General features: G+C 44.0%; 54 protein-coding genes and 1 riboswitch (2 of these 55 cut by a window edge). Of the genes, 32 read left to right on the top strand and 22 right to left on the bottom strand.

The window, feature by feature from the left end; genetic code table 11:
• The 4 genes from OCU90_RS17695 to OCU90_RS17710 all read right to left on the bottom strand — a co-directional run.
• Positions 1-194, bottom strand: partial view of a cytosine deaminase gene (locus tag OCU90_RS17695; protein ID WP_061023206.1) — the 5' end (the start) only. The gene continues 1,084 nt to the left of window position 1, outside the view; 194 of the gene's 1,278 nt are visible here — the first part of the coding sequence; the start codon lies at positions 192-194; the stop codon falls past the left edge of the window.
• A gap of 9 nt (positions 195-203) precedes the next feature.
• Complete coding sequence (gene codB, locus OCU90_RS17700) at positions 204-1,442, bottom strand: cytosine permease (protein ID WP_032545837.1); 1,239 nt, start codon at positions 1,440-1,442, stop codon at positions 204-206.
• 704 nt (positions 1,443-2,146) lie between these two features.
• A complete protein-coding gene (locus OCU90_RS17705) occupies positions 2,147-3,370 on the bottom strand; it encodes an HlyD family secretion protein (protein ID WP_061023209.1) in 1,224 nt (407 codons plus the stop codon).
• Positions 3,364-3,714 carry an MFS transporter gene (locus tag OCU90_RS17710; protein ID WP_004730017.1) on the bottom strand — a complete coding sequence of 117 codons (351 nt, stop codon included), beginning with the start codon at positions 3,712-3,714 and terminating at the stop codon, positions 3,364-3,366. Before OCU90_RS17710 ends, OCU90_RS17705 begins: the two co-directional genes overlap by 7 nt.
• 133 nt (positions 3,715-3,847) lie before the next feature.
• On the opposite strand from OCU90_RS17710, the gene OCU90_RS17715 reads away from it, so the two are divergent.
• Entirely contained in the window at positions 3,848-4,855 is a 1,008-nt protein-coding gene (locus tag OCU90_RS17715; protein ID WP_061023211.1) for an AraC family transcriptional regulator, read from the top strand.
• 9 nt (positions 4,856-4,864) lie between these two features.
• Here OCU90_RS17715 and OCU90_RS17720 read toward each other — a convergent pair whose 3' ends face one another.
• Positions 4,865-5,803, bottom strand: a complete 939-nt coding sequence (locus tag OCU90_RS17720; RefSeq protein WP_061023213.1) for an urea transporter — start codon at positions 5,801-5,803, stop codon at positions 4,865-4,867.
• Positions 5,804-5,885: 82 nt separating this feature from the next.
• Positions 5,886-6,545, bottom strand: a complete 660-nt coding sequence (locus OCU90_RS17725) for a pyridoxamine 5'-phosphate oxidase family protein (RefSeq protein ID WP_061023215.1) — start codon at positions 6,543-6,545, stop codon at positions 5,886-5,888.
• Positions 6,546-6,635: 90 nt separating this feature from the next.
• Here OCU90_RS17725 and pdxR point away from each other — a divergent pair, with 90 nt between their 5' ends.
• Positions 6,636-8,093 (top strand): MocR-like pyridoxine biosynthesis transcription factor PdxR, encoded by a 1,458-nt coding sequence (gene pdxR / locus OCU90_RS17730; RefSeq protein ID WP_061023216.1) that lies wholly within the window; start codon positions 6,636-6,638, stop codon positions 8,091-8,093.
• Between the two features lie 46 nt (positions 8,094-8,139).
• Here pdxR and yjeH read toward each other — a convergent pair whose 3' ends face one another.
• Positions 8,140-9,408, bottom strand: a complete 1,269-nt coding sequence (gene yjeH / locus OCU90_RS17735) for an L-methionine/branched-chain amino acid transporter (protein ID WP_061023218.1) — start codon at positions 9,406-9,408, stop codon at positions 8,140-8,142.
• A 256-nt stretch (positions 9,409-9,664) separates the two neighbouring features.
• Here yjeH and OCU90_RS17740 point away from each other — a divergent pair, with 256 nt between their 5' ends.
• The 3 genes from OCU90_RS17740 to OCU90_RS17750 all read left to right on the top strand — a co-directional run bounded on the left by OCU90_RS17740 (position 9,665) and on the right by OCU90_RS17750 (position 11,782).
• Positions 9,665-10,126 (top strand): Lrp/AsnC family transcriptional regulator, encoded by a 462-nt coding sequence (locus tag OCU90_RS17740; RefSeq protein WP_017082486.1) that lies wholly within the window; start codon positions 9,665-9,667, stop codon positions 10,124-10,126.
• Positions 10,120-11,040, top strand: a complete 921-nt coding sequence (locus OCU90_RS17745; protein ID WP_061023221.1) for a LysR family transcriptional regulator — start codon at positions 10,120-10,122, stop codon at positions 11,038-11,040. Before OCU90_RS17740 ends, OCU90_RS17745 begins: the two co-directional genes overlap by 7 nt.
• A gap of 127 nt (positions 11,041-11,167) precedes the next feature.
• Positions 11,168-11,782: a LysE family translocator gene (locus OCU90_RS17750; RefSeq protein ID WP_054543011.1), complete on the top strand. Its 615-nt coding sequence runs from the start codon at positions 11,168-11,170 to the stop codon at positions 11,780-11,782.
• A 131-nt stretch (positions 11,783-11,913) separates the two neighbouring features.
• Here OCU90_RS17750 and OCU90_RS17755 read toward each other — a convergent pair whose 3' ends face one another.
• Together OCU90_RS17755 and OCU90_RS17760 are read right to left on the bottom strand one after the other, a co-directional pair.
• Positions 11,914-13,077 carry an alpha/beta hydrolase gene (locus tag OCU90_RS17755; RefSeq protein WP_061023223.1) on the bottom strand — a complete coding sequence of 388 codons (1,164 nt, stop codon included), beginning with the start codon at positions 13,075-13,077 and terminating at the stop codon, positions 11,914-11,916.
• A gap of 53 nt (positions 13,078-13,130) precedes the next feature.
• Entirely contained in the window at positions 13,131-13,361 is a 231-nt protein-coding gene (locus tag OCU90_RS17760; protein ID WP_017061777.1) for a hypothetical protein, read from the bottom strand.
• Positions 13,362-13,634: 273 nt separating this feature from the next.
• On the opposite strand from OCU90_RS17760, the gene hcp reads away from it, so the two are divergent.
• Both hcp and OCU90_RS17770 read left to right on the top strand, forming a co-directional pair.
• Complete coding sequence (gene hcp / locus OCU90_RS17765) at positions 13,635-15,296, top strand: hydroxylamine reductase (protein WP_061023225.1); 1,662 nt, start codon at positions 13,635-13,637, stop codon at positions 15,294-15,296.
• A 119-nt stretch (positions 15,297-15,415) separates the two neighbouring features.
• Positions 15,416-16,495: an FAD-binding oxidoreductase gene (locus tag OCU90_RS17770; RefSeq protein WP_061023228.1), complete on the top strand. Its 1,080-nt coding sequence runs from the start codon at positions 15,416-15,418 to the stop codon at positions 16,493-16,495.
• A gap of 258 nt (positions 16,496-16,753) precedes the next feature.
• Here OCU90_RS17770 and OCU90_RS17775 read toward each other — a convergent pair whose 3' ends face one another.
• Complete coding sequence (locus OCU90_RS17775) at positions 16,754-18,190, bottom strand: glyceraldehyde-3-phosphate dehydrogenase (protein WP_017082482.1); 1,437 nt, start codon at positions 18,188-18,190, stop codon at positions 16,754-16,756.
• Between the two features lie 996 nt (positions 18,191-19,186).
• Here OCU90_RS17775 and OCU90_RS17780 point away from each other — a divergent pair.
• Positions 19,187-21,778, top strand: coding sequence for an ATP-binding protein (locus OCU90_RS17780; RefSeq protein ID WP_061023229.1), 2,592 nt, complete (start codon positions 19,187-19,189; stop codon positions 21,776-21,778).
• A gap of 32 nt (positions 21,779-21,810) precedes the next feature.
• Here the strand turns inward: OCU90_RS17780 and OCU90_RS17785 are convergent, their stop codons facing one another.
• The 3 genes from OCU90_RS17785 to OCU90_RS17795 all read right to left on the bottom strand — a co-directional run bounded on the left by OCU90_RS17785 (position 21,811) and on the right by OCU90_RS17795 (position 23,351).
• A complete protein-coding gene (locus tag OCU90_RS17785) occupies positions 21,811-22,047 on the bottom strand; it encodes a hypothetical protein (RefSeq protein ID WP_061023231.1) in 237 nt (78 codons plus the stop codon).
• Positions 22,048-22,211: 164 nt separating this feature from the next.
• A complete protein-coding gene (locus tag OCU90_RS17790) occupies positions 22,212-22,838 on the bottom strand; it encodes a D-Ala-D-Ala carboxypeptidase family metallohydrolase (RefSeq protein ID WP_004730047.1) in 627 nt (208 codons plus the stop codon).
• 198 nt (positions 22,839-23,036) lie between these two features.
• Positions 23,037-23,351 (bottom strand): DUF496 family protein, encoded by a 315-nt coding sequence (locus tag OCU90_RS17795; RefSeq protein ID WP_004730049.1) that lies wholly within the window; start codon positions 23,349-23,351, stop codon positions 23,037-23,039.
• 195 nt (positions 23,352-23,546) lie between these two features.
• Between OCU90_RS17795 and OCU90_RS17800 the strand changes: the two genes are divergently transcribed.
• From OCU90_RS17800 to luxQ, 5 genes are all read left to right on the top strand, one after another.
• Positions 23,547-23,747 carry a hypothetical protein gene (locus tag OCU90_RS17800; RefSeq protein ID WP_004730052.1) on the top strand — a complete coding sequence of 67 codons (201 nt, stop codon included), beginning with the start codon at positions 23,547-23,549 and terminating at the stop codon, positions 23,745-23,747.
• 63 nt (positions 23,748-23,810) lie between these two features.
• Positions 23,811-24,467, top strand: coding sequence for a YceH family protein (locus OCU90_RS17805; RefSeq protein WP_061023233.1), 657 nt, complete (start codon positions 23,811-23,813; stop codon positions 24,465-24,467).
• A complete protein-coding gene (locus OCU90_RS17810; protein WP_004730056.1) occupies positions 24,468-24,782 on the top strand; it encodes a GIY-YIG nuclease family protein in 315 nt (104 codons plus the stop codon).
• Between the two features lie 308 nt (positions 24,783-25,090).
• Entirely contained in the window at positions 25,091-26,185 is a 1,095-nt protein-coding gene (locus tag OCU90_RS17815) for a substrate-binding domain-containing protein (protein WP_061023235.1), read from the top strand.
• Entirely contained in the window at positions 26,185-28,755 is a 2,571-nt protein-coding gene (luxQ, locus tag OCU90_RS17820; protein ID WP_061023236.1) for a quorum-sensing autoinducer 2 sensor kinase/phosphatase LuxQ, read from the top strand. Before OCU90_RS17815 ends, luxQ begins: the two co-directional genes overlap by 1 nt.
• Positions 28,756-28,816: 61 nt before the next feature.
• On the opposite strand, the gene OCU90_RS17825 is transcribed toward luxQ, so the two are convergent.
• Positions 28,817-29,476 carry a PilZ domain-containing protein gene (locus OCU90_RS17825; protein WP_061023238.1) on the bottom strand — a complete coding sequence of 220 codons (660 nt, stop codon included), beginning with the start codon at positions 29,474-29,476 and terminating at the stop codon, positions 28,817-28,819.
• A gap of 194 nt (positions 29,477-29,670) precedes the next feature.
• Between OCU90_RS17825 and OCU90_RS17830 the strand changes: the two genes are divergently transcribed.
• On the top strand, positions 29,671-30,021 hold the full coding sequence (locus tag OCU90_RS17830) for a HopJ type III effector protein (protein ID WP_017082477.1): 351 nt from the start codon (positions 29,671-29,673) through the stop codon (positions 30,019-30,021).
• A 116-nt stretch (positions 30,022-30,137) separates the two neighbouring features.
• Here OCU90_RS17830 and OCU90_RS17835 read toward each other — a convergent pair whose 3' ends face one another.
• Positions 30,138-30,446: a DUF1289 domain-containing protein gene (locus tag OCU90_RS17835; RefSeq protein ID WP_017079638.1), complete on the bottom strand. Its 309-nt coding sequence runs from the start codon at positions 30,444-30,446 to the stop codon at positions 30,138-30,140.
• 159 nt (positions 30,447-30,605) lie between these two features.
• Between OCU90_RS17835 and yegD the strand changes: the two genes are divergently transcribed.
• From yegD to OCU90_RS17855, 4 genes are all read left to right on the top strand, one after another.
• Positions 30,606-31,958, top strand: coding sequence for a molecular chaperone (gene yegD, locus OCU90_RS17840; RefSeq protein ID WP_029224398.1), 1,353 nt, complete (start codon positions 30,606-30,608; stop codon positions 31,956-31,958).
• 492 nt (positions 31,959-32,450) lie between these two features.
• Positions 32,451-33,509 (top strand): porin, encoded by a 1,059-nt coding sequence (locus tag OCU90_RS17845; RefSeq protein WP_017094678.1) that lies wholly within the window; start codon positions 32,451-32,453, stop codon positions 33,507-33,509.
• A gap of 349 nt (positions 33,510-33,858) precedes the next feature.
• Entirely contained in the window at positions 33,859-34,491 is a 633-nt protein-coding gene (locus OCU90_RS17850; protein ID WP_061023239.1) for a fumarylacetoacetate hydrolase family protein, read from the top strand.
• A gap of 150 nt (positions 34,492-34,641) precedes the next feature.
• Entirely contained in the window at positions 34,642-35,274 is a 633-nt protein-coding gene (locus tag OCU90_RS17855) for a LysE family translocator (protein ID WP_004730073.1), read from the top strand.
• Positions 35,275-35,404: 130 nt separating this feature from the next.
• Here OCU90_RS17855 and OCU90_RS17860 read toward each other — a convergent pair whose 3' ends face one another.
• Positions 35,405-37,129, bottom strand: coding sequence for a phospho-sugar mutase (locus OCU90_RS17860; protein WP_061023242.1), 1,725 nt, complete (start codon positions 37,127-37,129; stop codon positions 35,405-35,407).
• 519 nt (positions 37,130-37,648) lie between these two features.
• Between OCU90_RS17860 and coxB the strand changes: the two genes are divergently transcribed.
• Genes coxB through OCU90_RS17880 form a run of 4 tightly spaced genes read left to right on the top strand, consistent with a single transcriptional unit; the run spans position 37,649 to position 42,154 of the window.
• On the top strand, positions 37,649-38,887 hold the full coding sequence (coxB, locus tag OCU90_RS17865) for a cytochrome c oxidase subunit II (RefSeq protein WP_061023245.1): 1,239 nt from the start codon (positions 37,649-37,651) through the stop codon (positions 38,885-38,887).
• Positions 38,884-40,545 carry a cytochrome c oxidase subunit I gene (ctaD, locus tag OCU90_RS17870; RefSeq protein WP_061023247.1) on the top strand — a complete coding sequence of 554 codons (1,662 nt, stop codon included), beginning with the start codon at positions 38,884-38,886 and terminating at the stop codon, positions 40,543-40,545. Before coxB ends, ctaD begins: the two co-directional genes overlap by 4 nt.
• Positions 40,546-40,556: 11 nt before the next feature.
• Complete coding sequence (locus OCU90_RS17875) at positions 40,557-41,231, top strand: cytochrome c oxidase assembly protein (RefSeq protein WP_061023248.1); 675 nt, start codon at positions 40,557-40,559, stop codon at positions 41,229-41,231.
• 38 nt (positions 41,232-41,269) lie between these two features.
• Positions 41,270-42,154, top strand: a complete 885-nt coding sequence (locus OCU90_RS17880) for a cytochrome c oxidase subunit 3 (protein WP_061023250.1) — start codon at positions 41,270-41,272, stop codon at positions 42,152-42,154.
• A 19-nt stretch (positions 42,155-42,173) separates the two neighbouring features.
• Here the strand turns inward: OCU90_RS17880 and OCU90_RS17885 are convergent, their stop codons facing one another.
• Positions 42,174-42,404, bottom strand: coding sequence for a DUF2909 family protein (locus OCU90_RS17885; RefSeq protein WP_081089978.1), 231 nt, complete (start codon positions 42,402-42,404; stop codon positions 42,174-42,176).
• On the opposite strand from OCU90_RS17885, the gene OCU90_RS17890 reads away from it, so the two are divergent.
• From OCU90_RS17890 to cyoE, 4 genes are all read left to right on the top strand, one after another.
• Positions 42,343-43,239, top strand: coding sequence for an SURF1 family protein (locus OCU90_RS17890; protein WP_240513398.1), 897 nt, complete (start codon positions 42,343-42,345; stop codon positions 43,237-43,239). The genes OCU90_RS17885 and OCU90_RS17890 overlap by 62 nt on opposite strands.
• Entirely contained in the window at positions 43,232-43,840 is a 609-nt protein-coding gene (locus OCU90_RS17895) for a hypothetical protein (protein ID WP_061023251.1), read from the top strand. The genes OCU90_RS17890 and OCU90_RS17895 overlap by 8 nt, the downstream gene beginning before the upstream one ends.
• Positions 43,841-43,984: 144 nt before the next feature.
• Positions 43,985-45,040, top strand: a complete 1,056-nt coding sequence (locus OCU90_RS17900) for a COX15/CtaA family protein (protein WP_017094669.1) — start codon at positions 43,985-43,987, stop codon at positions 45,038-45,040.
• The gene (cyoE, locus tag OCU90_RS17905; RefSeq protein WP_061023253.1) at positions 45,030-46,004 is read left to right on the top strand and encodes a heme o synthase; all 975 of its coding nucleotides are present in this window, start codon (positions 45,030-45,032) and stop codon (positions 46,002-46,004) included. Before OCU90_RS17900 ends, cyoE begins: the two co-directional genes overlap by 11 nt.
• 110 nt (positions 46,005-46,114) lie before the next feature.
• Here cyoE and gbpA read toward each other — a convergent pair whose 3' ends face one another.
• Entirely contained in the window at positions 46,115-47,581 is a 1,467-nt protein-coding gene (gene gbpA / locus OCU90_RS17910; protein ID WP_017085432.1) for an N-acetylglucosamine-binding protein GbpA, read from the bottom strand.
• Positions 47,582-47,653: 72 nt separating this feature from the next.
• Positions 47,654-47,743, bottom strand: a riboswitch (cyclic di-GMP riboswitch).
• A gap of 323 nt (positions 47,744-48,066) precedes the next feature.
• Between gbpA and OCU90_RS17915 the strand changes: the two genes are divergently transcribed.
• From OCU90_RS17915 to aroG, 4 genes are all read left to right on the top strand, one after another.
• Positions 48,067-48,420: a hypothetical protein gene (locus tag OCU90_RS17915; RefSeq protein ID WP_017066796.1), complete on the top strand. Its 354-nt coding sequence runs from the start codon at positions 48,067-48,069 to the stop codon at positions 48,418-48,420.
• Positions 48,421-48,513: 93 nt separating this feature from the next.
• Positions 48,514-48,855, top strand: a complete 342-nt coding sequence (locus tag OCU90_RS17920) for a hypothetical protein (RefSeq protein ID WP_061023255.1) — start codon at positions 48,514-48,516, stop codon at positions 48,853-48,855.
• Positions 48,856-48,867: 12 nt separating this feature from the next.
• Entirely contained in the window at positions 48,868-49,083 is a 216-nt protein-coding gene (locus tag OCU90_RS17925) for a DUF3820 family protein (RefSeq protein ID WP_004730103.1), read from the top strand.
• 317 nt (positions 49,084-49,400) lie between these two features.
• Positions 49,401-50,453 (top strand): 3-deoxy-7-phosphoheptulonate synthase AroG, encoded by a 1,053-nt coding sequence (gene aroG / locus OCU90_RS17930; protein WP_004730106.1) that lies wholly within the window; start codon positions 49,401-49,403, stop codon positions 50,451-50,453.
• 113 nt (positions 50,454-50,566) lie between these two features.
• Here the strand turns inward: aroG and OCU90_RS17935 are convergent, their stop codons facing one another.
• The 3 genes from OCU90_RS17935 to OCU90_RS17945 all read right to left on the bottom strand — a co-directional run bounded on the left by OCU90_RS17935 (position 50,567) and on the right by OCU90_RS17945 (position 54,797).
• Positions 50,567-51,988, bottom strand: a complete 1,422-nt coding sequence (locus OCU90_RS17935) for a phosphohexomutase domain-containing protein (RefSeq protein ID WP_061023257.1) — start codon at positions 51,986-51,988, stop codon at positions 50,567-50,569.
• 16 nt (positions 51,989-52,004) lie between these two features.
• Positions 52,005-53,540 carry a mannose-1-phosphate guanylyltransferase/mannose-6-phosphate isomerase gene (locus OCU90_RS17940; protein ID WP_061023259.1) on the bottom strand — a complete coding sequence of 512 codons (1,536 nt, stop codon included), beginning with the start codon at positions 53,538-53,540 and terminating at the stop codon, positions 52,005-52,007.
• An 87-nt stretch (positions 53,541-53,627) separates the two neighbouring features.
• On the bottom strand, positions 53,628-54,797 hold the full coding sequence (locus OCU90_RS17945; protein WP_061023261.1) for a mechanosensitive ion channel family protein: 1,170 nt from the start codon (positions 54,795-54,797) through the stop codon (positions 53,628-53,630).
• 184 nt (positions 54,798-54,981) lie between these two features.
• On the opposite strand from OCU90_RS17945, the gene OCU90_RS17950 reads away from it, so the two are divergent.
• Together OCU90_RS17950 and OCU90_RS17955 are read left to right on the top strand one after the other, a co-directional pair.
• Positions 54,982-55,638: a potassium channel family protein gene (locus OCU90_RS17950; protein WP_017079662.1), complete on the top strand. Its 657-nt coding sequence runs from the start codon at positions 54,982-54,984 to the stop codon at positions 55,636-55,638.
• A gap of 26 nt (positions 55,639-55,664) precedes the next feature.
• Complete coding sequence (locus tag OCU90_RS17955) at positions 55,665-57,032, top strand: TrkH family potassium uptake protein (protein ID WP_061023263.1); 1,368 nt, start codon at positions 55,665-55,667, stop codon at positions 57,030-57,032.
• Positions 57,033-57,138: 106 nt separating this feature from the next.
• On the opposite strand, the gene msrB is transcribed toward OCU90_RS17955, so the two are convergent.
• Positions 57,139-57,671, bottom strand: partial view of a peptide-methionine (R)-S-oxide reductase MsrB gene (gene msrB / locus OCU90_RS17960; protein ID WP_061023266.1) — the final stretch only. Its footprint extends 610 nt past the window's final position; only the last 533 of its 1,143 coding nucleotides appear in the window; its start codon lies beyond the right edge, outside the window; the stop codon is at positions 57,139-57,141.

Consider the following 57,671-nt stretch of genomic DNA (forward strand, 5'->3'; position numbering starts at 1 on the left):
GTAGTATCTAGGTGAATATGCGGTTCACAGAAAGGAGAAACTGCAATGCCACCTTCAGCATCAAGGATGTCACCTTGATGATTGATTGGCGCGTCATTATCGAGAATGCGAGAAAATTGACCATTTTCAATCAGGATTTGTTTCAAGCCGTCTTGGTCTTGAAGCTTCGCGTTCTTGATTAATAAGGTTGTCATAGTGTGTCCTTAAGCGGCCTGAGATTTCAGAGCGTTTTTATTCAATAGAGGGTTAAGCACGAGGTAACTGATTGCACCACCAAACACGGCATTCAAAGGAACGATGCCAGGAAGGAAGTGACCGGCGGCTACGCCTGTTGCTACCGCGATAATGCCAGCCCAGTTAACGGTTTGGAACTCTGCTTTTGCAAAATCTTTGTAACGTTTACGGTTCGCAAAGAAGTCGGCGATGATTACGCCACCAATGGGTGGAATTGCCAGCGAAAGGAAGGTTAACCAGCCGACGAAGTTGTTGTACAACCAAAGCGCGAAAATCGTACCTACGATACCGTTAATGATAGACATTGTAGTACTTGAGCGACCTGTGATGTTAGATAAACCAAGACCTGACGCATAAAGTGCGTTTTCATTGGTTGTCCAGATGTTCAAGCCTAGAACGATGATGGCTGGAAGAAGTAGTCCTTGTGCAATCATCACATCTGATATGTCAGAGAGACCCGTCGCTGCTGCACCTGCCGCGCCGAAGATAAACATCAGTGAGTTACCGATGAAGAATGCGACCATGGTAATTAACACTGCGCTCGCTGGCTTTTTACCAAAGCGAACGAAATCGGCAGTTAACGTACCCGCACTCACGAATGAACCGACAACCATTGCTAACGCCATTGAGAAGTCCATTGGTGTTTCCGGCTCAATCAGTTGTAGCTGTTCTAGCCCGCCAACACTGTCTACCGCAGTCAGTACTGAGTAACCACCCAGAATTGCAATGGCAGGAACCGCAATCGCTGAAAGCACCATGAGTGCTTTAATACCGAAGTACACCGTACCTGTCATCAACAAGCCTGATACAACAATTAAGGTGTTGGTATCAATGCCCGTGGCTTTCTGAACTGGAATGGCAAACATTGCCACGCCCACACCAAACCAACCGACTTGTGTACCACCAAGTAGAGCAGAAGGAAGCCATGAGCCTTTAGTACCGAAAGAGAAACGAGCAAGGAGGTGAGTAGAAAGGCCAGTAGATGAGCCGATGTAGCCAAGAAAAGAAGTGTAAATACCGAGAATTAGGTTACCGATGAGTACGGCGAGGAAGAAATCGTTGAATGAAAGACCTGTCCCGAGTGAACCACCTGTCCACATACTTGCAGAGAAGAAAGTGAGTCCAAGCATTACCATGGTGAGTGAAGCGACTCCTTTCCTAGCCGATGTAGGAACCGGCCCAAGACTGTAGTTATTATCAGCAGCCATTTTTTACCTCCGCAAATGATCAAAATTAAATTTAACGGTCGCCGTATTGCAGGCAAACGTGCGCATTATGGTGATATAAATCACGTAGTCAATGCTAATTTTGTCAATAAAAGCGGTATGGAATCAGTTATTGAACTAAAAGCAATATAAAACATAAGGTTATGTTTTGTATTTTTTTAATTAAAATAAATAGAAAACGTTTCCTATAACGCATCAGGTATCTGTTGTTCATAGTTGGCTATGAATGTTGATTATTATATTTATGAATGGGTGTCTGTATATTGGGCGGGCGTTGTTTCTTAAATGACAGGCAAAAAAATGGCCAATCGCAATATTCGCAATTGGCCTATATATATCGTGAACAACAAAGGTTCACTAACAACGTCAGTTGGCTAGGTGACCCTCGGCTTAAGAAGGGTCAATGTATACATTGCAGTTAGTGTGCCAACTTTTAAAACGACGTAAAACGGGTGTTTTATAGCAATTTGGTGCGTATTTAAGCTAAGTTTTCGCGTTTTAAAATTATAAATTCGCAAAACAAAAATGCATTATGCAAATGTGGATGGGTTGTCTAAGCTGTGTAATAGGAACTATTTTGTATTTTATGCCGACAGCTAGTACTAACTCGTCTTTGTTCTTCCCCAAAAAAAGCCAGCATGCTTTAAGGGCATACTGGCTTTGTATTGATTTACTTGTTACTTAAGTTAGATTGAGTAAAAGAAGTACAACTGAGATTTCATTCGAATGATAATCCCGCGTATTACGTCTAGGAAGCCCATAAAGCCAATTGGCTTCTCACCGCTTACCCAAGCTAGTCCAACGGAGCCGACAGGAATATCGTAACCTTCCGTTTCGTCAATTTTTAAGCGGACAAAGTGGTGTTTGTTTTGGAGGTTTCTGCCTGTGGTAACGCGAACCTGTTCATCAATACCTAATAAGCTAGCTTGTGCTTCACCCGTCGCTTCAACAATGCCTTCTACGGTTGCAGAGAATATTTTCCCCGGGTATACCGCGGTCGAAAATTCTGCTGGTTGACCCACCTTAACATTGCGAATCGCTTGGTGATTGACTCGCATCAATACGTACTTCTCTTCGGTATACATCTGGATACGAGGCATCATTGAAACGCGTTGACCCTCACGAAGGATAAAGTTCGTTACAAAGCCGTCAGTCGGTGCCGTGACTTTGGTACTGTTCAAGTCCCATTGTGCTTGTGCCAATGTTGCTTTTGCTGAATCGACCTCAGTCTGCTTCTTGCTTACATTGGTTTCAGCTTTGTGGATGTTTAATTTCGCATTCTCGGCATCGACTTCTTTCTTGCTAAGCTGAGATTCCAATGTGGTAACGTTATACGTCGCTAAGTCTACCTTTGCTGTTTGTTGGTCGATGTCAGTTTCTGTAATCGTATGTTCTACGACACTGTTTTGTTTCTGGTAACGGTCAAGGGTCTTAGATTGCAACACTAGATCTGTCTTTGCTGACTCTATCTGTGTAATAGATGTTTTGATGTCTTCTAGCGCCGACTGATAGCTAATTTTAGCAATGCTGACTTCTTGGCGAGCGGTATCTAAAGCGACTTTTGTTGACTCAAGTTGAACGCCTGCTTTGTCTCTCGCAATCACATACTTAGTGTCATCAATTTCGTAAAGAAGTTGCCCTTCAACCACATCTTGGTTTGGGCTGATGTGAACCTTTGTGGTTTTTCCTGTGACCGCTGTTGAGTCCGGACGTAATTGAATATGTGGAGACTGGACAACCGATCCTCCAGATAAGTCCATCGGAGTAAAGTTGATTAACCCAACCCATACGAACATCAACCAAGATGTACCACCTAAGTAAGCAAACGCTTTGGTGCCTTTATTCCAAGGCATACCGACCAGTCTCAGTAAATAAATGAACAGTGCCCAAATAGCTAAACCTTCTAACATACTGGGTTCTCCTCATTTTTATCATTTTGTTCCGGCGGTAGATCAGACTTTGGCGGCGCTTTCCAGGTGTCTCTCAGATTGATGATGGCTTTTTCCATATCAACAAAGGCCAAGATGACGGCGAGTACCCATACCCAGTGCCAGATAAAACCAATCCAAGTTAATGCGGTGATCAAACCGAGTTGTTGGTGCTCTTTGCTGTGAGCTTTATTGATTGGTAATTCATGCACACGCCAGAACCCGTAACATGCAGCAGCGATAGTTGCGATCAATACAACGCCTGCTACAACGTGTAGAGCGGTATCGGCGCCGGTGCCGACAAATGGGACACTCACTAAACTCATTGATAAACCCTAGGTTAAATTGAGCACAGAGTGTGATTGATATCAGATTTAGAGGTTGAAAATTTACCAATTACTTTAATAATGATGCCAATATGATTTGATCAGTAATAGTGACTTCTAGGTATGGTAGCTAATGAACAATTGTAACTTCTTAAGAGCATTGGGAATTCTGGGTATTTACCAACACGCAACGACCAATAAGTTCGTGAATGTAGAGCAATTAGGTATCCCCAAGTCGGTATTTAACAACCCGATGAGCCTTATTCCCGTTGGCGAAGTGGACAAATGGTATGGCTTGCTTGAACAGCAAACAGGCGATTCTGATATTATCTTGAAGCTTGCTGATAGGGTGGATATTGAAAGGCTAGGTCCTCTATCGAACTGGTTTTTCTCTGGACACGATCTGGCTTCTTCTATTCGTCGAGTTAACATTGGCTTGCACTGTTTGCAGTCTGGTGCTTTTCTCTATGGCGCTCAAGTCGGTAAACTCATCAAGTGGTGTTACGACAACCCTGCGTATTCTGAGACTGGTAAAGTTCATGACTCGATTCGAGTCGCCATCTTTATGATGAAGATATTGAGACGATACTTGGGAGACGATTTTACCCCTGCAGCCGTATCTATCGCTGGTTATCGCGAAAATACTCAACTTTATCAGGAGTACTTTGGGTGCAATATTCAGTGGGGTCAACCGCGGACTGAGATTTGGATACCGAGCCACTTGAGGTTGTCGATCAACCAATCACCGTCTGTCGGCAAGATGAGTTTGGCGATGAACTTCCATGACTTAGACAATTACCTCAACATGCCCGACGCCGAGGATGAGCATAAAGTGACTTATGAGATGATCAATTATAGTCGCCATTTCGGCCTGCCAACGCTGCATAAAGTTTCCAGTCTACTCGGTTTATCTGAACAGCAGTTCCAGCGACGATTACACAAATTGGGTGTTAACTTTTCTACCATCATGGGATACGCGTTAAGTAACGTGGCGGTGGAGCTATTGTTGTATTCAGTGCCAGTGGAAGAAGTGGCGACGAGGTTAGGTTATACCAACGTCGCGAGCTTTAATCGGATGTTTAAGAAACATAGAGGCTTGACGCCCAAGCAATATGTGGAGCGCTTAAAAACCGGACTGTAACTATGTTGCCTAACTTGCCTTCGGTTCTTGCGTTAGGCCAGATAAGTAAACCACGACCCAAGTGCTCAAAATGAAAGGGGCGGTGAGTGGTAGCAGTGACAGTTCATGAAAACTGAATGTGATGAGACAGCTTAACAGCATGCCTAATAGGATTAACGGCCAAGGGATCCGCGGATAGAGCACAAGTGCTAAAGTAGCAAGGATGGCGTTGTACCCGTAAAGACCCTGCTCAATTAGCGTGCCAGAAGCGCCAATCAAACCGCTAAATACGGTGCTGATTAACACTGCGAGCGCAACCCAAATGGCATGCTTGATATTGTTGATTGCGATGGCAACCAAGATAACGAGCCCCGACAACGCATTTTCGATGAAGCTGACTTGGCTTATCCCTTTTAAGAATGGGATAACCACTGGCGGTAGGTTGAACCACGAGTTTGCGTCAAAACTGATGAGTGGTATCAATGCGGAACTGGATGGAGAAAATGCCGATAGATCCAAGGTTGATTGGATAGCATAAATCAGCCAAGAGGTGAGGATAAAGGCGCTAGTGTAACCGCGATATTTCTTAAAACTGAATACGATGTGGGCAACCGGCACTGTGAGTAATGCACCTAACACCGTCACTAAAGCCAATAATGGTGTCACACCAAAAAAGTTACCGATAAATAAACCAATTAAAGCCCCATTTAACGCATATATACCACTACCAATATCGTAAGCTGCCTTGTTGGTGTTGGTGTTGGTGTTGGTGTTGGTGTACATATAGCAACAGAAGGCTAATGCATAACTGCAACTGGCGCCAAGCAAGGTAAGAAAAGCCAGCGCAAGTGACTCAATAGAAATGGCAAATAATAGCAAAATCGACGTCATGACAGACGGTGTGAAATAGACTTGCCCAATGCCATTGAGCAAGCTTTGAAATGGTTGAATATCCTTATTCGTTCTCATCGTCTGATTACATTATTTTGTCATGTTAAATTTTTGTAATTCAGATTGTATACAATTTTATTAAGTTAACCATCTTTGTGTATCAATTCTGATACCAGCGCTCACCATAGGCTTGTTGGTAATCTGGTGTTTCAATGATGCCTTCTTGCTCTGGAACCGTTTCTAATGGCCCTACGATCGTTCGATAAGGTAATACGCCAGCCCATACTGGGATATCCATATCGGTATTATCATCATTCACGCCATGTTTACCAATCTTCACGGAGGCTTCCGTTAAAGGTATCGCCAATAGCTCGGTTGCGGTGAGCTCTTTCTCATTACTGAGCCTGACCTCATTGGTTCTGCCCGGCGCGATTTGCTCAATAAAAATATTCAACAAGCGATCCTTTTCTTGATTGTCATCGATGATTGAAAATGACCCCAATACCACAGCAGAACGATAATGCGCACTGTGATGAAATGCCGAACGGGCCAACACCCAACCATCGAACAAAGTGAACGTTAAGCAGGTTGGGTCTCCCTTTTTCAGACCTCTCAATAAGCGACTGTTTTTGGCCCCATGAATGTAGACCATGTCATCGACTCGCCACGCAAGCATCGGGATAACCATTGGCCCTTGTTCGCCTTGCAATGCAATGTGTGCGATTAAGCTCTCATCAATAATTTGGTGCAGTTTCTCTTGTTCAAATACGGCTTTGTGAGCCCCTTTTTTAATAGTGGTTCTTTTCGTGTTAGATAACATAATCGCTCCTTAATAATTGCCTTTTGATTAATGTAGCGATTAACTGGTCTATTAAATAGAGCCACTTTTAAACACTATTTGGATCCAGTTATGCAGCCTATTGATGTCGGTGATCTACAGTTAGACGAACAACACGACACGCGCCAAACCGCCTTGTTTCACGCGATCAGAGAGAAGATCGTTCAAGATTTATGGAGCAAGGGCAGTAAGTTACCTTCAACACGTAAGTTGGCTGTCGAGTTATCGGTGAGTCGAAATACAGTGATTTATGCGTACGAACAACTGGTCACCGAAGGCTATATCGAGAGTAAGCAAGGCTCAGGGTTTTATGTTTCGGTTGAACAACCAGAACACTTTCTAAGTTTGTCTAAGCCAAACAGTATTCAGGATCCGAAGGTCAAAAAAACAGTCAGTCAACCGAGTACAAACATCGCGACACCTAACGACATTAACCGCAGCTTTGCCCCCGGAGTTCCTGACTTAGATGCGTTCCCTTTTGCGAAATGGCAGAGGTTGCTGCAACGCCACTCTACACGTCAGAACATTGCGGGCAATCAAGAGGTTCAGGGAAGCTTGGCCTTGAGGGAAGCATTGAGCGGGTATCTTGCGAGTAGTCGCTCGGTTCACTGCAGTGCCGATAGAATCATCATCACCGCAGGTGCGCAGCAAGCCATCTCAATCGGTTTGATGGCGACGTTAGCGATGGGCGACAAAATCCTTGTGGAAGAGCCCGGCTATCGACAAGTGCATAAAATTATCGATCTGTTGAGGCTAGAGCTGGATGGTGTGAGTGTGCGTGAAAAGGTTGGGTTAGATATTGAAAAAGTGCTGTCCAGTAATGCTAAGGCTCTCTATGTCACGCCGAGTAACCAATACCCAATGGGCACGACCCTCAATACTGATCAACGCCTTAAACTGATTGGTTGGGCCAATCAACATCAGTCATGGATCATTGAGGATGATTACGACAGTGAGTTTCAGTTTGCTCATCGCCCTTATACCAGCATGCAAGGGTTAGCGGGAAAGTTAGGGTTCGATGATCGCATCATCTATGTCGGATCCCTGAGTAAGGTGATGTTCAATGGCTTGCGACTAGGTTATTTGGTGGTGCCAGAAAGTCTGGTGGCGAAGTGTTTTGAGATTAAAGATGCGCTCACGGGAGACACGGCGTCCCACACACAGGAAGCTTTGGCGGATTTTGTTCGCGAAGGCGACTTACTGCGTCATATTAGAAAGATGCGTCGGTCATACAAACTCAAGCATGAAGCGATGATAGAAGCGATTAAAAGTGAGTTTCATGGCGATCTTGAAGTGATTAGCCAAGCGGCAGGGCTACATGTGACCGTGAAGTGGTATCAAGGCATATCTGAACATGAGTGGAGCCGTAGAGCAGAGCTTGAAAATATCATCATTCGTCCTTTTGACTTTTATGAATATGGATCAAGTGATGCTCGTGATTGGAATGGGGCGGTGTTGGGGTTTGGAAATATCCGTTTGGCTGAGATAAAGCCGAAGATCAAACAGATCGCTCGGCTTTTTTATCAGTAATATTGGTAGGGCTTGCTTACAGTTTGTCGATTCATCATTAATCGAGTTATAACTTGTCGACAGAAACGGCTTTACCTTTACCTAGCCACTTACGCCAAGGGAGTGACAATGTCACAAAAATAGTGACGGCATAGAGCATCGACCAGCTTAAACAGATAAACACCAAGGTACAGATGACCAGTGAGAGCATGGCGGTGTATCTAGATGCGCCAGTCAGTAATCGGCAAGCCGCTAACATTGCAAGCAGATAAACCAGAACGAAAATACCGTTGGCGAGTTTAAGAAAGAATTCGAGATCGAGATTAGACAACTCACCAATCACACAAGAGATAAGCGCGACAAAGCCAATTGCTAAGGTTGGATAAAGTGGTACACCACGGCTATTGAGTTGAGCCATTCTACCTTCAGGACTGTGTTGGCGAGCCTGAGCCCATATCATGCGAGACAAGCTTTGTGTGTAAAGGTTTAGGCTAGCAAAACAAGCAAAGAAACCCAGCACACTGATGACGGTTTTGAAGCCATTACCAAACAGTTGTTCTGTTACCCACGGGATGGATGCAGCATCAAATTCAGGTGAACCATAAGCGCCTAGCTTGATAATAACCACCGAGCAAGCCCAGTACACTATGCCCGCAACGAAACACCCTGCAATGATTGCGATGGGAAAGTCACGCTGTGGATTTTTAAATTCTTCTCCCATGTGAGCAAAGGCTTCTATCCCGACAAAGCACCAAAACATCACCGCTAAGGCTGCGCCAATCGACCACATCGAATCGGACGTCATGGTCGGAACTGCGATGTCAGCTGCTGTGATGTCGGCTTTCCAAACAAAGGCGCTAACCAAGGCAAAAATCGACAAGGCAATCACTGTTTGTAAGCGGCCAGAAGACTTACTGCCCATCAAATTGACGGCAATAAGCAGAGCGACGGTAAAGGACTGCGCGCCAAGTGGTGTGTCGAGTGGCGCTGGTAACAGTTGTTGTGCAAAACCTCCAGCCAATGCAATCGCAGCCGGAATACCGACAGGAATAACACTCACAAACAACCAAGCCACGCTGGTTTCTAATTGCTCACTGAATGCTTGACGCACAAAATAGGCGGTGCCACCTGCATTGGGGTAGCGTTTTCCTAATGCGGCAAAGGTTAGTGCAATCGGGCAAATAGCGATAAACAGGATTAACCACGCGAGTAGTGACAACTGCCCTGCAATGCCTGCTGCGATGGCAGGGATCATAAATAATCCAGTGCCTAGCAAGGTAGTCGAGAGTTGTCCGATTCCTGAAATAAGCGTGATTTCTTGTTTGAGTTGTGTCATTCGCTCTCCTAGCTATTGGCTTATCATATCGGCCTTCTTGTGCCTGTCTTCTGATGTTTGGGTGATGCTATGAATGAGAGCATACATTGTCGACATCAATAATACAGCTAGCGAAACGTCTTAAGACACCGTCAATTTAACGGTTTTAACTTGATTAAGCGTGAAAGTGTCGGCTGTCATAATGGCTGTTATAAGTAGGAAAGTTGTGTCAAATTAGGCGTTATAAATAGAACAATAAATGGAAAGAATCAGAAGCATGGATAAATTTGATCGCCAAATTTTGGATATTCTCAAAACCAATGCACGATGCTCAGTGAGCGATATCGCCCGAGATGTCAGTCTCTCGCGTTCGGCGGTGAATGCCAGAATCAAGAAACTGGAAAGCGACAAAGTGATTACGGGTTATTGTGCACAAGTGGCAGAGCCCAATCAAACGAAGAATGTGTGCGCTTACATCTTGTTGAAGTTCGACATGTCGAGCAGCGACCATAGTTGTGAGTCTTACGCGACACGAATCCAGAGTATTGATGAGGTGCAATGGTGCCACTCTATTAGCGGTGAGACAGATATGATGCTTTATGTTGAAGTTGAAAGCATGGACCGTTTGAATCAAATCCGCGATCGGCTGCAAAGCTATCCAGAGCTTCGACACCTCATGACTCATACTGTCTTGACGGAGTTTTTTAACAAACAGAATGCGACGGTGCATTCATGTTAGGCAATATCAACTTAAACCTACTGCGCTCTCTGCATGTGCTTCTTGAAGAGTGTCATGTCAGTCGAACAGCTCAGCGTTTGCACATCACGCAGTCGGCGGTGAGCCGTCAACTGGCTCAGCTTAGAGATCTATGTGGTGATCCTTTGCTGGTTCGTGATGGTAACAAACTGGTTCCGACTAACCGTGCTTTGTTGCTCAAAGGTAAACTCGATGACTTGCTTGGAGAGTTCGACCACCTTTTAGACGATAAACCCTTTGAACCGCAAGACTGGCAGGGTGAACTGGTATTGTCTTCGAGTGACTATGTGGCTCAGTATATTCTTCCTGTTATTGTTGCAGAGGTGTCCGCCGAAGCCCCGAACATTAATTTGGCTTTCCGCTTGTGGCAGCCAAACTACCTTGAAGCTCTGAACGAGTCGGGTATTCATTTGGCTTCCAGTATGTTTCCCACAAAGCCAGAACAACTATCAAGCATTAAGCTTGGTGAAGATAAATCGGTGTGTTTGATGCGCAAGTCGCACCCATTAGCCCATCAATCGGCTTTGAGTGCAGAAGATATCGTCAGCTACTCTCACATCAAAGTGACAGGTGGCGGAGATAAAGACAGCTACGCGGACATAGCATTGAAGAAAAAAGGGCTTAAACGAAGAGTGGCTCTGCAGGTCCCGTTCTTTTCATCCGCAGGCACAGTGTTAATGCAAGATGACTATTTGATGATCGTGCCTGAACATATCGCCTATAACCTAGGTCGACACCTCGATACTACCTACTTTTCGTTGCCATTTGATACGGAAATGCACACCTATTGGTTAATGTGGCACCCTAAATATGACAACGACTCTGCCCACAAATGGGCGCGAGAAAAAGCATTCCAAGCGATGCAAAAGTCGAGTTACAATATCAGTATGACTTGAAATCATAGGTGTGATGATAATCTTTGATTTCAAATAATACCTTCTGCGAATTATGGTAAGTGCTAAGTATTGAGTATTAAGCAAAGAGCGTTCTGCTGGGGCGCTTTGTTTTACTAGGAATGGAATGATGACAGTAACAATTTGGTTTTCTTTATTAGCGATTTGCTTGTTGGGTGCAATGTCTCCGGGCCCAAGCTTGGCGATGATTGCAAAACACAGTCTGGCTGGTGGCCGTATGAACGGGCTTATCGCGGCTTGGTCTCACGCCGTAGGCATCGGTATTTATGCGTTCGCAACCATTGTTGGTTTAGCCGTTGTACTTGAGCAATCACCTATGTTGTTCAAAGGCATTAGTTTAGCGGGTGCAGCGTATCTGCTTTATCTCGGCGTGAATGCGTTGCGTTCGAAAGGTGGGGTTGCTGCGAAATTGGAGGCGGGTGAACAGATGAGTTACATGCAGTCTGCTCGCGAAGCTTTCTTGATCTCTATCTTGAGCCCAAAAATCGCGCTGTTCTTCATCGCTCTGTTTAGCCAATTTGTTGCGTTAGGTAATGAACTGACCAATCAAGTGATTATCGTATCAACACCGCTACTTGTAGACGGTTTATGGTACACATTTATCACCTTGGTGTTGTCTAGCCCTTTGATTGTTGAACGTATTCGCTCGAAAGCTCAGTTGATTGACCGATTGTCAGGTGTGGTGTTGATTCTGCTTGCTGTGCGTGTGGTGTGGATGATTTAGTCATCACTAGACCTTAAGATCTAAAACGGCTCACAAGAGATTATCTTGTGAGCCGTTTTTGTTTCTACTTATCTAAACGCTAAACGCTAAACGCTAAACGCTAAACGCTAACAGTTAACCGCTAAAAGAAGTTAGCCTGCTGAGTTTAGAACCGAGTCTAATTCTTTCATTGAGTCAGCAAAGTAAGGGTTATAGGTTAAACGTGCATGGTTTTTTCCATCTTCACGATATCCCCATGCTGAGTACCAAACTTCACTTGTCGCGTTGCACTCTTCTTCAAAACCTTCCTCTTGACCATTGGAGCAGATCTTCTCGCTACCATTGATTCCGTAATACGGATTGCTTGGCGAGAACAGTAAACCCATGTGAGAACCGTTCGAGATGCGTTGCTCCGGGAGCTTCATGCTGTACTGAACCGCTCGCGGATCATCGAGTGTCGTCTCACCTTGCCAGATCAACACATTGTTTGGGTTGGGCATCGATTCAGTAAACGCTTGTTGAACGAAACTGGTGTCAATCACGCTGTCGCCTTCACTCATTATAATAAACACCGGTTTATCGAAGTGCTTATCTTGTAAGTCATCACGAACGACTTCTGATGTCTCGTAGTAAACCGAGGCACCGTTCATTGGCAATGAGTTGTAACGCAACACGTTGTCTTCAGGATCTTGATCAGCCCAAGTGAAAAAGTAGCTTGCGAGCCCTGCGTATTGAACGGCAGACGAGCTTGGTTGAAACGCTGGAGAGAACAGCAGTAATCCGGAGATCTTTGGATCGTTCATCGCTTGCGAAGTGACGAGATTTGCGCCTGTTGAATAGCCGCCAAGCCAAACAGAATCATACTCTTGCTCAAGTAACTTGGTATGGTGAGCGACCACACCTTGCCAATCTTCTAAGCTCGGTTGCATTAGGTCACCCACACGACTGCCGTGACCCGGAAGCAATACAGTTCTCACTAAGTAACCTTGCTCAGCCAAATGGGTAGCGATGTCTTTAAACGAATAGGGTGAATCACCCAATCCATGGACCAATAACACTGCCTTGCCATTAGGTTCGGTAGGTTTGTATTCAGTCGGGGAGTTCAGTTGAATCTCAAGCTGCTTGTCTTTTGTCATGAACACGCGGTTTTTCAGCAGCCAATCTTGGGTGTCATTGACGTAGGCATCAAAGTTGTCTTGCTGATAGCTAGGCAAGTCTGGAGATGTTTCGTAAGCGGGTATAGTTGTCTCGTTGGAACAACCAACGAGACTTAAAGTCGTTAAGGCGAGCAGCGTTAGAATGGTATTTCTATGCATTTTTTAATGTTGTCTCTGTTGTGCTTTCACTATGTTTGAAACTTAAGTTTAGATTACTTTTTGCTTGAAAGGTCTTCGTATTCACCTTCAATAACACCGGCATCATTGGTTGATGACTGACGAGTGTTCATATGAGCTGCGAAACCTTGTTTCTTCATTTGATTCTGAATGCGCTTGCCAGTAATTAAAGCTGCAATAGCTAAAGGAATAGCAAGGATCAAGCTAGTGAATAACGCCAATAGGCCAGTAAACAACGCAACAATCGTAACTAATATATTTTTCATATTCATTCCTCTTTTTCTATGTTGTTACTATATCGCTTCTATTCTGAACGAAACATGAACACCACCAAATAATTCTAGAGAGTCACTATGACACAGGTGTGTGTGGATTGAGAGTTTATATGTAGTCATAATCACGCACTAAAATAAGGGAATAAAGCTAAGTTTAATAAAATCAATTAGTTAAAAGTTGGCACGGTTGATGCTCTATAGGGTTTGGAATAAGTCACTGTAAGCAAAGTACTTACAGTTAACTAAAATATTACTGGAGCCCTTATGTTCTGTATTCAATGTGAACAAACAATTCAAACCCCAACCGTAAAAGGCTGTTCTTTCGCACAAGGTATGTGTGGTAAAACATCGGAAGTATCCGACCTTCAAGACGTGTTGGTGCATTCTCTGCAAGGTGTTTCTTTCTGGGCCAATTTAGGCCGCGCTTGTGATGTTATTGATACTGAAATTGACGAATGGGCACCAAAAGCGTTCTTCGCAACACTGACTAACGTTAACTTCGACCCTGCTCGTATTATCGAGTTCGCACAACAATCTAACGAGTTTAAGCAGCGTTTAGAGCAACAGGTACGTGCGGCTGCTACGTTGATCGGTTTTGAAATCCCAGCACTTTCGGCTGCTGCGCAATTCGATCTTCCTACAGATTCTTCAGAGCTATTGGCGCTTGCCCCTCAAGCTGCGGTAAACCGTGGTCACGACTCTCAACATGAAGATGTGATTGGTCTTCGCCTTCTTTGCCTATACGGTCTAAAAGGTGCGGCAGCCTACATGGAGCACGCTCGTGTTCTTGGTCAAACTGACAATGCTATCTTTGCCGAATACCATGAAATCATGGCTTTCTTAGGTACTGACCCATCTGACCTAAAACAACTGCTAGATACGTCTATGCAGATTGGCTTGATGAACTACAAAGTTATGGAAATGCTGGATAAAGGTGAGACAGATACATTTGGTCACCCTCAACCAACAACCGTGAACGTGAAGACTAAGAAAGGCCACTGTATTCTTGTTTCTGGTCACGACTTGCATGATCTAGAAAAGATCCTTCAACAAACTGAAGGCAAGGGCATCAACGTTTACACTAACGGTGAGATGCTACCTGCACACGGTTACCCTGAACTGAACAAGTACCCACATCTTGCGGGTAACTACGGCAGCGCTTGGCAGAACCAGCAAAAAGAATTCGCTAACTTCCCTGGTGCCATCGTAATGACATCTAACTGCTTACTTAACCCAGATGTAGGCTCATACGCTGATCGTCTATTTACGCGTAGCATCGTCGGCTGGCCTGGTGTTGATCACCTTGAAGGCGATGATTTCAGTGCGGTAATCGACTGTGCTCTTGCGCAAGAAGGCTTCAAACATGACGAGATCGAGCAAATGATCACTGTCGGTTTTGGTCGTAACGCACTGATGGAAGCGGCACCTGCGGTTATTGAGCAAGTGAAAGAAGGCAACATCAAACACTTCTTCCTAGTCGGTGGTTGTGACGGTGACAAATCTGAACGTAGCTACTACACAGACTTCACAGCTCAAGCGCCAGAAGATTCAGTAATCCTGACATTGGCATGTGGTAAATTCCGTTTCAACAAAAACCAATTCGGTGACATTAACGGTATCCCACGTCTGTTAGATGTTGGCCAATGTAACGATGCTTACTCAGCGATTCAGCTTGCTATCGCACTGTCTCAAGAGTTTGATTGTGGTATCAACGAACTTCCGTTAACGCTAGTTCTATCTTGGTTCGAGCAAAAAGCGATCGTTATCCTGCTTACCCTGTTCGCTCTTGGTGTGAAAGGTATTTACACGGGCCCAACAGCGCCAGCTTTCCTAACAGAAAACCTATTAAAGATTATGCAAGACGAGTTCGATATGCGTTCTATCTCAACGCCAGAGCAAGATCTTAAAACAATCTTAGCGGCTTAATTTAAGCCAACTCTAAGCCCCGTTGTTGTGACGTTTTTCTAAAACAGACAACGGCGGGGCTTTTTCGATTTAAATCTTTAGTCATTTAATCATCTAGTCATTAGCAAGGTACACGAACTATGTATGCATGGTCGGATAGCGATTCAATCAATTTAGTGTGTTTAAAGAAATGGCACGAGACGCCAGATACGGTCAGCTTTGAGCTTGGCAGCGTTCCACAAGACTTACATTTCAACTTTAAGCCAGGGCAATTTATTACTCTGGGTTTGGATATGCCGGCGAAAACGGATTACCGTGCTTATTCTGTAGCGTCTTGCCCTGAAGATAACCGCCTGAAGCTGACGGTAAAGCGTGTGGAAGGTGGCTTGGTTTCGAACTTTATTGTTGATGAACTTGATGAAGGTGATGAGGTTTCTGTATTGAAGCCTGCTGGTGCGTTTAACTGTATTGATTGCATGCCAACGGCGACAAAGAAAGTAACGCTAGTGAGCGCGGGTTGCGGTATCACTCCGGTGATGGCGATGGCAAAGTATTGGTTGGCTCAAGGCAGTGATGTTGAAATCGATTTTGTTCACATGGCACGTAATCGACGCGAGACCATCTACTTTGAAGAGCTCAACCAACTCGATGAGACACACGCTAACTTTAACCTTAAGTTGCTTCTGAAAGACAGTGAAGGAACAACTGCTCCCCAAGGTCGTCTAGACAAGAGCTGGTTGGTAACACTCAGCCCAGATATTTTAGACAGAACCGTATACTTGTGTGGGCCGGTTAGCTTTATGCAAGACATAGAAAACTACCTGAAAGAACTTGAGTTCAACATGGATAACTTCTACCAAGAAAGTTTTACTCCCGCGACTCAAAGTAATAATTCACTAGCCCATAGCAATACTGCTTCAGAAGAACCACAAACAGAAGCGTCAGCAGATTCAAATGGCGCCGTTAAGGTGTTTGTTCCTGCATTTGGCGCAGAAGTTGAAGCAGAAGCGGGAACCCCATTGGCGGATTCATTAGAAAAAGCAGGTGTTCCGATTATTATTGCTTGTCGCAGTGGGATTTGTGGTTCGTGTAAGTGTAAAGTAACCAAAGGTTCGGTGGAATCAAGCAGCCAAGAAACATTGACGCCAGAACAGATTGAGCAAGGTTATGTACTCGCGTGTTCGAGTGCGATTCAGTCAGATGTTGAGGTTGAGTTGTAACAGATGTGAAGCTTTCCAAGAGTGACGAGGATAAAGTTCTTGTCATAGCGATAAAAGTTAGCTTGCCAGATGTAAAAAGGCCACTTAGATCAGATAGAGAGAGCAGATCTAAGTGGCAACCTTCCTGTTTATACGGGGGAGTAAAACAAGAAGGGTTGCAAAGCCCATTACAGACCTCGCAGATATAATTATTATGTTGTGGAGCTGGTTACCTAAAACTGTTTATAGAATCTAAGCAATTTACAGGCTCTAAGCAGTTTATACTTCAGGGTAAGTCTTGTAGCGCACACCCATCATTTGTTCCATACAGTGAACAACCTGACAGCTGTAGCCAAACTCGTTGTCGTACCAAATATACAGAACAGCACGGTTGTCTTGTGCGATAGTCGCAACACCGTCAACCACACCAGGGTGGCGAGAGCCAACCAAATCCGTCGATACAATCTCAGTCGAATCTGTGTAATCAATTTGTGCAGACAGAGAAGAAGACAGCGCCATTTCACGCAGGTACTCGTTTAACTCTTCTTTGTTTGTGCCTTTCTCAAGGTTTAGGTTTGCTACTGCCATTGAAACATTTGGCGTAGGTACGCGAATCGCATTACCTGTTAGCTTACCTTCCATTTCTGGCATCGCTTTTGATACCGCTTTAGCAGCACCAGTCGATGTCAGTACCATATTCAATGATGCAGCACGACCACGACGGTCTCCTGAGTGGAAGTTATCGATTAGGTTTTGGTCATTGGTAAATGAGTGAACCGTTTCAATGTGACCAGACAGTACGCCGAATTTGTCGTGAACCGCTTTCAATACTGGCGTGATTGCGTTTGTCGTACAGCTTGCAGCAGAGATGATCGTGTCTTCTGGTTGAATGACAGTCTCGTTCACACCAAATACGACGTTCTTGATGTCGCCTTTGCCTGGCGCAGTCAGTAGTACTTTCTTCGCACCGTTACATGCAACGTGTTGGCTTAGGCCTTCAGCGTCACGCCATACGCCAGTGTTATCAACCACAAGTGCATTTTCAATACCGTAAGTCGTGTAATCCACTTCTTCTGGCTTGTTTGCGTAGATAACTTGAATGAAGTTGCCGTTTACGATGATTGCTTTACGTTCTTGGTCAACTACGATACTGCCGTTGAACTGGCCGTGAACAGAGTCACGACGAAGTAGGCTAGCACGCTTTTCTAGGTCGCCGTCTTTGCCACCACGTACAACGATTGCACGTAAACGAAGTGGGTAACCTGGGCCACTTTTCTCGATCAATAGACGAGTTAGCAGTCGGCCAATACGACCAAAACCGTACAATACAACGTCACGAGGTTCTGTCATTGCATCGCCTTGAAGCGATTCTACAAGTGCAGTTTGTAGAAAATCATCCAGCCCGTGAGTGTCTTCGCGATCTTGCCAGAATGCATGGGCAAGGCGACCAACATCAATACGACATGGAGATAAGTCCATAGAGAGAAGGTGTTGAATGATTGGTTGAGTCTGTTCTGCTGTAAGAGGAGAACCAGTGTAACGTTTTGCGATACGGTGAGCTTTGATGATGTCGATAGTTGTCGCGTTAACCAGGGTCTTACCGAAGAGGATAACTTCTACGCCTTTTTGACGGTATAACTGACCTAAAGTTGGAGCGATGGATTCAGCAATAGTTTGACTAGTTTGCCAGTCTAGGAGGTGCTTTTCGGGACTCATCTTTACTCGGGACCTTTCACGTTAAGTTTCTGCATTCATGGCGGTTGTAGGGAAGCCAATCAGCATAGGGGATTTGAGGCATCAGGCTGTGGTCTTTATTGCCACTTAAATGTGCTTGATATGCCTTGTGTGCAACTTGTAATTTTTATGTGGCAGGATTGTAAGGTACGACGGGTTATTCTGCTAGGAAAAATAAATGCAGACAAATTATCTGTAAGTTGGCTTTATATTAGCCATAAATCAAGTTTTCAGTGTCGATAAAGGCTATTGACTTTAACAATCTGTAGCACTTATTTTTCGACAAAAAATACTCAAATCAAAATATTATATGTAATAACAGTCATAGTGATCATTAAAGGTGTGATCGTTAGCTCAAGTTACACGTAAACAGTAAACGACAAATAAGGTGATCAATGCGTTTTCTTGTTCGACCTTTGAATACGCCGAATTCGAGTGCGAAAAGTGCATGACGCAAACGATTGGATCTCACAAATTTCACTTAACTTCGGTGTTTGTTGGTTTATAGAGTCATTACTCCCAACCTTGTGGAGCAGAGAAGCGTGGCCGTTTGCTTATTATGCGAGTGATAATAACTGGATAAAGCTTGCTTCGTTAAACTTCACTTGTTCATACCTCGTTTGTATACAGCTCTCTCATCTATACTCCTCCTGTTTAAACATCTTGTGTTTAGATCTCGCGTGTTTAAAGCACACTTGTTTAAAGCACAACTGTTTAAAGCATATTTGTTTTAACTTTATCTGTTTAAGTAACAGCCCCCCTTTAAAGCCTAAACATGGAGGTAAGTTGATCATAATTTACCGTTCTGGGCTCAGAGTATCGTTTGTTCATATCCAATTTGATCAATAAGTCCTGTTAATGTCCTATTCTTAACTTGGGCTAGGTAAAATTACTTTCGGGAAGGGAGTCGTTATAAAAATGATAAACATGTCAATTAGATGGCGTCTTATATTTCTTTCCACGGTTTCTGTATTCATCATGTTTGGTTTTACAGTCAATGAAGTGCTCAAGAACGATAAGAAGATGAATCACCTTGAAACAACTCGTATTAAGGTTGAAGCGCTTCAATCTTTTAATACCGTTTCAAGCGATGCTTATCGATGGTTGGTTCTGTCTAATGACTCTCCAGAGAAAGAGCTGCTGCTTTTAAAGCTGCAAGCTGATGTAGCTAGACTCGCTCAGTACGAGAAACAGCTTCGACAGTTCGACAGCAATTGGACTGTTGAACCACAGTTGGTTGAGCTTAAGAGTGTGTTAGCGAAACTCGCTCGCGTAACCTCCAGTATGAACAATGACGCATCACAAATTACGGACAACAACACGCAACTGACAGAGCAGGCCTTCGACTTGCTAAAAGGCGTGTTAATGGAGCTATCTGAGTATCGCATTAACATCGTGGACGAAAAGATCAGTCAAGCTGACGCGATGTTTATTAATCTTACTCACTACGTGTTTTGGACTCAGCGAGAAGCGTGGTTGAGCTACCGCTTGTATCGTTCTCCAGAGCTGATAGATCAATATTTATTGAGTTATGTTGGTGCTTTAGAAAGGCAGCAGCAGTTATTAGATACGTTTTTCCGTTCTGGAAGCCGTTCGCCTGAAATTAGAAAGCTATTAAGTACGTTTTCTAAAGATGATTTTCAAAACCGTTTTACAGCTCGAATCCTCAAAGGTGATTTCTCGTCGTCTGAAATATATGAATATGTGGAAGGTTTAGAACGAAAGAAGTTAGCGATTTCAAAGGCAGTGGGTGCTTACACTAAGCAATTACAGTTTGATCTGACCAAAAATATAGCACTGCAAAAAAGGCAAACCTTGGTTATGACATTGCTTATTCTTGTCGTGTCAGGTGTGTTGTTATGGCTTGGTGTAGCGACATCTCTTCGCTTAAATCGAAACCTATCGATTATTTTGCAAGGGGTATCTGAATGCGCGGATAGCTACGGCAAGCCCAAGGTCATTCATATTCAAGGCAACGATGAACTTGCCGAGTTCACTGAAACTCTGAATCGAGTGATGGAGCGCAACTATCAACATAACAAAGAGTTAGTAGAAGCAAAGGAAGATGCAATTTCGGCTAACAAGGCCAAGAGCGCATTTTTAGCCAATATGTCCCATGAGATACGTACACCACTCAACGGGATTATTGGGATGGCTGAGATCTTATCTCAAAGCCAACTGAGCGCGAATCAACAAGAAGTGTTAGGAGACATCGAATCGTCTTCTCACTCATTACTGGTTCTGCTTAATGACATTCTTGACCTGTCCAAAATCGAGTCGGGCAACTTAATGCTATCGCCACACAATGCTGATCTGAGAGAGGCGGTTTACGACTCAGTAAGTGTGATTTTATCCAAAGCGATAAGTAAAGATATCGAACTCGACATCAATATCGATTCCCAAACTCCACCGCAGCTGTTTTTCGATGAGTACCGTGTGAGACAAGTACTAACCAATTTGCTGTCTAACGCCATCAAGTTTACGGCAAAGGGCACGATTACGACGGACATTGCATACACACCTATGTCTTTGGGTAGAGGCAAGCTGGAATGCAGTGTGTCTGATACTGGAATTGGGATTGAGCCAGAGAAGCTAGAGTCCATATTTGAACCTTTCACTCAAGAAGATGGCAGCATTACTCGCCAATTCGGTGGGACAGGGTTAGGCCTTGCGATTTGTCGACAGCTTGTTGATTTGATGGGGGGTTACATTACCGCGCGTTCAGTGAAAGGAGAGGGCTCAACGTTCACTTTTTGTTTGTATGTCGACACTGTCGAAACTCATGTTCAAACCTTCGACAACCTAAGCCGTGCGACTATTATCTCGAATTCTTTCAATTACCTCGATCAACTGGTCAAAGAGTGTGAACGCTTAAATGTTCGACCCAATGTTGTGTCATCCATTTCGGATCTTGATGAAAACCTGAAAGAAAGTGACTTCATACTTTATTGTCATACGCTGCATCACTCCATGGATAAAGATCTTGCGACGCTAAAGGCGTTATACCCTTTAGCTCGCGTTATCGTGTGTCAGCATCATCTCTTTAAAACCAATCTAATCACAGAAACGGTTCACTCAACTCATACATTGCCATTCTTGGGTCGACGATTCTTAAACAGCTTACAATCGCTCGATATCGGTGAAGAACAAGCGCCGACGGTGGAAGCAAAAGATGAAGAGGTTCGTTCTCTGAACCGACGTATTCTGATTGTTGAAGATAACCTAATGAATCAGAAGATAGCGAGCTTCTTTCTTGAGCAAGCGGGCTATGAATATTTGATTGCCAGTAATGGCCAAGAAGCGGTGGATGTCATCACTCAAGGCGCTCAGTTTGATGCTATCTTAATGGATTGCATGATGCCTGTTATGGATGGAATAACGGCGACCCGTGCGATTCGACAGTGGGAGAGTGACCAACAAGCCGCACCATTACCCATCATTGCTTTAACCGCTAGTGTGCTGGAAGAAGACATCAAAGATTGCTTTGAAGCGGGCATGAATGCCTACTTGCCGAAACCTTATAAATCCCACCAACTGTATGACCTTTTCAGTAGCCTTGATATTGTCTAACTGGCTCATTATCAAGGCTAGCACTGTACGATTTAGCGAACTTCTAACCCAAGGTTGTATTGCGCAAGGCAGCTACCGACATAACTAATCTTTAGTAATGCAGCCACTAAGATCGTGCTGATGTGTGCGACAATTTGAATTGGCAGTGAGAAGTGATCGGCCATAGGATAAGCAACAATAATACTGAGTAGCATAAGCAAGGCGGTGGTTGCTAGACTGAAGTTTGAAACAGAAAGTAGCGTTTGAAAGCGTTGAGTCATCGTCTTCATATTGAATTCCTAATTGCTATTAATAATTATGATACTCGTTATCAATAGCAATTAGCGTTCCAGTTTTATTTTAATCATTAAATCAATTGGTTAAAGTGTATTGTCAACTGTTTGAGTCATAATGACTCCGGCATCTACCGAGTCTTTATGACTCTGATGTGTAGTTACCACTGTCTAAATCCGCAAGTATCGATGTGGAATCGAACACCAGAATACAAACCCAGCCCAACATTATTTTTTTGCCCAAATTCAGCATGAATCTTTTTAAGTTTCACGTGTAGATCTTCGCGAGTAATATCATTCGCAGGTACTAAGTCTAAGGCGCAGAATTCCAAGTGTTTACTTCGCAGTGCGCCGCCAGCTTGTTGATTGTAGATATTGGTTCGCTCTCCGGACACAGGGATAACAACGCCAATTTCAGGCTCAATATATTGTTGTATGTACTTAAGGGTATTGATCATGTTTGGCACATGTTTCTTATTGGGAAGGGTGAACAGGGTCGTATTACTCATTGCCCAATCCGTGCCTTGCAACAAGACTAAATGCAGAGGCATGCTCTGAGTGATGCCGTTGTCTTTGAGTTGTTGACCGATCGCTTTGACTTGATCTTGGGCGTGGTTAAGGAGCATCCAACCTCGAAATGCTGATCGGGTCGGAACCTTGTAGCCATGAACATCGACCACGAGATCGTCATAAGTGATTTCGGTTTCTTCGGTATAAAGTTTCTCAAATTTTTCAGGGTAGGGTTGTGTCGTTGATAACGCCAAGGTAATCAGAATACTTCCGTACATAAAGTCTCTCCATCGCTAGTGTACACTCGTTATTTAGTTTGATACTGCTGTTGAGTTTCATTCATTTTGCTTAGTTACGCTTAAGTCTAGACGGTTAGGTTTAGATGCTTAAGTATAGACGCTGGAGTTTAGGTACAAAAAAACCCACTACTAAGAGTGGGTTACTAACATTGTTACAAGTAAATTAGCGAGGTTAGATTACTTCTTACCTTGAGTTTGCTTGTCTTCTTCTGTTAGTTCACGAATGCGGCGGCTGATGTCGCGACGAGCTTTAGAGATCTCTGCACTCTTGATGATGTGATCATCAACGCGGTCTTCGTAGTCAGCTTTCATGTTTTTGATAATGCCTAAGATCTCGTCGTGAGTCATCTCTGGCTTGATGTAATCAAGTAGGTTATCAAGAAGGTCGACACGCTTGCGGTTGTCGCGAACTTTCTTTTCGTTGTCTAAAAGTTCACGCTTAAGTTTGTTCTTACGTCGTGCTTGGTTAACAATTTCAAATACGCTGCTCATAGATTCCTTTTCCTAATCGTCAAATACGTTGTCTGGTTCTGATTAAAGCACATCAGTTAGTGTTGTAACAGTCTTTAGATCAAAGCAAAAGTAAGGTTGTATAATTATTCGGCACTCTCGCTAAAGTGCGATTGTTTTTATCTAACTGTTCAAGTTAGTATCCAGTATAGACACGGCATTGATACGAAATGTGAAATGAATCAACAACAACTGGAAACAGAAGATTTGGGCGACGATGTCACTGAACCTTCGGCAGAGCAAAACAAGCTTCGTGATGCGTATGTACAAGAACGTACTTATTTGGAAGTCGTGGAAATAGAGCTAAATCGTTCTAAGATCATAATGATTGATGAACAAGGCAGAAAGAAACGAGTACCGATTTTGTCTGAGCATTAGCCATTACTGGCTGCATTGTTAAATGTTGAGATGGAATTATCAAAATAATAAAAAGGAAAAACGATGAACACAGTACTTTCCCCAATTGAAGCGAGAATTATCGGTTGCTTGATCGAGAAAGAAGTCACTACCCCGGATCATTACCCGTTAACGTTAAACAGCTTAACGACTGCATGTAACCAAAAGAGTAACCGTGAGCCAGTTCTCTCTCTGTCTGAGTCGGACGTTTTAGATGCGGTTGATGGTTTGATAGCTCGCCGCATGGTGAGTGATGAGAGCAGCTTCAATAGCCGTGTTAATAAGTATCAGCATCGTTTCTGTAATACTGAATTTGGGGATTTGCAATTTACAGAGCAAGAGCGCGCAATCATCTGCTGTATGCTGCTTCGCGGGGCGCAAACTCCTGGCGAACTGCGCACTCGTACTGGTCGTCTTGCTAATTTTAGTGATGTGAAAGAGGTTGAAGCGACACTCGATAAATTAGCCGTAAGAGAAGCGGGTGCTTTAGTCGTGAAGCTACCACGTGAAGCGGGTAAACGTGAATCACGCTACCAGCACTTATTGAGTGGTGAAGTGGATGTTGAAGCGTTTGCGACGGCATCGGTAAGTACGGCTGCTCCCTCTGCGACAAGCGAAAAGTTTGAAGAGCTTGAATCAGAAGTCGCAAGCCTACGTGAAGAAGTGGCAGAGCTTAAGGCTCTGGTTGAATCACTGCTTTAGATGTCTGAGTCTGATAAAAATGCGGATTGGGTCGTGTACTTAATCCGCAATCGTCACAATGCCCTTTATTGTGGCGTGACGAATAATTTAGAGCGTCGATTTGAACAACATCAAACGGGTAAAGGTGCCAAAGCGTTAAAAGGTAAAGGCCCACTTAAGCTAGTTTGGAGTTTTGGTGTTGGATCAAAAAGTGAGGCGTTGAAAACCGAATACGCGATCAAACAACTACCAAAATCTCGCAAAGAAAAATTGGTATCACTCAAACTAATTATTGAGTGGCAACAAGACAGAATTCAATATATCGAAGTCTCATAATTCATAGCTAAAATGTTTGTTATTGATTAAATCTTAATAATGTAATGGACTATAATAAATCAATATAAGCCTATGAATTTTAACGGTAATCACTCTTGCTATGAATGAGCTTAAATCATCGTTGAACTCGTTGTTCTTAATCTCCATTCCAAATTAACATATTGCTCATTTAGAATGTCGTTCTAATTAGTGTTAGACGCTATCATTTATCATCGTTGTCCTACATAATATCTCGTAGCCATACAAAGATATGGTGTCATGCTAGGTTAAAAAATGAGCCAAAGTAGCTCATATAAAACGAGAAAAATATGAAACGTTTACTGATGTTGTTGGGACTTGCCGTATTTTCTGCGTCCGCTCTTTCCCATGGTACCCATGTCCTCAATGGTTACTGGGAATACCAAGATTACCTTTCTAAATTTCCAGAGCAAAAAGCACTGACCGATAAAATGGTTGAGGCAGTGCAAAATCACCCCGTTCCGTTAAGAAAAATCCAAGATGAACCCATCACAATCTCTGTGGTGTATCCGGGACAACAGATCTCAGATTATTGGGTTCGCAATATTGAGGCTTTCGAGAAACGCCTCGATAAGTTGAGAATCAATTATCAAATAAATCAGGTGTTTACCCGGGTTAATGCCGATCTCACGCAAACAAGCATTTCATTGCAAGAAGCGATAGAGAACAAAACGGATTACTTGATTTTTACATTAGACACGACGCGCCACCGCAAGTTTATTGAGCACGTGTTGAGCTCTACTGACACCAAACTCATTCTGCAAAACATCACAACACCAGTGCGTGCTTGGGCTGATAGACAGCCGTTCATGTATGTGGGATTTGATCATGCGACAGGCAGTTTAAAATTGGCAAATTACTTTAAAGAAGTGAGCAAACCAGACAGCAAATATTCTGTGTTATATCGCTCAGAGGGCTACATCAGTGATGCTCGTGGAGATACCTTTATCCATGATGTGAACACCGATACGAAGTTTGATCTTAAGTCTTCGTTTTACACGAAATCAGACAAAGATAGTGGTTACCAAGCGGCTAAAATCAGCATTGCGAACGATAAGGACCTAGACTTTATCTATGCATGTGCAACCGATGTCGCTCTGGGCGCTGCGGAAGCCATTCGTGAATCTGGTCGAGATATCTTAGTTAATGGCTGGGGAGGCGGATCCGCTGAACTGGAAGCCATTGCAAAGGGCGATTTAGATGTCACAGTCATGCGTATGAATGACGATACCGGTATCGCTATGGCAGAGGCGATCAAGTGGGACCTAGCCGGATTGGAAGTTCCTACGGTTTACTCTGGTGAGTTTGAAGTTGTGACCAAAGATGATTCACCAGAACGTATTTCAGAACTTAAGCAGCGAGCATTTAGGTACTCAGGTCAATAATGAAGAAAAGCTACGCCAGTACACCTAGGAACACCTTAGCTAAACTCATTACACGTATCATTATTTTAGTGATAGGCGTGATGGCACTTGGCGTACTTATTCATAATTATGAAACCAGCAGTAATATCGTAAAGCAAGAGACGAATCGAACGGTCCAGCAAACCTCTAGCTTGATCCAAAATATGTTTGATTACCGTTTGTCGGTGCTGCAAATCCATCAAGACAGTAGCTCACATAGTGAAACACTCAGAGAGTATTTTGATACCCACAATGAAGAGGCTCTGAGTTATTTCTTTTTTGGTGTTGACCAAAGAGAGCCGGATCATGCGCCGGATCTTCGCTTTGTTTCTACTCATGACGGTCTGGCCTGGGAAGATGGCAACGGTCAGTTTTATGGATTGGATGAGTCCAACCTAAAACATATCTCTGATGAGGTTTCATTTAGTAGTAACTGGCATTTCATTAAAGTGATAACCGATATTGGTAAGCGTCATTTGTTGGCTCGCCGAACCCCTATTGTGGATAACAAAACAGGGGAGGTTCTTGGTCAGCTCTATATCGCGATCGTACTTGATAACAATTTCTCTCTGGCTGAGTCTATTCAGAAGGGCAGCAACTGCGAAAATATTGTTATCGAAGCGCACGGTACACCGGTTACGTCGACATTCAGTGGCGATGAAAGTTACACAATAACGGACATCCTCAACTACAAAATGTACGAGCAACTGCCTCGTCATTTCGTCACCATCGCGACCATTAAGATCAATGCCGTTGAAACGCCCCTTACCATTCGAGCTGTCCAAAAGAACACTAACTTCATTGCCTTAGAAGAGAACTATGAGCGTGCGATCATTGTTGTGATTGTGGTGATCATATTGATGTCTTTCTTTGCGAGAGCTTGGATTCAAAGAAAGGTGGCGGCTGAACTCGATAAGTTGATGGACTTTACTCGCTCAGCAAGTGACGGCGAAGAGTACAACAAGTTCGATGGCTCCAACATTTTCGAGTTTCATCATATTGGTTGCACCCTTGAGGATACTTTTGAACGTTTATCTGAACAGAACCAAAAATTCCAAGATCTCTTTAACTTTGCTCATTCACCTATCTTGGTTTGGTCTGATAAAGGTGACTTAATTCAGATGAACCCCGCTGCTCGTATGGCGCTATTTGACGCCGATGATAACTACGGAGCGGTGGCTCAAGAGTTTGAGCATCGCATGCTACCGAATATCCATATGGTGGTTCAAGGTTCAAAGCTGACGGGCATTAACGTTCCCATTGGTGAAAAGGTGTTTCGCTGGAACATGTCTGCTATTCGTGTGGAACATGGCATTACCGGTGTCGTGGTACAAGGCCAAGACATTACTAAGCTCATTGAAGCTGAGAGGCAGGCTGATCGAGCAAGAGAAGAAGCTGAGCACCTTGCGAATGTGCGGGCTGATTTCCTCGCAAAGATGAGCCATGAGATTCGTACACCGCTTAACGGTATTCTTGGTGTTTCTCAGTTGCTAAAGCGCTCTATACACAGTGAAGATAACCGTGAACAGGTGGATGTACTTTGTAATAGTGCGGAACATTTGCTGGCGGTACTTAACGATATCTTGGACTTCTCAAAGATAGAGCAGGGGCAGTTCAATATTCAAAAGAAAGACTTCCGCTTGGGGGAACTGGTTAATACATTAGACAGTATCTATCGTCCGCTTTGTGGCGATAAATCGATCGCATTTACTATTGTGAATCACTTGGCTGATGACATTGAAATAAACACCGACCAAGTGCGCCTGAATCAAATCATGTTTAACTTGGTGAGTAACGCTCTTAAGTTCACTCACCAAGGCGGTATTTCCGTTAGTTTTGAACTCGAAAGTATCTTTAACTCAGACCATGCGAGTTTGATCGTTCGAGTGAAAGATACCGGTATTGGTATTGATGAAAGCAAGATTGACGCTGTGTTTGAACCCTTTGTTCAAGCAGAAGAGACCACGACTCGTGAATATGGTGGGACAGGGCTGGGCCTAACGATTGTAAAAAATCTGATCGATATGCTGGAAGGGGACATTCAAGTCCGCAGTGAGATAAACCAAGGTTCGGAGTTCATTATAGAAATTCCAGTGGAAGTGCACTCTAAGCCGCTATTGGACATGAAGCAACAAGCCGATATCGAACCAGAGGCGTTGTTTAGTCGATCTTTGAACGTATTGCTGGTGGAAGACAATCACACCAATGCCTTTATTGCGCAGGCTTTCTGTAAAAAATATGGCATGGTAGTTACTTGGGCAAAAGATGGCTTAGAAGCGCTAGAAATGGCTAAGGCGACAACCTATGATCTTATTTTGATGGATAACCAACTTCCCAATCTTGGTGGCGTTGAAACTACTCAGCAACTTAGGAATGATATTGGCGTTACGGCCCCGATTTATGCGTGTACCGCGGATGCTCAAGCGTCGACAAGAGACAGCTTTATGGCTGCTGGGGCTAATTACGTGATTGTAAAACCCATTAAAGAAGAGTCGCTACACCATGCATTTGTTCATTTTAAAAACTCAAATTGGGATGTAACGAACTACTGATCTAAACCTTTGAAAGTGCGTTAGAACAAGTGCTGTGAATAAACTTTACTTGAACACGCATTTATACAAAGCCGGCAACAAATGCTTGCTCCAACAGCAGCGTTTTTAACTCGTCACTCATATCTAGGTGTTCAGGGAACTGAATGCCTAATAGCCAACCTTGGCCTTGTCTTTTTTTACTCACTACGTTGTAGACCAGTTCGTTATCTAAGTACTCAGTTAAGATAGAGTTTACTTGTATCTTCCAACCGACATCGATATCTGATTGCTGGGTAATATAGACGCCACAGCCTGAGACTGAAAAATCGACCAGAGTGGCATCTAATGACAAAGTATCAAAGGTAACTTCACAGCTGAGTCGTACCTTATATCTTTCGTGTTCACGGATAGGCTTGGTCGCAAAGCTTGAAGGCGGACGAAGGAAAATAAGGTGTGCTGGCGAGGTGATATGAGCCAGTACGTTGGTTTTAAACGCGACAATGTGTCCAAGTTCGGTGTCGGTGATGGCACGAACAATAATATCCACGTTGATGAGTTTTCTGAGTGTCAGTGCTTCTGTCGCTTTTTGTGACAGCTCAAGGACAAGGTATTGTTCTTCTTTGTGTCCGATATAGAGTGTACTGATCTGGATCGAGTCGTCTGGGCCAAATTCTAATACACCTGCTGTTTTTGTACCTGGTTTGAGGTATCTAAACAGTTCTAAGTTTTTATCTTTATGCATATTCGTTACTGAACAATGTTAATCGTCTGATAAAATAATATAACGTCCTGATAAAACTATGTCATTAGTTTCATTGAGGTAATTTGCAGTATTCGTTCAAAAAGTGAATCGCTGTCCCAAGTAAACAACGGCTTACTCTTGTCGTAAAACAAGATACACTGCTGACAGATATATACTTGATGGAGAAATAGTAAATGGAACTGGAAACCTTATTAAATACTCTGGCTGAAACCCCAGAAAGCGTACAATTTGAAGATACAATGCAAGTGATCGAAGCTCACTATGTTTTTGCGGAGAGTGAATTTCGCAATGGTGAAGTGGTGAATACCGCAGGGCAGAATAATGGTTCGTGTAAGATTTTTGCTTTTGGTTTAGAGCAAGGTTTATCAGCGGAGCAAACACTTGCTTGTTTTGGTCAATTTTATCGTAACGACGTGCTAGGCTTTCCAGAGAACACCGACCATCAAAATATTCGTAACTTCATGGTTCATGGTTGGAACGGTATACAGTTTTCTCAGCCTGCGCTGGTTGCAAAAACGAAGTAGGCACTAACCAAATAAATCTCAGTACTTTTGAAGCGAGAAGCAATCTCTCGCTTTTTTGTCTATGTTGAACCGGTACGTAACCTGCGGAATAGGTTCTAAACTACTGAACAGGTAACCTACTGAATAGGCAGTTCAGACAAGCATTTACGGCACAGACATACTCCAGCTTTTGGAATATCGCTAGTATCACGCTTTTCTAGCTCAAAACACCAACACGTCTCTTTACCCGCACTGATATCGCATTGAGCTGGCTCATTACACTGCGGACATTGGTGAGTCGAACTAACACCAGTAAGATTATCCATAACTGACGTTTGCTCTTCTTCAGATAAGCCTTTCCAGCCTATAATTTCATCCATTGTTCGAAAGCAGCCACTGCACATTCCGCCATTATTTTTACAAGCCGCTCGGCAAGGTGTTTTCATTTATCTAACCTGTGATTCATTTGGGCTGAAATGTAGCATATTTGTTTGCCTATTAAGAGCCGTTAGGCTAAGAAATTACTCAGTTAAATTTAGAAATGACCTCGTAATTTTTAGGCTTTTCATGTAGCATCTCGCCCCTTTTGTTGAGTGGGGGATATTATGTTTATTGGATTTGATTATGGAACAGCGAACTGTTCTGTCGCGGCTATGGTTGATGGAAAACCAAGCCTGTTACCGCTAGAAGGTAACAACCACTATATTCCCTCAACCGTGTTTGCGCCTACTCGTGAAAGTGTTTCTGAGCATCTATTTCGCCATTTGAATATCAAACCGAGTGATGCGGTTGGTGAGCAAGTGTTACGACGTGCTATTGCTTTGAATCGAGAAGAGAGTATTGATTTGGTGCCAGAAGATATGGCGTTTGGTCAGGCGGCGTTGGATCTTTACTTAGAAGACCCTCGCGATGTTTATTACGTAAAATCCCCTAAGTCTTTTCTTGGCGCAAGTGGGTTGCATGATGTTCAGGTGAGTTTCTTCGAAGATTTAGTGTGCGCCATGATGGCAAATATTAAACACCAAGCAGAACTCACGACTCAAGAGCAGATCAAACAAGCTGTTATCGGTCGACCAATTAACTTCCACGGTCGAGGTGGTGAAGAAGCAAACCGACAAGCTGAAGACATACTCTCACGCGCAGCTAAGCGTGCAGGCTTCCTTGATATCGCTTTTCAATTTGAACCAGTAGCCGCAGGCCTTGATTACGAAAGTACCCTGACTGAAAATCAAACGGTATTGGTTGTGGATATTGGCGGTGGTACCACCGATTGCTCATTGCTAGAAATGGGGCCAACTTGGTCGGGTAAAGCGGACCGAACCCAGAGCTTGTTAGCTCACAGCGGTCAAAGGGTAGGGGGTAATGACCTTGATATCTACCTTGCCTTCAAACAATTGATGTCACCTTTTGGTATGGGCAGCAAAGGCATTTCGGGTATCGATATGCCACTGACTCAATTCTGGAATCCAATTGCGATCAATAATGTCGAAGCTCAAAAGAACTTCTATTCTCGCGAAAACCTAGCGGCCTTGAAGTTACTTCGTAAAGAAGCTTCAGACCCTCAAAAGCTAGAGCGTTTGATGAGGGTTTATCATGACACTCTAGGCTATAGCATTGTACGCAGAGCGGAAGAAGCCAAGATTGCACTAGCAGAATCTTCTCAATATCGAGCCGCGATTAATGTTGCTTCTGAATTGGTCGAAGTGGACATTTCCGTTGAGCAGATGGTGGAAGCTATTGAATCGCCAAAGTCTAAGATGATTGAGTTGGTTAAAGAAGCCATGCAACAAGGCCAGAAAAAGCCAGACGTAATTTACATGACGGGTGGTTCAGCTCGTTCACCTATACTTCGTGAAGCCGTACAACAAGCATTGCCGAACGTACCGATCGTGAGCGGTAACTACTTCGGTTCAGTAACCTCAGGTTTAGCTCGTTGGGCTGAGGTTTGCTTCAAATAAGAGTCCAATGATGAGTTATGAAGGGCAACCAGTCGCTGATTGGTTGCCCTTTTTTTGTGTTTTCTCTAGTGAAATTTTAATTGAGCGATTTTTTCTAGCTTAAATCGAGAATTGTTTCACAAAGCTAAATATTTCAACTCACTTCATCATGTTACAAAATGTTTCAATGTCGAGGGTGTATCTCTCGATGGTCTGATGAGTGATTTATCAATTTGATTTTTAATGCTTATTTGTTGACTATAAAATCAAAAATATCCGAAGCTTTTGTCTAAAAAGATAAAAAAGATCACCAGTAATTATCTGCTTATCTTATTGTTTTAAAGTTATTTTTTTCTTTTTATAGTGCGATTTTTTTTATTTTATATATTTTAATGCAACTTTTTTGTCATTCGTATATTAGTGTTTGCCTACTTGTTAAATGCAGGTAACAACTTCTCCGTAAGCACGAGGTTGTTAGTGAATAACTCACCCAGTTACATAATGGATATGACAATGAATAAGAAACTTTTAGCGCTAGCAATTTCTGGTGCAGTATTTGGTACACAGGCAGTTGCTGTAGAACTTTACAACGAAGACGGCACAACATTCTCTGTTGGTGGTCACGTATCAGTTGCAGTTGGCGACGTAAACAGTGATGACCGCCTTAATAGCGATGACATCGGTGTTGAGTCTGTATCTCCACGTATCAACTTCGGTGCAACTCACGATCTTGGCAACGGTTTTACTGCTGACGCTAAAGGTGAATGGGCGCTAAACATGCTTGACGGTGGTGATGAGTCATTCACAACTCGTCTTGGCTACGTTGGTCTTTCTCACGACGATTACGGTCGTGCAGCAGTAGGTACTCAATGGGCACCTTACTACAACGTTGCTGGCGTAGCAGATATGCCAATCGCATTCGCGAATGACTTCATCTACGAAGATCACGGTAACCTAGGTACTGGTCGTGGTGAAGAGATGGTGAGCTACGGTAACGCTATCGATTTCGGTAACGCAGGTTCTCTAAGCGCAGCTGTTGCATGGCAAGGTCGTAAGGCAGACAAAATTTCAGCTACAGAAACAAACGAGTACGGAAACCGTGGCCAAATTGCTTTGAACTACGCTATTGCTGACTTCACAGCAAACTATGCTTTCAACAGCGGTGATGTTAATTACTCTGGTGTTCCTGGGTCAAAAACAGCTGATTCTCACGTATTAAGTGCAACTTACGGTTCATACGGCGCTGAAGGTCTTTACCTTGCTGGTGTATACGCAATGAACGGTTACATGAACTCATACAAAGGCGATGTTCTTGAAGAGACTGTAGCGATTGAATTACTAGCTTCTTACGCTCTTTCTAACAGCCTGAACTTAAGCGTTAACTACGAAGCAGTAGAAGACGACAAAATGAGTGAGACTGTGTACAGCACAACTGCTTTACAAGCTGAATACAACTTCACATCTCAGTTCGTAGGCTTTGCTGGTTACCAATTTGATCTACAGGGTTCTGGCTCTACTTACAAAGAAAAAGCTGATGACCAGTGGCTACTTGGTGCTCGTTACTACCTATAAGTCGCAGACTTATTTAGCATAGTGTTTACTCCTTAAGTTTACCTTTTAGGATACTGTCCTAGACACCATGCTAAGCCCTCTCCAGCCTTTTGGTTTGAGAGGGCTTCTTTCGTTTTAATGCTCTTCAAATTTAACTGCCTACTTTAGTTTCATTTTCTCTAATTTATGTAAGCCGATGACTCGATTTCTGGTGGGTAGGTCGAGATATACACCGATATTTACCTAAAAGTATTCAAATCAATGAATTGAGCTCAAGATCAGAATTTAGAGATCGGTAATCATCTTGTCGAAGACTCTCATTTTATGATGCGCTAAACTCTGCTCTCTAAAAATAGTTCAGGGATAAACTATGAGCAGCGTTGTAGAACAGAAACAATTGATGAATTCGAAACGAACAGCAACCCCAACAAAAGTACTGTGTGTTGGGCGTAACTATGTCGATCACATTGAAGAACTTAACAATGCGATCCCTGACTCTATGGTGGTTTTCAATAAGCCAAGCACCAGCGTTACTTCCTCTTTGTCTTCTTTTCATCAAGAAGCGCTGCACTACGAAGCAGAGATCTGTTTTATTGTTGAAAACGGTGAATATTCTGCAGTGGGATTCGGCTTAGACCTTACTAAGCGTGCGTTGCAAAGCAGTTTAAAAGCCAAAGGTTTACCTTGGGAGCGTGCCAAGGCCTTTGATGGTTCAGCTGTCTTTAGTCGCTTTGTTCCCGTTGATAATTTTGATCTCTCTGACTTAAACCTAGAATTATTTATTAACTGTGTCCGCGTTCAAAAGGGGCACGTTGAGCAGATGCTGTATTCTCCACAAACTATCCTAGAAGAGCTCTCTTCTTACACGACTGTGCTTGATGGCGATGTTGTAATGACAGGTACCCCAAAAGGTGTTGGTGAAGTGCATCGAGGTGATATTTTCCTTGGTCGCCTAAAGTGTGGCGAAACCACATTAATTGAGATCGAGTGGGTAGCAAGTTAAGTAGTCTTTTCTATTTGGTTAATAAATTTGCTTTATTGTTCATTGATGGTATTTAATTCGAATATTTTACTACCTTACAACCAATTGCATCTGGAAGGGTGTTAGTAATTGATATAAAATCCGCCTCCGTTTTTATCAATACTGAAACCCATGATCGACTTAGCCATCCTACCTGTTTACCTGACTGCCGTTGTTGCACTTCTCCTTTTGCCTGGCCCTGATATGTTACTCATCGCGAGTTCAAGTATGAGCTATGGCCGCAAGGTTGGTGTGTTTGCAAGTTTGGGTAACGCGACTTCTGGAATCATCCTGACAGTATTAGCAGCAATGGGTGTTTCAGCATTGATTGCGATGAGTCCAGTGGCTTTAAAAGCCCTTCATCTGTTAGGCGGCACCTACTTATTAAAAATGGGGTGGGATTGTCTTCGAACAGAGCAGGGCAATGCGCCTGAGTTAAGCGACAACTTTGCTGCAAAAGCCTACTATCAACGAGCATTGATTAGTAACCTGCTTAACCCTAAAGCGTTGGTTTTCTTTGTGATGTTCTTACCACAGTTTGTGTCGACGAATATTGAAGCGACTTCTGGTGAGCAGATGCTCGTTCTGGGTTTATTGTTGAATGTTCTCGGCTTAACATTCAACTTTTTGCTGGTGGCTTTAGTGGGTACGATTGGTAAGTCTCTCGTAGAGAATGCTAAGTTTCGTACCTATCAACAGAAAGTCATGGGCGGAGTCTTTATCGTGTTGGCTATCTGGATGTTGTCTTCTTTCTTTACTTCGTAGACGAATCAACCTAAACATCTTCTCGCGGTTAGCCGCTGAGACAAAAATGGACGCTTCGAGCGTCCATTTTTTATTCCTAGCAGTTACATATTGCACTTTATAGAACTGATGTTTTGAAAACGATGATTCACTAAGCGTTCAACTCTTGCTGGTGTTGTTCAATCAGTTTATTCATGTCTTCTTCACCGCGTAGGCGAGTGTCTTCGTATGTTTCTGTCCCTTCGAACTTTGTTACCGTCTCATAATAAACCTTAACTTTTGGTTCTGTGCCTGAAGGTCGGACGATAATGCGTGTGCCATCTTCTAGGTGATAGATGAGAACATCACTTGAAGGCAGGTTAATCGCTTCAGTATTGCCACCAATGACGAAGCGTAAAGAAGACTGCAGATCTTCAATCACAGAGATAGCAACACCGTTTATTGCTTTAGGTTGTGCCGCTCTGAGTTTAGAACCAATCGATGGTGAATCTGGGTCAAGAGCAATGCTTCGCTGCGCGTTGGTATGAACACCATGTTCAAATGAAATCTGAGCGAGAAGATCCCAAACCGTTCGGCCTTGAGATTTCAACTCTTCAACCAATTGAGCAAACACGACGATAGCAGACAGCCCATCTTTATCTCGTACTTGGGTACCAATTGTGTAGCCTAACGCTTCTTCATAGGCGAATAAGAACTCGTTCTGCTCATCTTCCAATTGCATGCCAATATTTGCCAGCCATTTAAAGCCCGTCAGCGTTTGGAAGTAAGTCGCCCCGTGCGATTGAGCCACTTTTTCAAGCAAGGTTGAAGATACGATGCTGTTACCAACTAGCTGATTTTTGGTATGCGGCTTCGACAACAAGTAATGCGCGAATAGCACACCGACTTGATCGCCTGTTAGCATTTTATAGGAAGCATCATCAGTTCTAGCTGTATCGTCAGTTCTAACCGCTACGGCAAATCGGTCTGCATCTGGATCATTGGCGCAAGCGATGTCAGCATCGACACTTTTTGCTAAGTTAACCACGAGATCCATTGCCCCTTTTTCTTCTGGATTCGGGAAGTTCACGGTTGGGAAGTTGCCATCAGGCTCTCTTTGTTCGGCCACACTGAAGACTTTGTGGAATCCAGCATCGTGAAGAAGATCTTCCGCCATTTTTGCACCCACCCCATGCATTGCCGTGTAGGTGATAGTGGTATTCGCCGATTCGATCTCTTTACTCACGTATGGGCTCTGATTGATCGCAGCACGGTACGTTTGATAATAACCCTCAGTTAACCACACCAGTTTACCTTGCGTTTCAGCATCACTTAGGCTCATTAATGGGATTGGCTTGGTTGAAGCAACATCGATTTCTCCGGCAATACCTGCATCGTGAGGGGGAATGATTTGAGCGCCATTCTCCCAGTAGACTTTGAACCCATTGTATTCCGGCGGGTTGTGGCTCGCCGTAACAACAACAGCGGCAGCCGCATTGAAATGCTCAATACCAAAAGCAGCGATAGGTGTTGCAGCGACATCGGAGGTTAGATACACCTTAATGCCCAAAGCGGTGAGCACAGAAGCCGTATCAATTGCGAATTGCTTTGAATCTAAACGCCCGTCATAACCCACAACGACGCCACGAATCGAGGCATTGGCAACATGTTCAATCAAGTAATGTCCAAGGCCTGTTGCCGTTTCTTGTATCACCAAACGGTTCATTCTATTTGGACCGCATCCTACTTTGCCTCTTAACCCTGCGGTTCCGAATTCTAATCGTTGAGTAAAGCGGTCTTCTAGTTCGTCGTGCATTCCCTCATCAATGAGGTGTTGAAGCTCTTCACGAGTTCTTGGGTCTGGGTCTCTCGCTAACCAGTTCATTGCATCTTGCATAATCACTAAACCTTTTAATGTCGGTATGACTTACTGTTGATTCAATTTAAGTGATATTGATTATCATTTCCATGAAAGCAATCGTAAAACTCAATATAAAGTAATTTATAACGGCGAGGGCGCGTGGATTAAGCCACTCTCAATAATTGACTGTTTAATAAGTAAACTTACCTTGAACAATTGGATATCACTAACTAGCCTTTTACATAAATATAACAAAATTTAACAAATTCGCCGTTTTTGAATCTTTCATGGAAACTTCCAACGCTTATGAGCCGTATTATATCTTAGGTTGAGATGAGGTCAGCAGGCCGTTTACTGGCTAGTTCCATGTGAGTGGTAGATTGAGATTCAGCCTTTCATGTGCAGCTGGAATAACAATGAATGTTGTTCAGATCGCAATGACATATAGCTCGTAATGAAATACAGCTCGCAACGAAATACAGCTCGTAATGAAACACAGCTCGCAACGACATTTAGGTCGCAAGTATCCAATTAGGAAGGATAAGGAGAGATCTTTTGAAAAGATTACTGGTTAGGCTAGGGTGGCTTTTGAAAAGTTTTGTTATGGTTTTGGTATCGCCTTTGGTGCATGCCAGCACTGAATACAATATGACTCAAGGTGTCACTGAGATCAGCGGTAAGGTATACGAACTTCATATGCTGATCTTCTACATCTGCTGTGCGATTGCCTTTGTTGTTTTTGGAGTGATGTTCTATTCGATTTTGAGGCACAGGAAATCGAAGGGCGCAGTTGCTGCCCATTTTCACGAAAGCACGAAAGTCGAAATTCTTTGGACCATCATCCCTATTATTATCCTCATCGCTATGGCGATACCCGCCACCAAAACTTTGATAGCGATGGAAGACACCTCCCAATCAGATCTGACCGTTAAAATCACTGGTTCACAATGGAAATGGCATTACAGCTATTTTGGTGAAGACGTCGAATTTTTCAGCCTTCTAGCGACCAGTGATAAAGAGATTGAAGGAATTGAAGTGAAAGGCGCGCATTACCTGCTAGAAGTTGATAAGCCGCTTGTACTGCCTGTTGACCGTAAAGTCCGTTTCTTGATGACTTCCGACGATGTGATTCACTCATGGTGGGTGCCAGCATTCGCCGTTAAGAAAGATACCATTCCGGGTTTTATTAATGAGGCTTGGACAAAGATAGATGAGCCCGGTGTCTACCGAGGGCAGTGTGCAGAGTTGTGTGGCCGCGCTCATGGTTTCATGCCGATAGTGGTGCATGCCATGGAAGAAGACGATTTTGACGCATGGCTAGCAGAACAAAAAGAGTTGGCGATAGCCGAACAACAAGCCGCGAAAGATGCATTAGATGCGTCACTTTCTTTGGAAGAGTTGAATACCATCGGTGAAGAGGTTTACAAAACTCGATGTGCGGTTTGTCACCAAGCAAACGGTGAAGGCATTCCCGGAGCATTCCCTGCCATCAAAGGAAGTCCTATTGCCCTTGGTGATGTCGATGTTCATATCGACACCATTGTTTATGGTCGTGGCGGAACGGCGATGCAAGCATTCGATAATCAGTTAACCGAGAAAGAGATCGCAGCGGTAGTGACTTATCAACGAAATGCTTGGGGTAATGACACCGGCGATATTGTTCAGGCTTCAGATGTGAACGCTTATAAGGCCAAGCAAGAAGGCGGAGCTCAAGCACCTGACGAACAAGGTTCAACGGATGAAACGCAAGGCTCAACGGATGAAGCACAAAATGATGCTAAGGAGCAGTTATGAGTTCACCAATCAATAAGCCGGTGAAATCGGCTCCTGCAGAAGACCAAGTTCTGATCCATTCTGCGGAAGGTACGCTGGGCAATGATGATTTGCCTGTTGACGATCACGATTCACATGCGGCACCTAAAGGCTGGGCGCGTTGGCTTTACTCAACCAATCATAAAGACATCGGTACACTTTATCTGTGGTTCAGTTTTGCGATGTTCTTAACGGGTGGTGCCATGGCAATGGTGATCCGTGCTGAGCTATTCCAACCCGGGTTACAACTTGTTGAGCCAGATTTCTTCAATCAGATGACTACAGTCCATGGTTTAATCATGGTATTCGGTGCCGTGATGCCAGCATTTACGGGCTTGGCTAACTGGATGATCCCGATGATGATCGGAGCTCCAGATATGGCGTTGCCGAGAATGAACAACCTCAGTTTCTGGATCTTGCCTTTTGCGTTTCTAATCTTGATCGGATCTTTGTTTACTGAGGGAGGCGGCCCAAGTTTTGGTTGGACCTTCTACGCGCCACTCTCGACAACTTATGGTCCAGACAGTACCGCGCTATTCGTATTCTCAGTTCATATTATGGGGATCAGTTCGATCATGGGGGCGATTAACGTCATCGTAACCATAGTGAACATGCGCGCACCGGGTATGACTTGGTTCAAGCTACCGATGTTCGTATGGACATGGTTAATTACCGCTTTCTTACTGATAGCCGTGATGCCCGTGCTCGCGGGTGCGGTGACCATGGTGCTGACCGACAAATACTTTGGGACGAGCTTCTTTGATGCCGCAGGTGGTGGGGACCCGGTGATGTTCCAGCACATATTCTGGTTCTTTGGGCACCCCGAAGTGTACATCATGATCTTGCCGTCTTTTGGTATTGTCTCGGCGATCATTCCTGCATTCAGTGGTAAGCGTCTGTTTGGTTACCACTCGATGGTGTACGCGACCTGTAGTATCGCACTGTTGTCATTCTTGGTTTGGGCGCACCACATGTTCACCACGGGTATGCCAGTATTTGCCGAATTGTTCTTCATGTATTGCACCATGTTGATCGCTGTGCCGACCGGTGTGAAAGTCTTCAACTGGGTCGCGACCATGTGGCGAGGGGCTTTGACTTTTGAAACTCCAATGCTGTTTGCGATTGCCTTTATAGTTCTGTTTACGATTGGTGGGTTATCCGGATTGATGCTCGCTATCGTGCCAGCTGATTTCCAATACCACGATACCTACTTTGTTGTGGCTCATTTCCACTATGTTCTGGTGACAGGTGCTGTGTTCTCAATTATGGCCGCCGCCTATTACTGGCTGCCGAAATGGACTGGGCATATGTACGACCACAAGCTCAGTCTGTGGCATTTCTGGACGTCGGTAATTTCAGTCAATGTACTGTTCTTCCCGATGCACTTTTTAGGACTAGCGGGCATGCCGCGTCGTATTCCTGATTACGCGATTCAGTTCGCCGACGTTAACCAAGTGGTGTCGATTGGTGGTTTTGCCTTTGGGTTGTCTCAGCTGATTTTCTTATGGCTAGCGATTAAGTGCGTAAGAGGCGGAGAGCCTGCACCAAGCAAGCCTTGGGACAGAGCTGAAGGACTTGAGTGGACAGTACCAAGCCCTGCGCCTCACCACACCTTTACTCATCCACCTAAAGTGGATTAGAGGGATGAGCTATGAGTGATAAGCAAAGCGATCCCAATCAAGATAAAAAGCAACCAAAGCGCCTGTCTAATAAGCGATCGACTAAAAAGCTGACGGGCTACTTGGTGTTGAGTGTAGTTGCGATGTTTGGCTTCGGTTTCGCTTTGGTGCCGCTCTACGATGTGATGTGTGAGGCTTTAGGGATCAATGGTAAAACCAATACCGTTTCCGCAGTTCAACCTCAGGGAATGCAGCCTGACTACTCTCGTACGGTTCGAGTTGAATTCATGTCCCACATCAAGCCAGATATGCCATGGCAGTTTGCGCCTGAGGTTCGAGTGTTAGAGGTTCATCCTGGTGAGGTGGTTCAAACTAACTACATTGCCAAAAACCTCTCTGGAGCCTCATTGGTTGGCCAAGCCGTACCATCAGTTTCTCCAGGTATGGGAGCAACTTACTTCAATAAGATGGAATGCTTTTGCTTTAATCAGCAGCCATTGGACGGGCACAAGAGCGCAGAAATGGGTTTGATATTTTACATTGAGCTAGATATTCCAGAATCGATACATACGCTTACACTCTCTTATACGCTGTTTAACATTACGAGTCAGGTGAGTGGAGAGGCAAGTAAGCCTGAAGTGAGCACATCAACATTGAACACACTACAATCGGGTTCACCAAAAGCGAGCACACTCGCAAGTAATTAAGAAATTACAGAACCAGTATCAACATAAGGAGTTGAGCGATGAGTTCTAAAAAGGAAGTTTATTTCGTTCCACACCAAAGCCACTGGCCATTGGTGGGTGCCGTAGCACTGTTTTTGGTCGCGGTTGGCGCTGGCTTGACGGTGCAAAATATGGGCACCGACGCTGCTGGCGGCGTGTTTGGAAAAGCAGTTCTGTTAGTCGGATTTTGTGTGTTGCTTTACATGCTCGCAGGATGGTTTAGTAATGTGATCACGGAATCATTAAGTGGCGTTTATTCTGAGCAAATATCCCGCTCCTTTAGGCAAGGCATGAGTTGGTTCATCTTCTCTGAGATCATGTTCTTCGGCGCTTTCTTTGGCGCGCTTTTCTATGCTCGAATGATTTCTGTCCCTTGGATTGGCGGTGCGGGCAACAATGAAATGACCCATGAAGTGTTGTGGCCGATGTTTCAATCAATGTGGCCGTTAACGACGACACCTGATGGCGTGACGACAGAAGCGATGTCTTGGCAAGGTATCCCGCTTAAGAACACTATTATCCTGCTGCTTTCCTCTGTGGCGCTGCACATGGCACATATTAGTCTTGAACAAAATAAGCGTATGGCTTTGATCGTGTGGCTAGAGATAACCATCGTTCTGGCTGGCTTCTTCCTGTTCTTCCAAGTTGAAGAGTACCTTCATGCTTATCAAGAGATGGGGCTGACACTTCAATCCGGTATCTATGGCAATACCTTCTTCTTATTGACCGGATTCCATGGTTTGCATGTCTGTTTGGGAACGATTTTTTTGATTGTGTTACTGGCAAGAGTTGCGAAAGACCACTTCACTCCGAAAGACCACTTTGCGTTCCAAGCGGGCAGTTGGTATTGGCACTTTGTTGATGTGGTTTGGTTAGGGCTGTTTGTGTTTGTTTATGTGCTTTAACGGTTGAGCCTATAGGGGATTAATAGGGGCGAGGGTTGGGAGTTATCACTCCTGATCCCAAAGCAAGTAATAAAAGTAGCACGGCAACGGCTGACCACATGACACGACGCCCCAAGAAGTGACTGAGCCTTTTTCCATTGTGTTTGCCCGAGGCGATTTGGATTAGACCTTTCATCAAATTGAAAGCGATGAAGAACAGCAAAGCGACCAACACAATTTTAAACAACAACACAAAGGTAGATGACGCCATAGTGATAACTCCAAACCGATTGATTGATGATGAACACAAGTTCCGCAGTAAAGGTTTTTGGATAGCGGTTGTTTTAACTGTGGTTTCAGTCGGCATTTTAATCAAGTTGGGTTTGTGGCAGTTAGAGCGTGGTAACGAGAAATTGCGTTATGAACAACAGCTATCAGAAAGAGCGCAGCAATCGCCTAGGTCATTGGACACGGTTATCTCTGAATGGAAGGACTCGCGTATACAAGCGCAAGGTGCATCTGAACAGCAGTTTTTAAATGGTTTGAAGGTTGATGTGGAATTGGAAACACCAAGTGGTTTAGTGGTCTTGTTAGACAATCAGGTTAACCAAGGAGCTGTGGGGTATGTGATTTACATGTTGGGTGAGGTTCGCTTTAAAGATGAAAACGAGTCTTTAGTGGCCGAAAAGCAGTTATTGATCGATCTGGGGTTCGTTGCGGCAAGTAATGACAGAAGAGAGCTTCCACAACTAGGAAACATCACACTACCAACCAATATGTCAGGGCGTTTGTACACTCGTTCAGTGAATCCTCTAAGTCATGAGCTGGGTTTAGAAAACACAATGCCTAAAAGAATTCAAAACATCAACATAACAGCGTTATCAGAGTACACAGGACAAGCCGTTTTACCCTTTGTCTTCCAACCGCAAAGCTTAGAATCGTGGCCTTATGAGTTGTTATGGCGACCGACGGCAATGAAATCTGAGAAGCACTTCGGTTACTCATTTCAATGGTTTGTAATGGCAGCGGTACTTTTGTTTTTGATGTTGTTAATTGGCTATCGGTACCTAAAAGCGACACCTATCACGGAGAACAACGATGGATAAGTCTCAAGCACAAGTGAACAGGGAAAGTACCGAGGCAAACATGGCTGAGCTTAGAAGCCGTCGTACTAAGGGACGTTTGGTATTAATCGGACTCGTTTTAATTTTCGCTTTGCCTGCGATTATCGCCAAAACAGTGTTGGATCAGAATTGGTATACATCAGGTGTCACTAACTCAGGCGAATTGGTCGAACCAAGAATTACACTAGCGGATTTCGGCGTAACGGTACCCATGGCAGGAGAGGGTTGGGTTGTGGGTTATATCGCACCGATGGAGTGCGAAAGCTTGTGTGAACAACAACTCCATTATTTGAATCAAAGCTACTTAGCGTTAGGGAAAAACAAAGAGCGAGTGACCGCCGTTGTTTTCGTCTCAGAAGGTAACTCGTTGTCGGGTTCGCTCAACAAGCCTGATTTATCTTTGTTAGCTGGTGGTGATCAATTAAGTACCGAGTTTTCGCCGGCTTCCATTGTCATTATTGACCCACTCGGACAATTGGTTATGGAATACAAAAGCGTTTCTGATCCTTCGCAGCTAGTCAGCCAATCTAAAGGCATGATTCATGATCTAAGAAAGCTGCTTAAGCTGTCACGAGTTGGGTAGTTAATCAGCTTAAGTTGATAAGCTTGAGTTGATGAGCTTGAGTTGATGAGCTTGAGTTAATGAGCTTGAGTTAATGAGCTTTAGCATATTGCGTTAATGCTGAGTGTTGTTAGCGAAAAGGGAATAAGTATAGGGAGATAAACGATGCAGAATAAAGCCCCTGATTTACTCATGCACATGATGAGATTAACTATCTTGTTAACCCTTACCGTGATTGTGCTCGGCGCTTATACACGCTTGTCTGATGCTGGCCTTGGTTGTCCTGATTGGCCTGGGTGCTATGGAAAGATCACCGTTCCCTCGAATACCCAAGCCGTTAATCAAGCCAATCTACAATTTCCAGAACGAGCTCTCGAAGCAGACAAAGCTTGGATTGAGATGATCCATCGCTACTTTGCAGGAACATTAGGGCTGCTTATCTTTGTCGTTGTTGCTTGGTGTATTAAAAAGAATATAACAACTGCTGGTCTTCCGTTACTTATCTCTGCAACCGTGATATTTCAGGCTTTGCTTGGAATGTGGACGGTGACTCTCAAGTTGATGCCCGTTGTGGTTATGGCGCATTTGATGGGGGGCTTCACGTTGCTGTCACTGTTGTGTCTGCTCTACTGTCGTTTGTCTCATTTCCAAAGCCGTTTTGGTGAGGCTACCTATTCTTCACCACTTAAAGTCTCGGCACTATTCGGATTACTCATTGTAGTCGGGCAGATACTGCTTGGTGGCTGGACATCGTCTAATTATGCCGCTCTGGTGTGTACCCAATTACCTATCTGCGAAGGGAACTGGACAAGCTATTTAGATTTCAAGAATGCGTTCGACTTTGCTCAACATGGACACGATAACTATGAGTTTGGTGTGTTGGAATATCCCGCAAGACTTACCATCCATGTCATGCACAGGTTCGGGGCTATTGTGGCGACGTTAACGGTGCTGATGATCGTGTACAAGCTATGGAAATTTGGCCAAGCGCCTCACCAAAAGCTGAGCGTGATTGTCGCAATAGTCTTGTTTACTCAAATCAGCCTTGGGATCAGTAATGTATGGTTTCATCTGCCAATTTCAGTTGCGGTTTTGCATAACCTAGTCGCAGCGATGTTGCTCATCAGCATGGTTGTAACCAATTTTGTCGTGTGGCAACGCAAACCAAGTCAGAGCTTGGTGAAAAACAATGTATTACAAGGAGGTAATCATGGTCAGTAGAACGTCAACACAGTATGAAGTGGTGGCTCAAGACGCAGCCTTAGCTCATAAGATAGCAGCCAACAATGACATAGCTTTAAGTCACGAAATTGCTATAAAAAACAAAGCCACTTGGAAAGTTTATTTAACGTTGACCAAGCCTAAAGTGGTGGCTTTGATGTTGCTGACGGCATTGGTTGGGATGTGCTTGGCCGTGCCGAATGGATTGCCTTTGCAACAAACTGTGTTCGGGATGATTGGGATAGGGTTAATGGCAGGTTCAGCGGCTGCATTTAACCATTTGATCGATAAAAAGATCGACGGTCAGATGACTCGAACAAATCGACGTCCTTTACCATCCGGTGAACTGAGTAGTGTGCGTGTGTTCAGCTTTGCCGCGGGTATCGGCTTACTTGGGTTTGCCACGTTAATGGTGTGGGTCAATCAACTCACCGCTTGGTTAACCTTTGCAAGCTTGTTGGGTTACGCAGTGATTTATACCATGTACTTAAAACGAGCGACGCCACAAAACATTGTGATCGCAGGGATCGCAGGCGCAATGCCACCTCTACTGGGCTGGACGGCAGTCACCAACGAGCTTCATTCAAATGCTTGGTTGTTGGTGATGATCATCTTTATTTGGACACCTCCGCACTTCTGGGCGTTGGCAATTCATCGTCGTGATGAGTATGCCAAAGTGAATATTCCCATGTTGCCCGTGACCCACGGAATCGAATACACCAAGACTTCAATTTTGCTGTATACATTGTTGTTAAGCATCGTGTGTGTGTTACCAGTATTAGTTGGCATGAGCAGTTGGATATATCTGAGCGCGTCTTTGGTGCTCAACGGTGGGTTTGTCTATCACGCGTGGGTTCTGAAATATCGTGATGAACCTAATATGGCGATGAAGACCTTTAAGTTCTCCATCTATCATCTCATGATCTTGTTTGTGGCTCTGTTGGCAGACCACTATCTACTTTGATAACCGCATTTCTGCTGTTGCTGAATAAGAAAACGGATGCTCTGGGCATCCGTTTTTGTTTGGCTAATTACACAAGCTCACATACTTGAAAGTAAGTAACTCGCTAACAATTAGTCCACTTTGTTCCATGCATCTTGCCAGTGTGAACCGACACCTGGTTCGTACTGAGTTGCTGTTGGAGCCCATTGAACACAGTAGCCAGAGTATGGGAACTCTTTACACTGATAAACGCCACCATCGCTGCTCAGAACCTTTGTTCCTGCTGTGTAAGACTCAATGCTTTCTGGGAACACGAAGTCGTAGTCGCCTGCTGGTGGCGGTGTTTGCTCGTCCATTAGGTGGAAATCAAGCGTGTTCTGATCCACTAAGTTACCTTGGTCATCTTTCGTCACAACCACAAGCATGTGGTGGCCAGCTTCAGACTTAGACAGAGTCAGCTGAACACCTTCAGCTTGTCCGTCTGTTAACTCAGACTTCTGAGATGCAAGTGCTTCACGATGATGGTTGTACACAGTCAATTCAGCTTGAATATCGCCTGTTGCTGCTAGCGTAAGGTCAAGCTGAGTAGGTTGGCTCTCATCGATAATGTACTCTGACTCTAGACCTGTTACTTCTAGCTCATGCTCCGGTTCTGGAGTATCAATCTTGTAGCCGATTTCTACACTGTTAAAGCCAGAGCCCGCTTTTAGATAAACAGGGTTAGTGCCGTAAACGGGGGCGAAATCACCTTGGTCGTTTAATTGACCTGCTTTGATTTGCGTCTGCTCTTGATTGATTTTAGAAGAAAGAGCGTAAGACCAGTTATTGGCTTTGCCTTGCTCAGTACTTTCAATCACAAGCTCAGTGCTGTATGAGGCGTTTTCACCGGATTGGTCGAATACGCGAGTATAAACAGCATCACCAACATTCAGGTCTTGTGTTGGGTTGATTTGACCGCCTTGATCCCAATCCGGGATGATAGGGCCGTCGCCATCAAACTTCACATCGATAACGTTGTAGAAAGCCATTGCAGTATCACCCACATCCCATACCGCAAGGATCACTTGATAACCTTCGCGTTCTGGCACATTACACAAGTGGCTGACTTGCATCGGTGGTTGTTCTCCATTTCCTTCAACAACACAGAATGGCGTTAAGTCAAAAGAACTGCGTGCCAAAGGCTGGTTTGGGTTCCAGTCTGGTTGAGTAATGTAGTATTTCCAGTCGTGAGTCTTGTGATTAGCAGTGAACGTCCACTCGAAGTATTGAGAACCAGACTTGATCGGGCGTTTAACCCAGCGATCGGCTGTCTGCTCGTCCAGCGCTGCCGCTAAAGATGATTGCGCGCTGGCGATTTTTCCATCTGCAGGGCCGACTTCAGGGAAGCCTTCAGGGCCTTCCACACTCTGTGGCTCATATTGGATACCACCGCAGTTGGTGTTTTTTTGTTGTGTATCACTCGCTGGGAACTTACATAGGGCGACACGACTCTCAGCAACGCCATTATTGTATGCCGAAACATAACCGTGACCGAAGCTTGCTCCACTTACGCTAAGTAGCGATAGTGCGATGAGCGATTTTTTTGGGAGTTGTTTCATTATTTGTCCTTACTGTATTTGGCCGACAAAAAAGAGAACACTCCAGCATGCATTGACACTTAAATCCTATTAAGTGGCGGCCCCGCTATCATAGACAGAATAATTGTCGACAGACCGGTGGCTTTGCGTCCTATTCTTTCAAATAGTTTGCCAGAAGTGCGTTTGAGCAAGCGAAATGTAGCCAACCAGTTTTATAAATGCGAATCAATAGATTGAAATGTGGAATGCCAATCTCGAACTTTTAATTCTTAATACAAATTAACTTGCTATATGTTTGGTTCGATAATGTATAAATTATTGATATAAATGAAGAAAGTATTTACTCTAATCGCTTTTGTGAATGTTTTTCGATTGTGATGTTTTGTTCTACACGACAATTGCGCGCATATCAAAACCAAACCTTTGGTTTCCACTAACCAAACCCTGACATGCTATGTATGAAAAGCCGGACAATTGATTGGTATGAATTATATAAAGGAGTCGGTATGGAATTCACAGAACTAGATAGAGACGCGTTATATCAAACGTGGATGTCACAAAAATCGAGAATGCGTATTACGCAGATGGAGTTTTCAAAAAAGCTTGGAATGAACCAGCTTGATTTCTCTAGAGTGCTAAGAGGCGAGACGCCATTAACTATGTCTTTCGTTAGTCACTTTTGTCGTTTACTTCATTTAGAGCCTAGGAATGTGTTTCCTTCACTTAAAGAAGGTAATGAGTCAGGGCCAAAAGTGGTCTACCTGAAAAGTAGAATGAGCGTTGATGGTGAGATCCAAAATGCTTATATCGAAGGAAATCAGGTAATCGTAGAGTATGCACACACCGTTCAGCATGATTAATTTTAAAGCTAGCTCTGAGTTTTAACTCCCCTTTTCTACAAACTTTTCATATAAGGTATGACTTACTCAATTAAATTCCTTAATTTTAACTAAGTGCGTAATGAAACCTCTAAAAGCTTTTTGTTTGTTGCAACCAGCATCTTCTTGTTTGGTTGTGCAGGCGGCTCAATTAAAACCGCAACTAAATTCACCAGTTATAAAGATTTTCAGCCAGGCCCTGACGGAGGTGTTGACTTAGTTTGGGCAAGGATTGGGCTACGTGATGCGCAGCGATTGAAATCCAAGTTAGACGACTATGACTCTGTTGTGATCGACCGAGAAGCAGGCAACAAAGACTTTTCAACTATGATTGATTCGCTAGATGATGCCAAAGATGCGATCAACTATTGGGTTGAACGTTTAGGTGATACTCTACAGAATATTGATGATGCTTAGAAAGAGCCTGTAATGCTAGAGAAAGAGAACCTGATTAAACTTGCTAGAATGCAAATGCCATTTGGTAAATACGCTGGTCGTACGTTGATTGACTTGCCTGAAGAATATTTGCTGTGGTTCGACAAAAAAGGGTTCCCCTCTGGTGAGCTAGGTGACTTATTAAAACTGTGCCTTGCTCTGAAAATTGAAGGGCTTGATAGCGTTGTCAAACCATTGAAAAGAATGTAGTTGAATAGAGAGCTTGCGTTAATCACGTGAGCTTTTTTTGTTTTCAAGTGCTACACAATGCTACATGTATGCTGAAGCTTGAAGAATAGCTGCTCTCTTGTCTTCCTTGAAATTACGCAATCGATAGCGTGTAAATAATGCTATACAGGGTGTTTCTAATATAAAACACAAAAAAAATTGCGTTTATTTTCAATTAGTGATTGAAACTAGGGTTTTTACTAGTTAAGTTACAAGGAACAAGAAGATTAGTGCTGAAAGAAAGTTACGTGAGACAACGTACATTCAGCTCAAGGATAGAAAAAAGGAAGAAGTAAGCAATGTTCCAGACTGATGATGTAAGAATTAACAAAGTAAAAGAGTTATTACCACCTGTTGCTGTTTTAGAAAAGTTTCCAGCGACAGAAGTTGCTTCTTCTACAACCTTTGAAAGCCGCAAAGCGATCCACAATATTTTAGAAGAAAGCGACGACCGCTTGCTTGTTATTGTTGGCCCATGTTCTATTCATGATACAGAAGCCGCTCTTGAGTACGGCAAGCGTTTGAAAGTGTTGCGCGACGAACTTGGCGATAACCTTGAAATCGTAATGCGTGTTTACTTTGAAAAGCCACGTACAACCGTTGGTTGGAAAGGTCTAATCAATGACCCGTACATGAACGACACGTTCAAGCTAAATGATGGTCTTCGTCTTGGACGTAAGCTACTGCTTGACCTAACTGATATGGGAATGCCGACGGCAAGTGAATTCCTAGATATGATCACGCCTCAATACGTTGCTGACTTAATCAGCTGGGGCGCAATTGGCGCACGTACGACAGAATCTCAGGTTCACCGTGAACTGGCTTCTGGCCTATCTTGCCCAGTTGGATTTAAGAATGGTACTGATGGCAACATCAAGATCGCAACAGACGCTATTCGTTCGGCAAGCGCTTCGCACCACTTCTTATCTGTAACTAAGTACGGACACTCAGCAATTATTGAAACAGTGGGTAACCCTGACTGTCATATCATTTTACGTGGCGGTAAAGAGCCAAACTACAGCGCTGAGCATGTAGGTAAAATCAAAGAAGAACTAGCTGCGTCAGGTCTTCCACAAAAGGTAATGATTGATTTCAGCCACGCAAATAGCTCTAAGCAGTTTAAGCGTCAAATGAATGTATCTGATGACGTTAGTGCTCAAATCTCTGGTGGCGACAAAGCTATCTTTGGTGTGATGATTGAATCTCACCTTGTTGAAGGTCGCCAAGATCTTGTTGATGGTAAAGCTGCAACTTACGGCCAATCTGTTACTGATGCATGTATTGGTTGGGCAGATACTGAAACAGTACTTCGCCAGTTGGCAGACGCTGTTGAAGCTCGCCGCAACAAGTAATCTAATCATTATAGCCAGTCACTAAACGACTGAAAATTCAAAGCCCTTATTAGCAATCGCTAGTAAGGGCTTTTTTGTGGTTCTTAGTTGTAAGCGGAAAGTGCCTTGTACTCTTAAATGAGAAAAGACAGTAACTCGTCGACTTTAAGTGACAGTAAAGTTCTATCTTGCTTGGTTTCCACGTTGAGGCGTATCAACGGCTCTGTATTGGACTTTCTTAAGTTGAAGCGCCATGTGCCCATATTCATGCTGAGCCCGTCTGTGTGATCGATCTCAACGGCATCAACTTGATAGTGCGACAACACATAAGCCATGACTTGTTCTGGGTCTGAAACCCTACGATTGATCTCTCCTGAAGAGGGAAATCTATCCATACTCGAATTGGTCAATTGGTGAAGAGATTGTTGAGTTTTCGACATCAGTTCGATAACAAGCAGCCAAGGAATCATTCCTGAATCGCAATACCCAAAATCACGGAAATAATGGTGCGCACTCATTTCACCACCGTACACAGCGTTTAATTCTCGCATCTTCTCTTTGATGAGCGCATGCCCAGCTTTGACTGCAACAGCCTTCCCACCAAGCTTATTGGCGACTTCAATCGTGTTCCATGTCATACGCATATCGTGCAACACGGTGGCGTTAGGCTCTTTTAACAAAAATGCTTCAGCGAGCAACCCGACAATATAGTAACCCTCAATATAATTGCCTTTTTCATCAAAGAAAAAGCAGCGGTCAAAATCACCATCCCACGCAATCCCTAGATCGGCCGAATGTTCTAGCACAGCATCTCGAGTCGCTATTTGGTTTTCTATAATCAATGGATTGGGAATACCATTAGGGAAGTTTTCGTCAGGAGTATGGTGAACCTTGATGAAGGTGATAGGGGCACTGAGTTCGTTAAATTTCTTCTCTAAAGCATCAATGACATGTCCTGCGACCCCGTTTCCTGAGTTAACTACAATCTTCATTGGCGAAAGCTTAGAAGGTGATATATAGGAGAGTAGATGGCCTACATAAGGGGCGAGAACACTGGTTGATCTACTAGAGTTACTTGGTTGTGCATGAACGAACGGTAAATTGCAGTTCAGCTCTTGATTAAGTTCTTCAATGCGTCGTTTGATTTCATCTAAACCACTGTTTTTACTGATGGGGCTAGCGTCTACACCGATCAATTTCATTCCGTTGTAATTGATTGGGTTATGGCTGGCTGTGATTTGTATTCCGCCAATCGCTTTTAGGTGACGAGTCGCAAAGTAGACTTCTTCAGTGCCAGTCATCCCAAGATCAATGACGCTTATCCCGGATTCGATTAAGCCTGCAGTAATGGCTTCTTGCAGTGACAAAGACGTTTCACGGTTATCTCGACCAATAACGACTGGAGGCCATGCACTTAGGGTCTTGGCATTTCCTAACAGGAGATATTCACCAAACGCCTTTCCAAGCAGATAGGTAAACGGCTCATTGATTTGGCTACCAATGATGCCGCGAATGTCGTTGTTCTTAAAGCAGCGAAGATCTAATGTTGGTTTCATTTGATTGTCGCCGCTTCTATTTCAATTTTTTGTTCTGAGACGACGAAGCTTGTTCGCTTCGAACATCTCGCCCATAGCTGTCTTGATATCGAATGATATCGTCTTCACTTAAATGGCTGCCGGTTTGAACTTCAATCATTTCAAGAGGTGTCTCGCCAGGGTTCTCTAGGCAGTGGATGTGACCTAAAGGGATGTAAGTCGATTGATCTTCTTCGACGAGATAGGTTTTCTCATCGTTGGTCACTTTCGCAGTGCCAGCTACTACTACCCAATGTTCCGCTCTATGATGATGCATCTGAAGTGAAAGCTGATGACCCGCTTTTACGGTGATACGCTTAACTTTGTCTCGCTTTCCTAAATCAATCACATCGTATTTACCCCAAGGCCTAAAGACCTCGCGATGATGTACATGCTCCGTTCGACCAGCCTGATTCAGTTGGCTAACAATCGACTTAACACCCTGAACCTTGTCTTTGTTCGCAACCAATATTGCATCTTTGGTCTCGACAATAATCAGGTTATCGACACCTACAGTAGCAACTAGCTTGTTTTCAGCATGGATGTAGTTGTGTTGAGAGTCGACGGTTAACACATCACCTTCAATGACGTTGTTATGCTCATCTTTGTCGCTTACATCCCAGATAGCAGACCATGAGCCAATATCATTCCAACCGACATCCATCGGGATCACAGCTGCGTGCGAGGTTTTCTCCATCACGGCATAATCGATGGAATCACTCGGACTGCTTTTGAATGCTTCAGCATCTATACGGATAAAGTCGAGGTCGGTGTTTTGCTTTGCAAGAGCGAGTTTACAAGCCGCTAATATCTCGGGGTGGTGTTCGGCGAGTTCTTCAAGATAGCGTGATGCCTTAAACATGAACATGCCACTGTTCCATAGGTACTGTTCTGAGCGGATGTATGCTTCTGCGGTTGCTTTATCGGGCTTTTCTACAAAGCACTCAATGTCGTAAGCATAATGGGTTGGTTGGTCTGTAGTGTTGGTTTCTAGTTGTAGGCTAGAGATAAGAGGTTGCCCTTGTTTGATGTAGCCATAGCCAGTCTCTGGAGCATTTGGGGTTATACCGAATGTCACCAGGTTGCCTTGTTTTGCGTAATCAACACCACGGTTAATCGATTGTTGGAATTCAGAGGTTTTAGCTATGTGATGGTCGGCAGCAAGCACTAATAAGATTGGGTCAGCCGCTTCTCCTTTAGTGTCATGAGACTTGGTCAAAGCTTGCAAGGCTGCAAGTGCGATGGCTGGCGCAGTATTTCTACCGACAGGTTCTAACAAAATGCCACTGTGCAGGACGTTAGCTGAGCGAATTTGTTCAGCAGCGATAAAACGATGCTCTTCATTACAGATAATGAATGGCGCATCGCAGCTGCTATCCGTTAGGTGTGCGTCGATACCTTGCAGGCGTTGAAGTGTTTGCTGAAGCATCGACTGTTCGCCAGCAATATTCAGGAATTGCTTAGGATAGAGCTCTCGAGACAGTGGCCAGAGGCGGCTTCCAGAGCCGCCAGCTAGGATGACAGGTAAAATCATAGAGTGGTAATTGTGTGCATTAGAATACTGCCATCATATTACCACGCTTCACGCTCATTATTTATCGATAACCAAGAAGGATGTTGACTATCGATGACCTTCCGTAGGGGAGTTCAACATATCTTTGGGATCGCTAACATTCTGATTATCACCTAGGCTTTGAACGCTGTTATGACCTTGAACATTAGAAAAGTCTTGAGGGTCAATCTTGAGTGTCTGTGTTGGGAACGCGATGTCTGCATTGTGTTTATGAATAATCGCCAGAACCTGTAACAGAACGTCTTGCTTCACCTTGTGGTACCTGATCCAGTTGACCGTTTTTGTGAAGGTGTAGATAAAGAAGTTCAGTGTTGATGGCCCAAATTTGTCAAAGTTAACGATCAACGTTTGTTTGGCATCAATATCTGGGTGGGTCTCGAGCATGGTTCTTACATCATCAACAATGAGCGCCAATTTGTCTGCATCTTGATAACGAAGACCAAAAGTTTCATTGATTCTACGATTCAACATTCTCGATGGGTTCTCTACCACAATACTACTGAACACCGAATTTGGAACGTACAAAGGACGCTTATCAAAAGTGCGGATAATCGTCATGCGCCAGCCAATGCGTTCGACAGTACCTTCGATTTGACGATCGGGAGAGCGTATCCAATCACCGACTTTAAAAGGGCGGTCGAAGTAAATCATCATGCCACCGAAGAAGTTCGACAGTAGATCTTTAGCGGCTAAACCGACGATTAAACCACCGACACCACCAAAGGTAAGCAAACCCGATAGGCTCAGCCCAAACGCCTGCATGATGGTTAAGCCGCCCATCACCATAAAGAACAGTCGAGCCACTTTCGCGATAGCTTGTACTGTGGTTTCGTCTCTGGTTTTCTGCTCTAAGACATACTCTTCAGAGTTACTGATCATTCGCAGCGTAAACCAAACAAACGTAGATATGATCAGTATGTGTTTGAGTGTTCTTAGCCAGTTGATTTCATTACCAAACTGGTCTTGAAGAATCAAGCCAACAGACACGGTAGCAGGCCAGCACCAAAGCAACGTACTGACAGGTGTTTTTAAGGCCTCTAGCAGTAGGTCATCCCAATGGAATTGGGTTTTTTTGACCAAGATTTCTAGGCGATTATGGACAATTCGCCAAGCGACCCAAGCGAAAAAGCTCGCAATAGTGATGAACAGGACGCTATTTGCCCAATCGCTATGGCTCTGGTTGATGTAGGTTTGTACTTGGGTTATGAATTCATTCATTGTGTGTACTGCCGCAGAAATTATGGGTTAGAAATTAGCAGAAATCACTTTTGTTCTCTACCTTTATAAATCAATCGATTAGCTGACAATTGTATCTCTATATGGATATATAGTCGTTTTTTTGTATGAAGACAATTTTGTTATTTGTTTTCGATGCTACGTAGCTTTGTAAGTGGAGTAATAAATGAGTGACAAACAATATGCAGTTATCGGCTTAGGGCGTTTTGGGTTATCTGTATGCAAAGAGCTACAAAGTTCAGGGGCGCAGGTGCTCGCTGTCGATATTGATGAAGAGCGAGTGAAAGAAGCGGCCAATTTTGTTTCACAAGCGATTGTTGCGAACTGCACGAGCGAAGAGACAGTTAAAGAATTAAGGTTGGACGATTACGACATGGTGATGGTGTCGATTGGCTCTGATGTTAACTCCAGTATTCTAACGACGCTAGTGGTAAAAGAATCAGGCGCAAAAGCCGTTTGGGTGAAGGCGAACGATAAGTTTCACGGCAAGATCCTTTCTAAGATTGGTGCCGATCATATCATCATGCCCGAGCGAGACATGGGTATTCGTGTTGCGCGTAAAATGTTGGATAGACGCGTTCTTGAGTTTATCGACCTTGGCAGCGGTTTAGCGATGACGGAAATTGTTATTGGTTCTAATTTTTTGGGTAAGAAACTTGGTGACCTTAAGCTGTGTAAAGAAAATGGTGTCGAGGTACTTGGTTTCAAGCGAGGTCCGAACCTAACTAAAGCACCTGAACTGGATGTGAGTTTAGAAATTGGGGATGTGGTGATCATCGCTGGGCCGAAAGAGACCTTATCTAGAAAGCTACGCAATTGGTAACTGGCAATCGGAAATAAGGTAACAGTATGAATTCGTTGAAACGAAAAGGTACTTTCTACACACTTAAGAGTGATAAAAAGCCACGTAAAGGCTCTGAACCTAAGATTATCCTTACGAGCTTCTTAGGCGTACTTATCCCTTCTGCAATATTGTTGACGCTACCCGTGTTCTCTGTGACAGGTCTAAGCTTTACGGATGCACTGTTTACCGCCACATCGGCGATCAGTGTGACAGGCTTAGGTGTTGTTGATACCGGTCAGCATTTCACCTTGGCAGGCAAAATCTTACTGATGTTCTTGATGCAAGTCGGCGGATTAGGGCAGATGACCCTTTCTGCGGTGCTGCTCTATATGTTTGGTGTTCGGCTCAGTTTGAAACAGCAAGCATTAGCGAAAGAAGCATTGGGACAAGATCGTAAGATTAACCTCAGGAAGTTAGTGAAGAAGATCATCATTTTTGCATTGGTGGCGGAATTTATAGGTTTCGTATTGCTCTGTTTTCGTTGGGTTCCTGAAATGGGGTGGGCAACAGGGAGCTTTTACGCGTTATTTCACGCGATTTCCGCATTCAATAACGCAGGGTTTGCGTTGTTCTCAGACAATATGGTGAGCTTTGTTGACGATCCACTGGTGATCTTTACCTTAGCAGGCTTGTTCATTTTCGGCGGATTAGGCTTTACTGTCGTGGGCGACCTATCGACTAACTGGCGGAAAGGCTTCCAACATCTGCACTTACACACCAAGATTATGCTAACGGCGACACCGACGTTATTGGCGGTGGGTACGGTGATGTTTTGGTTATTGGAGAGAAATAACTCAGCGACGATGGAGGGCTTGTCGACACAAGGGCAGTGGCTGGCGGCTTTTTTCCAGTCAGCGAGTGCTCGTACTGCTGGTTTTAACAGTGTGGATTTGTCTCAATATACACAACCTGCATTGTTGGTGATGATAGTACTGATGTTGATTGGTGCTGGTTCAACTTCAACTGGTGGTGGTATTAAGGTTTCGACATTTGCGGTCGCTTTTGTAGCAACGTGGACCTTCTTACGTCAGAAAAAGCATGTAGTGATGTTTAAACGTACTGTGACCTGGCAAGCGGTAACAAAGTCATTGGCCATTATTGTGGTAAGTGGAGCACTGTTAACCACCGCAATGTTTTTGTTAATGCTTACTGAAAAGGCCGCGTTTGATCGAGTGATGTTTGAGGTAATTTCGGCCTTTGCGACGGTCGGATTGACTGCTGGGTTAACCGCAAACTTAACTGAACCGGGGAAATACATCATGATTGTGGTAATGGTGATTGGACGAATCGGACCTTTGACTTTGGCTTACATGTTAGCTCGCCCTGAGCCTTCGTTGTTGAAATACCCTGAAGATACGGTGCTAACGGGTTAATAACGTTAACAGGCTAAGTTAACCCTTCTTGTTAGTGCGTTAGAAAAACAAAGCCAGCGAATATGCTGGCTTTGTTGTCATAGGCTGTTCGTTAATTGCTGAATGCTTAGCCCTCAAACATCTCAACGTATTCCTCATAGCCTTCTTTTGCTAATTTATCCGCTGGAATAAAGCGCATTGCGGCTGAGTTCATGCAGTAGCGTAAACCTGTTGGCTTTGGACCATCTTTAAATACATGTCCTAGGTGAGAGTCACCAAATTTACTGCGAACCTCTGTTCTCGGGTAAAGCAGCTTGTAGTCAGTAGTCGTTACAACATAAGCCTCGCTGATTGGCTGTGTAAAGCTCGGCCAACCTGTTCCTGATTTGTATTTGTCTTTTGAAGAGAATAAAGGCTCACCCGTTACGATATCTACGTAAATACCTTCCTGCTTGTTGTCCCAGTACTTATTGTCAAAAGGGCGCTCTGTTGCGTCGTCTTGTGTAACATCGTATTGCAGTGAGGTTAGAGAAGCTTTGATCTCTGCATCAGACGGCTTGCTGTATGTCTTAGCATTGGCTGTCGCATTCTTACCGTCGATGATCTGACGGATCGTTTGCGGGTTTTCTTTTCTATCATCGCCGAAGACTTTATCTAGGT

This window comes from Vibrio splendidus (assembly GCF_024347615.1).
In the GTDB taxonomy this organism is placed as follows: domain Bacteria; phylum Pseudomonadota; class Gammaproteobacteria; order Enterobacterales; family Vibrionaceae; genus Vibrio; species Vibrio splendidus.

Bases quoted from the DNA above. Each gene is read 5' to 3' on its own strand.
- codB (WP_032545837.1), bottom strand. From the start codon at position 1,442: ATGGCTGCTGATAATAACTACAGTCTTGGGCCGGTTCCTACATCGGCT.
- OCU90_RS17705 (WP_061023209.1), bottom strand. From the start codon at position 3,370: ATGTTAGAAGGTTTAGCTATTTGGGCACTGTTCATTTATTTACTGAGA.
- OCU90_RS17710 (WP_004730017.1), bottom strand. From the start codon at position 3,714: ATGAGTTTAGTGAGTGTCCCATTTGTCGGCACCGGCGCCGATACCGCT.
- OCU90_RS17715 (WP_061023211.1), top strand. From the start codon at position 3,848: ATGAACAATTGTAACTTCTTAAGAGCATTGGGAATTCTGGGTATTTAC.
- OCU90_RS17720 (WP_061023213.1), bottom strand. From the start codon at position 5,803: ATGAGAACGAATAAGGATATTCAACCATTTCAAAGCTTGCTCAATGGC.
- OCU90_RS17725 (WP_061023215.1), bottom strand. From the start codon at position 6,545: ATGTTATCTAACACGAAAAGAACCACTATTAAAAAAGGGGCTCACAAA.
- pdxR (WP_061023216.1), top strand. From the start codon at position 6,636: ATGCAGCCTATTGATGTCGGTGATCTACAGTTAGACGAACAACACGAC.
- yjeH (WP_061023218.1), bottom strand. From the start codon at position 9,408: ATGACACAACTCAAACAAGAAATCACGCTTATTTCAGGAATCGGACAA.
- OCU90_RS17740 (WP_017082486.1), top strand. From the start codon at position 9,665: ATGGATAAATTTGATCGCCAAATTTTGGATATTCTCAAAACCAATGCA.
- OCU90_RS17745 (WP_061023221.1), top strand. From the start codon at position 10,120: ATGTTAGGCAATATCAACTTAAACCTACTGCGCTCTCTGCATGTGCTT.
- OCU90_RS17750 (WP_054543011.1), top strand. From the start codon at position 11,168: ATGACAGTAACAATTTGGTTTTCTTTATTAGCGATTTGCTTGTTGGGT.
- OCU90_RS17755 (WP_061023223.1), bottom strand. From the start codon at position 13,077: ATGCATAGAAATACCATTCTAACGCTGCTCGCCTTAACGACTTTAAGT.
- OCU90_RS17760 (WP_017061777.1), bottom strand. From the start codon at position 13,361: ATGAAAAATATATTAGTTACGATTGTTGCGTTGTTTACTGGCCTATTG.
- hcp (WP_061023225.1), top strand. From the start codon at position 13,635: ATGTTCTGTATTCAATGTGAACAAACAATTCAAACCCCAACCGTAAAA.
- OCU90_RS17770 (WP_061023228.1), top strand. From the start codon at position 15,416: ATGTATGCATGGTCGGATAGCGATTCAATCAATTTAGTGTGTTTAAAG.
- OCU90_RS17775 (WP_017082482.1), bottom strand. From the start codon at position 18,190: ATGAGTCCCGAAAAGCACCTCCTAGACTGGCAAACTAGTCAAACTATT.
- OCU90_RS17780 (WP_061023229.1), top strand. From the start codon at position 19,187: ATGTTTGGTTTTACAGTCAATGAAGTGCTCAAGAACGATAAGAAGATG.
- OCU90_RS17785 (WP_061023231.1), bottom strand. From the start codon at position 22,047: ATGAAGACGATGACTCAACGCTTTCAAACGCTACTTTCTGTTTCAAAC.
- OCU90_RS17790 (WP_004730047.1), bottom strand. From the start codon at position 22,838: ATGTACGGAAGTATTCTGATTACCTTGGCGTTATCAACGACACAACCC.
- OCU90_RS17795 (WP_004730049.1), bottom strand. From the start codon at position 23,351: ATGAGCAGCGTATTTGAAATTGTTAACCAAGCACGACGTAAGAACAAA.
- OCU90_RS17800 (WP_004730052.1), top strand. From the start codon at position 23,547: ATGAATCAACAACAACTGGAAACAGAAGATTTGGGCGACGATGTCACT.
- OCU90_RS17805 (WP_061023233.1), top strand. From the start codon at position 23,811: ATGAACACAGTACTTTCCCCAATTGAAGCGAGAATTATCGGTTGCTTG.
- OCU90_RS17810 (WP_004730056.1), top strand. From the start codon at position 24,468: ATGTCTGAGTCTGATAAAAATGCGGATTGGGTCGTGTACTTAATCCGC.
- OCU90_RS17815 (WP_061023235.1), top strand. From the start codon at position 25,091: ATGAAACGTTTACTGATGTTGTTGGGACTTGCCGTATTTTCTGCGTCC.
- luxQ (WP_061023236.1), top strand. From the start codon at position 26,185: ATGAAGAAAAGCTACGCCAGTACACCTAGGAACACCTTAGCTAAACTC.
- OCU90_RS17825 (WP_061023238.1), bottom strand. From the start codon at position 29,476: ATGCATAAAGATAAAAACTTAGAACTGTTTAGATACCTCAAACCAGGT.
- OCU90_RS17830 (WP_017082477.1), top strand. From the start codon at position 29,671: ATGGAACTGGAAACCTTATTAAATACTCTGGCTGAAACCCCAGAAAGC.
- OCU90_RS17835 (WP_017079638.1), bottom strand. From the start codon at position 30,446: ATGAAAACACCTTGCCGAGCGGCTTGTAAAAATAATGGCGGAATGTGC.
- yegD (WP_029224398.1), top strand. From the start codon at position 30,606: ATGTTTATTGGATTTGATTATGGAACAGCGAACTGTTCTGTCGCGGCT.
- OCU90_RS17845 (WP_017094678.1), top strand. From the start codon at position 32,451: ATGAATAAGAAACTTTTAGCGCTAGCAATTTCTGGTGCAGTATTTGGT.
- OCU90_RS17850 (WP_061023239.1), top strand. From the start codon at position 33,859: ATGAGCAGCGTTGTAGAACAGAAACAATTGATGAATTCGAAACGAACA.
- OCU90_RS17855 (WP_004730073.1), top strand. From the start codon at position 34,642: ATGATCGACTTAGCCATCCTACCTGTTTACCTGACTGCCGTTGTTGCA.
- OCU90_RS17860 (WP_061023242.1), bottom strand. From the start codon at position 37,129: ATGCAAGATGCAATGAACTGGTTAGCGAGAGACCCAGACCCAAGAACT.
- ctaD (WP_061023247.1), top strand. From the start codon at position 38,884: ATGAGTTCACCAATCAATAAGCCGGTGAAATCGGCTCCTGCAGAAGAC.
- OCU90_RS17875 (WP_061023248.1), top strand. From the start codon at position 40,557: ATGAGTGATAAGCAAAGCGATCCCAATCAAGATAAAAAGCAACCAAAG.
- OCU90_RS17880 (WP_061023250.1), top strand. From the start codon at position 41,270: ATGAGTTCTAAAAAGGAAGTTTATTTCGTTCCACACCAAAGCCACTGG.
- OCU90_RS17890 (WP_240513398.1), top strand. From the start codon at position 42,343: ATGAAGAACAGCAAAGCGACCAACACAATTTTAAACAACAACACAAAG.
- OCU90_RS17885 (WP_081089978.1), bottom strand. From the start codon at position 42,404: ATGGCGTCATCTACCTTTGTGTTGTTGTTTAAAATTGTGTTGGTCGCT.
- OCU90_RS17895 (WP_061023251.1), top strand. From the start codon at position 43,232: ATGGATAAGTCTCAAGCACAAGTGAACAGGGAAAGTACCGAGGCAAAC.
- OCU90_RS17900 (WP_017094669.1), top strand. From the start codon at position 43,985: ATGCAGAATAAAGCCCCTGATTTACTCATGCACATGATGAGATTAACT.
- cyoE (WP_061023253.1), top strand. From the start codon at position 45,030: ATGGTCAGTAGAACGTCAACACAGTATGAAGTGGTGGCTCAAGACGCA.
- gbpA (WP_017085432.1), bottom strand. From the start codon at position 47,581: ATGAAACAACTCCCAAAAAAATCGCTCATCGCACTATCGCTACTTAGC.
- OCU90_RS17915 (WP_017066796.1), top strand. From the start codon at position 48,067: ATGGAATTCACAGAACTAGATAGAGACGCGTTATATCAAACGTGGATG.
- OCU90_RS17925 (WP_004730103.1), top strand. From the start codon at position 48,868: ATGCTAGAGAAAGAGAACCTGATTAAACTTGCTAGAATGCAAATGCCA.
- aroG (WP_004730106.1), top strand. From the start codon at position 49,401: ATGTTCCAGACTGATGATGTAAGAATTAACAAAGTAAAAGAGTTATTA.
- OCU90_RS17935 (WP_061023257.1), bottom strand. From the start codon at position 51,988: ATGAAACCAACATTAGATCTTCGCTGCTTTAAGAACAACGACATTCGC.
- OCU90_RS17940 (WP_061023259.1), bottom strand. From the start codon at position 53,540: ATGATTTTACCTGTCATCCTAGCTGGCGGCTCTGGAAGCCGCCTCTGG.
- OCU90_RS17945 (WP_061023261.1), bottom strand. From the start codon at position 54,797: ATGAATGAATTCATAACCCAAGTACAAACCTACATCAACCAGAGCCAT.
- OCU90_RS17950 (WP_017079662.1), top strand. From the start codon at position 54,982: ATGAGTGACAAACAATATGCAGTTATCGGCTTAGGGCGTTTTGGGTTA.
- OCU90_RS17955 (WP_061023263.1), top strand. From the start codon at position 55,665: ATGAATTCGTTGAAACGAAAAGGTACTTTCTACACACTTAAGAGTGAT.